Source organism: Bartonella sp. AP3QHHD, from assembly GCF_042195765.1.
Taxonomy (GTDB): domain Bacteria; phylum Pseudomonadota; class Alphaproteobacteria; order Rhizobiales; family Rhizobiaceae; genus Bartonella.
Genome location: NZ_JBHIPC010000087.1, coordinates 1 through 57,671, shown reverse-complemented (window position 1 = coordinate 57,671; position 57,671 = coordinate 1). Strand labels below are relative to the sequence as shown.

Here is a 57,671-nt window from a genome sequence, read left to right as displayed (position 1 = left end):
GTTTGATAAAATTGACGAATGAGCTTAATATAATCAAGAAAATCTTTGTTTTCCTCCACTAATCTATTAGCAGTATCCCAATCAATATCACTACGTTCTTTGGCAGGAATTAAGATCTCACTCTCGGAAGAGTTTTCCTTATTAAGTCTTATAAATCCAATTCCATGCAAACTTGAAAGCATCCGAAGCTCTTTTAATGTATCAACTCCTTCAATTTCACTAGCAACTAAATAACTCAAATTAGCCCATGAAGAATTACTAACTGTTTGAAAAAATGCTTTTCGTAAATTTGAACGATTGATGAGAATTTTTACTTCAAAAGACCAAAGCTTTGTCTTTTTATCAAAATATTGCAAAACACAGTCTTTGATTTCACGATTCCATTCCTTGCTTAAATCTTGCATCCCTACGAGATCTGGATAAAGCCATTTATTTCCGCCTGCACCATGTTTATTACGAGAACATTTCTCATTAATGCGTTTGCTATAAACTGCAAGTTCTGACCATAAAAATTTAGATAATAACGGATAAAGATCATGCTCTTTAACAGAGCCATCTTCTGTTCTACTCTTTGCATTGTCCTCTATTGCATCAATTTCAGCACTATCTGTTTGTTTAGTAAAATAATATTGTCGCGGTCGTCCTTCAGTGGTTTTAATTTCTGGATAACGCTTTTGTAATTGAGGGCGCTGCGATCCTATTTCAGCAACAATTTGCTGAATAAGAGCTGCATCACTATTAAGGGGATTGATTATCGCCGTTGAATGCTTTTGTTTTTGACGGCATTTTTCTGGGTAATTTTCAAATATCCATTGAGCAATTTCTCGAGCTGTAAACTTTTTTGTCGGGTTTTTCTTTAAAAAATTAAAAACAGTGTTTGTTAAATTTAAAGTCATATGAAAAACTCCCCCTTTTATCCTCTGGGTATTTCATTATATTCAGGCGTTTTAAATGAAAGAACAATAAACTGTTTAAGTTTTTTAAAAAAAGAACATTTATTAAATTACTCAATAAAATTAAAATATTTTTTTAATTTATAACTATAACTCAAAGATCTTTTCACATAACGAAAATAAGATTGTACTTTTATAAAAAATTGTAAATGTACTACAAATCACCATAAAAAAGCATAATCTTGTGTAACTTTTCTATACATTTTTCCTTTTATTTTAACGTCGTTAGAAAAAAGTTAAGAGCTCTCAAGTATAGATTCTGAAATGGTAAACTCCGCACACAAACCTTCAAAACTACTATTTGCTTTAATAACATCATGGGGAATAAGAACATAATACCATTTTTTATCGCCATAAGTCGCCGCATAGCGCGTTGCATGACAACACCATTGAACTGCAGCTTCTCTCTTTTTTAAAACAATAGGATTTTGCATTTCAGAGGCTTTTTTAGGCTCACAAAGATATTTGGCATCCTTCGTTTCTACAACAAAGTCTGGTTCATAGATTGATCCTTTATCATATTCTATCTTGAAAAAACCTCGAGCGGGTTTCATCCATTTCAAGACTTGTGCATCATCCTCTAATATTTGAGCAAATCGTAATTCCCCTTCTACTGAATCAAACTTTTGTAAAGGATAACAGCATTTTCTAAAGCCGCTGAATACAAGTTTTTTAATATCACTTTTAATGGCAGGAATATTACGAAAATCAAGAGGAGACATCCCTTGCGGTAACACATAATGGATAGGTGATAAAGCTGTAAAACCCCGTGTAACTTTAACCGCATAATCTTTTTGCGTTTCCCATTGATGTTCTCTTAATTGCGCAACAATAAAACTAGTAAGCTTGTGCTGATAGTGAATTAATACGTTCTCAACAGCTGTATCATTGGGTAAATAAGATCGGAAATGTTCTACCATCTGACTAGCTAATTTTCGTAATAAGAGCGTATGGTTATCATAATCGACAAAGTCATTATCAATCAAACCACGAATGATGTAGTTTTCAAGATAAGGCTCTTTGACATATTCATTCTTAGATGTGAGAAAAATGCTTTTATGGGTACGCAATTCTCGAATTAAAAGTTCTTTACTAACAGGTTGAAAATTTAAGCTTTCTAGATTTTTTAAATCAAAGTCATAAAAACCATAAGTAACATCACGCAAAGGTATGAGTATAATATTTGGAATATCTATTATCAGTTCTGTTAATTGTTTTGTCAGAATTGTCACCACTTTTGATACAAGAGACTTTTGTGATGAAGGCTTAATATTCATAACTTTATTAGCAATTTTTTCTTGTATCTGTGCAGAACAAAGCATTTGAGAACTTGGCAATTTATCATTCTCTTTGATAAGATCCCACGCGATCGCTGCAATATCTTGCTCTTCAGGTGTTAATGTAGGGGAATCTGTATGACGTAATATGATACCTTGTAAATCAGAAGATGCTCCATTTATATCGGAATTACGTATTACCATCGTTTGCATCAATAAAGCTTCTACTTGACTTGGAACTGTCACTATATCGGTCTTTTCAAAGGGGATATTCCCTCCTGTTCCAATCTCAATATGCTTTTTTATAATTGAGTTTGGATCGTTTGCACGATCAATAATATCTTGAAAACGATCATGCGCAATAATTGTTAAACGATCAATAGCTTCCACGCCTGTTCTATACCCATAAGGCAAACGCAATCCACGCCCAATTGTTTGCTCTGTTAAAATTTCTGAAGCCGATGCACGCAACGGTACAATAGTATAGAGATTCGTAACATCCCACCCCTCCTTTAATTTATTAACGTGAATAACAATTTCTGTTGGGTCATGAGAATCTTCAATTGCAATCAGCTTTTGAATATTTTGATCTTCTTCTATATTCGACTGTTTTGTATGAATCTCTATAACTTTTCCCTTATAAGCTCCTGCAAAAAAATCATCTGATTCCAATAAATCACGCAATTTCTGTGCATGATTTGTATCTTGAGCGACAACTAAAATAAAAGGCTTAACGAACTTTTTGTTATAATCTTTTGCATAGACAATTAAATCTGCTTTCACGTTTTCATGAGCATGAATTGCATCTTGTAATTTGATATGTTCTAATTGTTCAGATGTATAATTTTGAGGTTGAAAATCTTTACGTGTAGCAACAGCAGGCTCTTTTACAAAACCATCTCTCATAGCCTCTGCAAGTGAATAACTATAGACAACATTTTTAAAATCTACGGGTTTTGCACCTATTGTTTTTGGTGTCGCTGTAAGCTCTATTCCTAAAACAGGTTTTAACTCATTAATTGCTGCCGCACCAGCAGAAGCTCGATAACGATGTGCTTCATCCATTAACAAAACTAAATCAGGAAGATTTGCGAGATAATCAAAATAACTTTCACCAATCGTTTCTTGTAAGCGTTTAATTCGCGGAATACTAGATTTTAGTGCGCCTTTTTTATTATCCGTTGTATTAATTTTAGAAATATTAAAAATATTGATAAAGGCCGTATCTCTATTCTCAAACAAACGCTTTTGTCCTTGAATATGGTGTTCATCAACGCGAATACCTTTACCACTTTCATAATCTTCACCTGTAATAATAACGGGTCTATTGGCAATAAATTCACTCATTCCACTGAAAACATACTTCGGACTTTTGGGACTAAAATCCTGTTTTAACTTTTCATAAATAGTCAAATTTGGCGCTAAAACAAAAAAATGGCGACTACGACCTGTTAAATAAAGATAGCTGATAAAAGCCCCCATAAGTCGCGTTTTCCCAACACCCGTTGCTAAGGTAAAACAAAAAGAGGGAAAGTTTCGTTCAAAATCTTGTACAGAAGGATAAAGATTTTTTATCACTTCTAACTCTGCAACCAAATCAGCATTTTTAGAAAGCTCTATATTTTCTAAGATTTTTACCAAAATATTTAAAGATTCACGTTGAGGATCACGCAACGATAAGCGAGCAGAAATCCTTTTTTCAACAGTGTTCATGAAAAACTCCGCTTTTTATATATTATTCAAATAGATCTAATTCTGCTTGCGCAATATCTTTATTTTTGCTGTTTTCTTTTACCACAATCACTGGTTCAAGATTGGCTACATTTAAACTGTAATCGTCCCTTCCCCATTCGCATTTTTCTAATATTGCACGGGGGATTTTAGTGAGTGTCAGATTTTCAAAGGATGCTGATTTTGTATCAAAGGCTGTACCACAAATCAGCAACGTGCGATGAGAGCCTACCTCTTCACTCATTATACAGAGTTGTTCATGGGTCATGGCGCTCGTTGTGACATAAATATAATCTGTTTCGGTTGAATACCCTTGCATCCAATAATGATTTTCATCCGGTGCATAGGTAAATCCCATATGTTTGCACATGGCTTCTGATAGCATGGCAGCATTATATTCGCGACGAATAATCCATTGTCCCCATGGATCTTTTTGCAACAGAGAAGGTGCAAGGCGATAATAACGGAATCCACCGCCACCTTGCCAATTGACACTTTTGGAAATTCCCCCTTGATCAGTTCCATCAATGACTTGTTTTAAACGAGGGATAATGTGGGTGTGACAATGCTCACCAAGTTCAATCATAATCCACTTCCTTCCCATTTTATGGGCAACAGCACCGGTTGTGCCAGAACCAGCAAAAGAATCCAGTACAAGATCACCGGGATTAGTGGCAAGTTGAATAATGCGTTCCATTAAACGTTCCGGTTTAGGAGTTGTAAAGACACTATCAGAATTGAAGACTTTGGCTTCTTTTTTTGCATCTTGATTATGGCCAACTTCCTGATAAGGCCAAATGGTCATTGAAACCATACCATTTTTTACCTCTGATAAAAAACGTTTCATAGAAGGAACATTACTTCCTGTTGGACCAAACCAAACACGATTATCTTCTAATAGCTTAGCAAATTTTTGTTTACTAACGCGCCAACTCGTTCCAGCAGGAGGCATCACACTGCGCCCAGAAGGCGTAATAATTTCATAAACATCTTTTAAATTCATAGTCTTAACTGAAAGATTATCTGATTTCCAAGGACCGCGAGGATCATTATCAGGATTTTTATAGCGCGCATCCATATCGCTTGAACGAGGAAGCAATTGAGGGCGCCAAATCGTTTTATCTTTAGCATAAACCATTATAAAATCATGATTATCAGAAAGCCATTTTGTATCATTTTGTGGAGCATATTTCTTTTGCCAAATAATATTGTTGATGAAATTTTGGCGACCAAAAATTTCATCCATCATCACTTTAAGATAGGCTTGTTCATCATCATCAATTGATATCCAGATACTTCCATCATCCGCCAGTAAATGATGTAACAATTCTAGCCTGTCTCTCATAAGGCTGAGCCATATGGAATGCTCTAAACCATCTTCATAATGTTCAAAGGCATTGCCTGTATTATAAGGCGGATCGATATAGATACATTTTACCTTCCCCATATATTCTTGTTCAAGCGCTTTGAGTGCGAGCAAATTGTCACCAAAAATAAGTTTATTATCAAAAATATCTTGGGATGATATTCGATGCGAAGCGTGATAAGATTTTTCAAGATCTTCTAATAAGATACGAGGTTCTAGTTTTGGGCGTTTTTCTTTTCCAATCCAAGTGAGTTCTAGTTTTTGTTTATTATAACTCATGCGATCGTCCTTAAATTTAAATGCTTGTGAAAAGTAAACAGCTTATTCATGAATGGCTAAATTAGAGTCTCTTAACAATACTTTTAGTACCATCCGACAGCAATTTGAGCTTCTTCTGACATACAATCAGGTGTCCATGGTGGATCAAAAGTCATAGTGACTTCAACATACGAAACCCCTTCAACTGCACTGACTGCATTTTCTACCCACCCTGGCATTTCACCCGCAACAGGACATCCCGGTGCTGTAAGAGTCATTTCAATTTTTACTGAACGATCATCTTCAATATCAATACGATAAATCAGTCCTAGCTCATAAATATCAGCAGGAATCTCTGGGTCATAAACTGTTTTGAGAGCAGAAATAATATCATTTGTCATACGATCAATTTCGTCTGCTGGAATTGCTGATATGTAAGATTTTTTATTTTCGCTTACAGTTTCAACGGATTCTGTAGAATGACGCTCTTCAATTGATTCAGCCATTAAAAAATGTCCTTGTTTCTTGCAATGCTTCTACTAATTGATCTATATCCTCTTGAGTGTTATACATGGCTAACGATGCGCGGCAAATAGATGTTAGACCAAAGCGCTGTAATAAAGGCTGTGCACAATGAGTTCCCGCACGTATCGCAACCCCTTTTCTATCAATAAACATAGCGATATCATGGGCGTGAATCCCTTCAATTGTAAATGATATAATAGCTCCTTTATTGGGAGAATGACCATAAATACGCAATGACTCAACCATTTTAAGTTTTTCCTGTGCATAAGCTAAAAGGGACCTCTCATGGGCATGAATTGTGCTACGACCTTTCTCTTGTATATAATCAATAGCCGCAGTTAATCCAATAGCTTCAACGATAGGAGGAGTGCCTGCTTCAAAACGGTAAGGAGGAGCATTATAAAAAACCTTATCGGTTGTTACCTCCTCGATCATTTCCCCTCCCCCTTGAAAAGGACGCATTTCTTCTAATCTATCTTCTTTACCATACAAAACACCAATACCAGTGGGACCATAAAGCTTATGACCTGTAAAGACATACCAATCACAATCGAGATCTTGTACATCAACGGTTAAATGTACTGCTCCTTGAGAACCATCAACAAGAACAGGAATAGAATTTTGATGTGCTAGCTTAATAATCTCTTTAACAGGAGGCACAGTTCCTAATATATTGGACATATGCGTTATAGCAACAAGCCGCGTTTTTTCGCTTAAAGCCTTTTGGAAATCTTCAATGTGCAGAACACCATTTTCATCGACAGGAACAAAAATAAGTTTAACACCTTTTTGTTCACGGAGAAAATGCCAAGGAATAATATTTGAATGATGTTCCATGATCGTTAGAACAATCTCATCACCTTCTTTGAGTTTTGGCATCGCCCAACCATAAGCAACAGTATTAATAGCTTCTGTTGCATTTTTCGTAAAAACAATTTCTTCAGCTTTTTGAGCATTTAGAAAAACACGAACGGTTTCACGAGAATTTTCATAGGATTGTGTTGCTATATTGGCTAAAAAATACATTCCCCTATGCACATTAGCATAACTATAGTGATAATAATTATTCATTGCATTGAGTACTGACATTGGTTTTTGGGCAGAAGCACTACTATCAAGATATGCTAATCGCTTTCCATAAACTTGATGGTGCAAAATAGGAAAATCACGCCGAATTTCTTCGACATTATAAGTAAATGTTTGTACGTTATTTTCCATTTTTTCTACCTTAAACATTTTTTTCAAGCCATTTACTAATGATATTCTCTAAAACGATTTGAATATTATCTTGCTTGATGTCATCAATGAGCTCAGAGATAAATCCTTTAATCAAAAGCGCACGAGCCGTTTTAAAAGGGATACCACGTGTCATAAGATAAAAAAGATAATCATGATTAATATTAGCAACTGTTGCACCATGACCACATGCAACATCATCAGCAAAAATCTCCAGTTCAGGCTTTGCATTAAATTCTGCATCATCTGAAAGAATAAGGCTATTACAAGCCATGCGTGCATCTGTTTTTTGCGCTTTTTGAGAAACACGTATTATTCCTTGGAAAACACCAACAGCCTTATCTGTAACCACATTGCGTATAATTTCGGTTGATGTTGATTTTTCTTCCACGTGACGAACAGTCATTGTAAGATCACTATGTGTTTGTCCTGATAATAAATTTATGACGCGTAATTGAAAATCAGATTCTTCTCCCTGTAATTCAATATTGATTTCTTGGCGATTTAATTGGCTCCCTATATTAATGACATAAAGTGATAACTTCGCTCTTTGATCAAGAACAGCACAAAATCGACCAAATTGTGTAGAATTAAAATCACGATTGCGAATGAGAATCCACGTAACATCACTATCAGCAGCAACATTTAATGAAAATATTGAACTGACAAAGGTATCTTTATCATTGCCAACCTGATGTTCAATAAACATAACTTGACTATTTTTATCAACTTTTATATCCGAAAAAATATGAGATTGTCCCCCCATTTGTATATTTTGTAATTCAATGGGGATATTTAACTTTGTATTTTCAGGGATGTGAAAAAGCCAACCATCTGTAACAAAAGCTGTATTTAACTGTCCAATAAAATCTTCATCAGAAATGTTTTGATTTATCTGTACAGAATTATCTTCTAATGCGTCTGAAAGGCGTTTTACTGCAATGTTGTCTACCTTTGACTCTATCGATGTTTTTCCATTGTTTATGGAGAAAACAGCACTTTCTGAAAGCAATGCATCAACCAATTGATTGTCTTGAACTTTTGAAAAATTGCTAATAGACTTCAGTAAGGTACGCAGATTGGTATAATGCCAACTTTCTATTTTACGGGAAGGAAGCCGTGTCGTTTGAAACTGCTCAATAGTTTTCTTGCGGATTTCCTGTACAGCTTTATCACCAGGTAAATGGTTTACATACTGATTAAAATTACTGAGTATATTTTCTTCAACCGTTAACAAGTTTTGCTGTGCATTCATATTTAATAACCTCAAACCGCTTCTCTAATAAGATCAGCATACCCATTTTGCTCTAAATAAAGCGCTAAGGATTTATCACCGCTTTTGATAATTTGTCCTTTATAAAGAACATGTACCGTATCAGGAATAATATAATTAAGCAGCCGTTGATAATGGGTAATCACCAAAAATGAACGTTTTGAATCCCGAAGCTTATTAACACCATCTGCAACAATTTTTAGTGCATCAATATCTAAACCAGAATCCGTTTCATCTAAAATGCAAAGTGTAGGTTCAAGAAGTGCCATTTGTAAAATTTCAGCGCGTTTTTTTTCTCCACCTGAAAAACCTACATTTAATGGACGCTTTAGCATATCCATATCTATTTCAAGTTTGGCTGAAACTTCTTTAACACATTTTATAAATTCAGGAATTTTAAGTTCTTCGTCACCTCGCGCTTTGCGTTGAGAATTCATCGCAACTTTTAAAAATTCCATTGTTGCTACCCCTGGTATTTCCATTGGGTATTGAAATGCAAGAAAAACACCATATGCAGCACGTTCTGCTGGATCCATTTCTAAAAGTGATTGTCCATTATAGAGAATATCTCCTTCTGTTATTTCATAATCATCACGACCAGCAAGCAAATAAGATAAAGTTGATTTTCCGGCTCCATTTTGTCCCATGATAGCAGCAACTTCTCCATCTTGAACTGTCAAGTTTAAACCACGAATAATTTCTGTATCGGTTTCAGCAATACGGGCGTGCAAATTTTTGATCTCTAACATAATTTAATCCTGTTTTGGCTGTTTTTCAGATATCAATGCGTATTATTTTACCTTAGCATCCATCTACTTTTGTAATTACCATAGAGGTCATTTTTAGCATTATGTGCTACCGTTACAGCCTTTTTACATAAAGTCTTCTATTTATCTAATTAAATAAAATTATCCAACACTACCTTCAAGGCTAATACTAATAAGCTTTTGTGCTTCGACAGCAAATTCCATGGGAAGTTTTTGAATGACCTCTTTTACAAAACCATTTACAATTAATGCGATAGCTTCTTCTTCGGGAATTCCTCTTTGCATAACATAAAAAAGTTGGTCATCAGAAATTTTTGATGTTGTGGCTTCATGTTCAAACTGAGCTGTTGCATTTTTTGCTTCAATATAAGGAACTGTATGCGCACCACAATCATTTCCGATTAACAAACTATCACATTGCGTAAAGTTACGCGCATTTTGTGCTTTTCGATGAGCTGTGACTTGTCCCCGATAAGTGTTATTTGAAAAACCTGCAGAAATACCTTTGGAAATAATGCGACTGGATGTATTCTTTCCCAAATGAATCATTTTTGTACCAGAATCAATTTGTTGATAACCGTTTGCAACAGCAATAGAATAAAATTCTCCACGCGCATTATCACCACGGAGTAAGCAGGATGGATATTTCCAAGTAATCGCAGAACCAGTCTCAACTTGTGTCCATGAAATTTTAGAGCTATCACCTCGACAATCTCCACGCTTCGTCACAAAATTATAAATACCACCCTTTCCATCTTTATCGCCAGGATACCAGTTTTGTACTGTAGAATATTTAATCTCTGCATTTTCAAGGGCAATAAGCTCAACAACAGCAGCATGAAGTTGGTTTTCATCACGTTGGGGTGCTGTACACCCTTCAAGATAAGAAACATAGGAATCTTCAGCGGCGATAATCAATGTTCGTTCAAATTGGCCAGTGTTGCGTTCATTAATCCTAAAATAAGTTGAAAGCTCCATAGGACAACGAACCCCTTTGGGAATATAAACAAATGAACCATCTGTAAAGACAGCTGCATTTAAGGCCGCATAATAATTATCACTTATAGGTACAACTGTTCCTAAATATTCTTTAATAAGCTCAGAATGTTCAATAATCGCCTCTGAAATAGAACAAAAAATCACACCAGCACGTGCCAGCTCTTTTTTGAATGTTGTTACAACAGAAACAGAATCAAAGACTGCATCAACAGCCACCTGCCCCGATACAGACATACTGTCATCAAAAGTGGAGGGATCAGACTGTTTTCTTACTCCTGCCAAAATCTCTTGTTCTTTAAGGGGAATGCCAAGTTTTTCGTACGTTGCTAATAACTCAGGATCCACTTCATCCAAAGATTTTGGTCCTGTATGATTTTTTGGAGCAGCATAATAATAAAGCTCCTGAAAATCAATTTTAGGATATTCAAGACGCGCCCAATGAGGCTCTTGCATTGTCAGCCAACGGCGGTAAGCTTTTAAGCGCCATGTTAGCATCCATTCAGGCTCATTTTTTTTAGCGGAAATAAATTTGATAATATCCTCATTTAAGCCTTTTGGAGCTTTATCGGTTTCAATATTGGTTTCAAAACCATATTTATATTGGTCAACATCTATTTCACGTACTTGGCGTATCGTTTCTTGTACTGCCGGCATAAATTTTCTCCATTTTTTGGCGTCAAAAACCGGTAACTAAAGTCTTGTTTTTTACAAGATTAAAGTAAGCAAGTTATCTCCTAGGCTATAGGTAAAGTGCAAAAATTTCAATCAAACTTATTTTATTTTTAAAATAATTCTAATTTTTATAACTTTCTGATGATAAATCTTCCCCTTTTTTCCTGCTTATAATTTGAGAAAAAAACGACAGAAAATCATCAATATCTTCAGAAGTTGTGCCACGCCCTAGCGAAATGCGAATGGCACCATTTGGAACATGATACCCCATTGCCTCCAACACTTTGCTTTGTTTTACTTTTCCCGAAGAACAGGCAGAGCCGGATGATAAAGAAAACCCTTCTAAATCAAAAGCAATTTGCATCGTTTCAGCTTTTAGATTTTTCACGGTAAAGTAAGTTGTATTTGGCAAACGTTGAACTCTTTTGCCAAAAATCTCAACATTTTTACTTATTTTTTGTAGTCCATCTTCTAATTTATTGCGTAAATATATTAACTGTTTTATTTCCTCCTGTGTGAAGCAATCAGCCATTGCTGCCCCAAAAGCAGCAATAAGGGGCAATGCTTCTGTTCCTCCACGGAGACCTTTTTCTTGTCCTCCTCCAATAATAAGAGGGTGTGGCATGAGAAGATTACCACATGAAACAAAAGCACCAATTCCTTTAGGACCGCCAATTTTATGGGCAGACAGTATAAAAAAGTCTCCTCCTAACTGATGAATATCCACAAAATTTTTATCTACATATTGTGTCAAATCAACTATAAGAGTGCCTCCTAAATCCCGAACAATAGCGGCGATTTCTGTTAACGGTTGAATAACACCCGTTTCACTATTTGCAGCTTGAATAGCAACAAGAGGTAAACCTTTTGTTTTATCGTGAACCGTTAAGAGTGATGTTAATTTATCTTGTTGTATGAGCCCATCTTGATCAACATCAATGACGCTTATCAATTCTTTAGAAAAACGTCCTCCCTCTGCAACAGAGGGATGTTCAGTCGCTCCAAGGTAAAGATGAGAAAATTTAACTTTTGCTTTCCCCATATTGTAAAAAGGTGTTAACAAAGTCATTGCGGCTTCACTCGCACCAGAGGTAAATACCACGTGATCTGGATCTGTTTTAAGATTTTCAGCGATTTGCCGACGGGACTTTTGCAACAAAGTTTTAGCGGCACGCCCTTCCTTATGAACCGATGATGGATTACCAAATATCTCTAAAGATTCCAGTAACGCTATCCGTGCCACTTTTTTGAGCGGTGTTGTTGCGTTATGATCAAAATATCGGCGTTTTATAACCATTTTACATCGCAATCATTAATCTTATGAATTGATTGAAAAAATAGCGCATTTTTCTTGAAAAGTGCACTAAAAAAAGAATATCTAATAATTATTTAAGAGATTCTATGGTAAAAGTCGACCAGGGTCAAAGAGAGCCTTTTATTGCATTAAGGAGCATTTTATGCCAGAAATTATTTTTAACGGTCCCGCGGGTCGGCTCGAAGGGCGTTATCAACCTTCACAACAAAAAAATGCACCCATTGCGATCATTTTGCATCCTCATCCCCAATTTGGTGGAACTATGAATCATAAAATTGTCTATGACCTCTTTTATATGTTCCAACAACGTGGCTTTACAACTTTACGTTTTAACTTTCGTGGTATTGGTCGTAGTCAGGGTGAATTTGATTATGGAATAGGAGAACTTTCAGATGCTGCTGCTGCTCTCGATTGGGTGCAAACACAACATCCAGACTCTAAAAATTGTTGGGTAGCAGGATACTCATTTGGAGCATGGATTGGTATGCAGCTTTTAATGCGCCGACCGGAAATTGAGGGATTTATCTCAGTTGCCCCTCAGCCTAATGTTTATGACTTTTCATTTCTTGCACCTTGTCCCTCTTCTGGACTTATCATTCATGGCGGTATCGATAAAGTTGCCCCTCCAAAAGATGTTCAAATACTTGTCGATAAATTAAAAACACAAAAAGGTATCATCATTACACAAGAAATATTGGAAGAGGCTAATCACTTTTTCAGTGGATGTCATGAAAAACTTATTGAACGATGTGCCCACTATTTGGATAACCATATCTCCAATGAACTTCTCGCTCCTCCTCCTGAAATACTTTCACTAACTTAGGAAAATACGATAGATTTATAAAAAATTAGCAAAAGCCGTTTCTGATCATAACAAAGTAATTTTTTCAGTTTGCATTTAAAATTTTTCTAAATTTTATTTCAGGATAGAAATGAGAATAACAGCATACCTGTTTTCTATCACTGAAAAGTCTCTTTTTTAGCGTAAAAAGGAAATAATACCTGTATTATTATCTTATATTACCAATATGTCTCTTTCTCTTGTGAGGTGTGTGTCAGTTATGATAGATAACGCATTAATAATTCATTATATAATCGCCTATTATATAAAATAATGCACTCTTATAATTAGGAAATTAAATCTGTGTTTGCCTTTAAATCTGATTTTTTACACATTATGAGCGAACGTGGTTTTATCCACCAAATTTCAGATGAAAAAGGCTTAGATGATCTTTTTTCAAAAGAAACTGTAAGCGCTTATACTGGATTTGACCCAACAGCATCGAGTTTACATGCTGGAAGTCTTCTTCAGATTATGATGCTTTATTGGTTACAAAAAACGGGTCATCGCCCCATTGCTTTAATGGGCGGAGGGACCGGATTGATTGGTGATCCTTCCTTCAAAGACGAAGCGCGACGCCTTCTGACACAAGATGATATTGCTGCAAATATTGATGGTATTAAAAAGGTATTTGCTAACTATTTGACATTCGGTGACCGAGAAACCGATGCTTGTATTGTGAATAATGCTGAATGGTTATGCAATTTAAACTACTTAGAATTTTTGCGTGATGTAGGAAAGCATTTTTCTGTCAACCGTATGTTGTCATTTGATTCTGTCAGACTCAGACTTGAGCGTGAGCACTCTTTGTCATTCTTAGAGTTTAATTATATGATTCTGCAAGCTTATGACTTTGTTGAACTTTATAAACGTTATGGGTTGCGTATGCAAATGGGGGGCTCTGATCAGTGGGGCAACATTATTAACGGAATCGAATTAGGACATCGTTTAGGAACACCGCAATTATATGCGTTAACATCACCATTGCTGACAACCTCTTCCGGTGCCAAAATGGGTAAATCATTGAATGGGGCTGTATGGCTGAATGCGGATAAGCTTTCACCTTATCAATTTTGGCAATACTGGCGCAATACAGAAGATGCTGATGTAACACGATTTCTAAAGCTCTATACTCCATTGCCGATGGATGAGATTCTTAAACTTTCTCTATTACAAGGAACTGAAATTAACGAAGCAAAAAAAATTCTTGCAACAGAAATTACAGCAATGTTGCATGGACGTGTTCTTGCTGATGCAGCAGCAGAAACGGCTCGCAAGACGTTTGAAGAAAAAACTCTGGGAGAAAATCTTCCAACTGTTGAAATTAATGCCTCAGAATTAAAAAAAGGTGTTGGATTGCTCACTCTTTTAGTACAAGCAGAACTCGCTAGATCTAATAGTGAGGCACGCCGATACGTTCAAGGTGGAGGTGTCCGTGTAAATGATCAAATTATTGAGGATGAAACACATCTTATTATTGAAGGGGATGTCAGTGCAGAAGGAACCATTAAACTTTCTTTTGGTAAGAAAAAACATGTTGTGATGAAACCAGTATAATCTTTTGCTGTTTTGTTTATGTTGTTCACGTCGAGCTTGTTCTTTCAATTCAATCGTTGTGATAGGGCGAGTTTTGTTAGGAAAATAAAGGTCTCTTCAAAACAATAATATTTCTAGAGAGTTGAATAGTTCTTTTCTTCTGTGTACTCTGATATCTTATACCTGTTACACAAAAAAGAAAGATGAAAACAATGACAAGACCAATGAAAGGTGCTCTTGCTCCTGATTTTACTTTGCTGCGCGATGGAGGAGAGACAGTGTGTCTTTCTGACTTTAAAGGAAAGCCTGTTGTTTTATATTTTTATCCAAAAGATGACACCAGTGGTTGCACAAGTGAAGCACTTGATTTCACAAAATTAAAGATGAAATTTGATGAAATCGGTGTTGCTGTTATTGGAATCTCTCCAGATAATGTAAAAAAACATGATAAATTTAAAATAAAACATGAACTTGATGTCATCTTGGTTTCTGATGAAGAAAAAACGACCCTCGAAGCTTATGGTGTTTGGGTTGAGAAAAGCATGTATGGACGCAAATATATGGGAGTTGAACGGAGCTCTTTTTTAATTGATGTAAATGGAATAATAGTAGAAGAATGGCGCAAAGTAAGCGTATCTGGGCATGCTGAAAATGTTTTAGCTACTGCAACACTTTTATATCATAATGGTAACTTGTAAATTGAGTGTTTGATTTACCTTCAAAAGCAAAAGTTATTCCCCCTAATTGATTTTAGTTTTTCAATGGATTCAATTTTTACAATATATTGATTTATAAGGATAATGAATTGTTTTACATTTATATTAGTCCCCTGAATATCGCAAAATTTTCTTATTTCAGCTTCTTCCTATCACTTGCAATATCATAAGCAGAATTAGCGTGTGAGAAAAAATTGAAGAAAGAAACAAGAAAATCCTCCTTTAAACCTTTAAAGTATCAAAGGCTATATAACATCACAGCATCAATAAAACGAACAGCTTAAGAAAAAATCTATATGGCTTGAAGGAAGGATATATAATTAACGAATATCCTCAATTTTTTTGTCTTGTCCATAAATGCGCCGTGCGAGTGCTGCCTCTATAAATGCATCTAAATTACCATTAAGTACGGATTGTGGATCCGTATTTTCAATTCCTGTACGCAAATCTTTGACAAGCTGATAGGGTTGAAGAACATAAGATCTAATTTGATGTCCCCATCCGATTTCTGTTTTAGAAGATTCAGCAGCATTGGTTTCTTCTTCTCTTTTTTTAAGCTCTTCTTCATAAAGCCGTGCACGCAACATCGACCAAGCCGTAGCACGATTTTTATGTTGAGAACGTTCTGTTTGACATTGAACAACAATACCCGTTTTTATATGTGTGATGCGAACAGCAGAATCTGTCGTGTTAACATGTTGTCCTCCTGCTCCAGATGCACGATATGTATCAATACGCACATCTGCCTCTGAAACATCAACTTCAATATTGTTATCAATAACTGGATAAACCCAAATGCTCGCAAAAGAAGTATGGCGCTTTGCATTCGAATCAAATGGAGAAATCCGCACTAAGCGATGAACGCCTGATTCTGTTTTTAACATTCCATAAGCATTATGCCCTTTTACAAGAATAGTCGCTGACTTTATTCCTGCTTCTTCTCCATCATGAATTTCTAAAATTTCAACCTTCATTTCATGCTGTTCAGCCCATCGCATATACATACGTAAGAGCATAGAAGCCCAATCTTGGCTTTCTGTTCCCCCTGCTCCAGCATGAACTTCTAAATAGGTATCATTCGGATCTGCCTCTCCTGAAAGAAGTACGTCAATTTGCCTTTTATCTATCTCATTTTTAAGATTACGTATTGATCTTTCTGCATCAGCGATAATTTCAATATCACTTTCTTCTTCGCCCATCGCAATAAGCTCAATGCATTCTTCAAGTGTTTTTGTAAATGATAAAAGACCATTGATTGAATCATCGAGACGTTGACGCTCACGCATCATATCCTGTGCTCGTTGTGCATCATCCCATAATGATGGATCTTCCGCTTTTTGATTAAGATATTCAAGACGCTTTAGTGATTGATCCCAGTCAAAGATGCCCCCTTAGCAATTGTATTGCTTTCTGGATTTCATCAACTAATGTTTCTATTTCTGCTCGCATAATTTAACACCGTATTTTAAAAAACTCTTTTTGGTTGTGTCTCTTAGCATTTTATACAAATTTAATAGCTGCTATCAGAAAATGGTACAATTCTATCACTCTATTTACAGAACTGACATTGTAAAAAAGAGATAAAAACCATGACTCATGGTGAAAGGAGATTTTGTTGATTAATACAGCCCACCTGTCCCACTTTCAAGGGCTTTATTGACTTGTGGAGAAGTCGTTACTGCAGGAACACCTTCTTGAAAAGAATTTGTACTCCCAATAACTTGATATATATCAGCAGGACCAGTCCCTGGTTTAAATGCTTCTATAATGACATCTTGATCTCCTCTTTCCGCAAGCATTCCTGTTTTCCGATTAATTGGCATTAAAATCATACCCTTTGGCATCTTAAAGGGAACATCTGGCTTTCCTTTAAGAGCATCTGCCATAAACTCACCAAAAATAGGTGCAGCTAATGAACTTCCTGTTCCATTATATCCTAACGGAGCTGGTTGATCATAACCGACAAAAATACCAACGACAATGTCAGGAGTAAATCCCATAAACCAGACATCCTTAGAGTCATTGGTTGTTCCTGTCTTAGCGGCAATATGTCGATTAAGATAACGTAAACGTGCTGCAGTACCACGCTGAACAACCCCTTCCATCATGGAGGTAATCTGATAAGCTGTCATAGGGTCAAGAACTTGATCTCGCTCATCAATCAATGTGGGTTCACGTTGATTATTCCATGAATTCGTATTACAATTTTCACAAATACGATCATCATGACGATAAATTGTCTTTCCATAACGATCTTGAATTCTGTCTATCAGAGAAGGCTTAATAGAGCGTCCCCCATTGGCAATAACTGAATAAGCTGTAACCATTCGTAATACTGTTGTTTCACCAGCCCCTAAAGCCATGGGAAGATAAGGCTGCAATTTATCTACGATCCCAAAGCGTTCTGCATATTCAGCGACAAGAGGCATTCCCATATCATTGGCAAGCCGTATTGTCATAAGATTACGAGAACGCTCAATACCATAACGCAACGTTGAAGGTCCTGCAAAGGTACCTCCATAATTTTTGGGTTGCCAAACTTCACCATTATATTGACGAACTTCAATGGGACCATCTAAAACAACGGATGCTGGTGTATATCCGTTATCAAGAGCTGCTGCATAAACAAAAGGCTTAAAAGCAGATCCCGGTTGGCGATAAGCTTGGGTTGCACGATTGAATTCAGATGCGGCAAAAGAAAATCCTCCCACCATAGCAAGAACGCGCCCTGTATGAGGTTCCATAGCAACAATCGCACCTTCAACCTTTGGAATTTGTTGTAAACGATAAGTGTTATTTGTATTGGATAGTTTTTCAACAAAAATGACATCCCCAACTTGCAGAACATGAGATAAGCTCTGAACAGTTTTTCGATAACCATTTTCTTTTACAACATGGAGTGCCCATTTTGAATCAGCTTCAGATAAAACAGCAATTTCCCGTTTTTTTGATAATATACCTGAAGCTTCGCGCTGTGGCTGTAAACCAATCTCTACTTTGTTGGGATTAGTAGAAAGAACAACAGCTAAACGCCATTCAGGAACATCACTTAGCCCTGTGATATCTGCAAGTTCTGTCCCCCAATCCCCTTTCTCATCAATATGCGCATAAGCTCCACGCCATCCTTGCGCATGATCAAATCTAATTAATCCATCGTGTAAAGCACGTCGCGCAATAAGTTGTAAATGCGGATCAAGCGTTGTACGAATGGAAAGCCCACCTTCATAAAGTGTTTTAGCCCCATAGCGATGTATTAAACGACGCCGCACTTCTTCAGTAAAATAATCAGCCGCAAAAACATAGCTATCACTCCCACGGATTGTCGCTCCTAAAGGTTTAGCTTTCGCTTTTTCACCTTGTTCACGCGTTACATATCCATTTGCAATCATCCGGTCTATAACCCAATTACGCCGATCAATAGCACGTTGTGTATTCTTAAATGGATCATAATTTGCTGGTCCTTTTGGAAGAGCAGCCAAATAAGCACATTGTTCTAGCGTCAGATCATTGACGGATTTATTGAAATAGGTCAAAGAAGCAGCTGCTATACCATAAGTGCCACGCCCCAGATAAATTTCATTGAGATAAAGTTCGAGAATATGATCTTTTGAATAAGTTTTCTCAATACGCATTGCTAAAATAGCTTCCTTAAATTTACGTTCTAACGTTGTTTCTGAACTTAAAAGGAAGTTTTTAGCGACTTGTTGCGTTATAGTTGATGCACCCTCTGGACGTCTTCCAGAAGCAATATTACGAATATTATTGATCAAAGCTCGAGAAAGTCCTTCAGGATCTAAACCAAAATGATGATAAAAGTTTTTGTCTTCAGCCGAAATAAAAGCATTTATAACAAGCTTTGGTATTGATTGAATCGGTAAATAGAGGCGATGTTTTGTTGCAAACTCTGCCATAAGACGGCCATCAGAAGCATGGACGCGGGTCATTACCGGCGGCTCATAAAGTGAAAGAACTTCATAATCAGGGAGTGCATTTGCTTGACCACTGGTCATAACACCCCACGTTATTGCACCACAAAGTCCAATAGCAATAAAAAAACGAAGAAGATATCTTAAAAAAATCATCATAAAAACGGCTATCGCTTTCTTAAGAATTAATTAAAGAAAAAATACGTTACTTCAAACACACCAAGTGGATATCACCACAAGATTGAGATCAAGAGAAATCGTTTTCTATCTTTTATTTATACTAGGGTACACTAGAAGCCCATATAGATACTCTATTTTCTCACAAATTTAAAGAGGCTGTATCATTTTCTGCCTATAATCAGCAAATTGACGAATAGAATGAGCAATAGAGGCTGCCATTTGTTTTCTCCAATGAGGATCATTTAATAACTTTTCATCCTCTTTATTGGATAAATAACCTATCTCTATCAAGACTGAGGGTATATCTGAAGCTCTTAAAACTTGAAAATTAGCATAACGATGTGGGTTATTAATCAAGTTAATATGATTCTTTGATAAACTTGAAATAACACTATTTGCAAAATTAACCGAAAATGTATGTGTCTCACGTCGTGTAAGATCCATCAAAATATCTGTAACTTCGAGCGTTTCATCTGCAGGCAAACCATCAAGCAAATCAACTTTATTTTCATTTTCAGCTAAAGATTTTGCAATGGCATCAGAGGCTTTGTCTGATATGGTATACACTGTGGCACCGCGAAGAGAATGTAGATCAATCGTATCCGCGTGAATAGATATAAAAAGATCAGCATCAAACTCTTGCGCTTTTTTAACTCTTTCACTTAGTCTTAAAAAAATATTGGAATCTCGTGTTAAAGCAACGGTAATATGAGAATCCTTTTGTAATTCGTCTCGCAATGCACGCGCAAAGTCTAAAGTCACATCTTTTTCTAAAATTCCAGTACCCCCCCGCGCACCACCATCAATACCACCATGACCAGGATCAAGAACAACACGGAAATTATATGCTGGCATTAACTGTGTTTTTGTATCAAAATTGATCCTTTGCTGTTTTTTTAATATCTCATCAAATTTTTCTTGTGTACTTTTACGAATATCAATCAGCAACTGCCATAAACCATTATTTAAATTTTTTACGACATTTTTTTCAACTACAAAAGCCGTTTTACTTGTCAAAACAATGCGTGAAGTCTGTATGTCAGAGAAAGCATAACGCACATCTGAAAGCATAACGGATAATGTATTCCTTTTCTTTAAAGGCGTATTTTGCATCGAAAAGTCAATTGTAGGTAAATTGATAACCAAACGTGCTGGCCTGTCCAAAATCTGTAAACGAACATTTGGTTTTGAATTAAAAACCGCAATAATACGCGTATGAACACTATCACCAATGGTTCGAAAATTAATAAGTCTCAGAGGATCTGCGGCTTGAAGACTGGTTTGGAGTAGCAAAAAAGATAATAAAAAGTATGTGACGAACACAATAACATCCCCATAAGCTGTTTTCAGCTTTTTGGTAAAAAAAACTCTTATCATAAGCAAAATACTCTACATTACCTTTGTAATAATTTATCTTGGTTACATAAAACGATACACCAATTTATTATCTATTTTTCAATAAAAGCTAAATAAACACCTCAAAACGAAATTAAGGTCATAAAGATATTATAATTATACATGATTTACATTGTTACTTGCCAAACGCATGATATCAACATAAAAGAATATTTATGCTTCCTAGCTGATAATAGTCATCTAAATTATCTGTAACTCATATTAAGTTGTCTTTAGAAGTTTTTTGTCTATTATGCGTTGAGACTTTTTTATGGATGAAAAATTTCTATGTTGTAACATTAGGATTGCATTACTTAAGATTCGTTGGTTCGGATATCCGAACTGTTTTAAAGATTATTTTACCGGAGACTTTTAAGAAATATGAGTCATAAAAAACAGATGGAAATAATGATGAGAAATGGTGTAAATGCAGTCATGCCTTTGCACGTGGTGTTCCGTCCTGTTTTTCTGGTACCTCCCTTTTATGGCAGACAGCCTTTTATATTTACGAATAGTTATAGCATTCGTTTGAATAAAATTGTGCATGTCGCCTTCAGGATATTAACTTATGTCAAACAAAATGCTTATAGATGCCTCCCATCCGGAGGAAACACGTGTTGTTGTTGTTCACGGCAACAAAATTGAAGAACTTGATTTTGAATCAGAACATAGAAAACAGCTCAAGGGGAATATTTATCTCGCACGTATTACGCGTGTAGAACCGTCTCTCCAAGCGGCTTTTGTTGAATATGGTGGAAACCGGCATGGTTTTTTAACATTTTCTGAAATTCATCCTGATTATTATCAAATTCCTATTGCTGATCGCCTTGCTCTTCTTGAAGAAGAAGAAAAAGAAGCTGTAGGAGAAAATTCTGTAGATACCTTTACGGAAGAAGCAACTAAAAATAAAAAACGCTCCAGAAGAACAAAAAAAAGTGAAAAAAACAATGTTATAGCAGCCGATATTGAAAATGATATCACATCTGAAGCGATAATAATTGATAATACAGAAGAATCATTAAATGCCAATATCTCTTATGATGAGATTGAAATGGTCGGTGCTGAGGACATCCGTGAAGAGCTCCCGATTTATCAAAGAAAACAAGGGCGCCAGTATAAAATTCAAGAAGTCATTAAACGACGTCAAATTTTGTTGGTACAAGTTATCAAAGAAGAGCGTGGTAATAAAGGTGCTGCCCTTACAACATATCTATCTCTAGCTGGTCGTTACTCTGTTCTAATGCCCAACACAGCACGTGGTGGTGGTATTTCACGAAAAATTACGAACGTACAAGACCGTAAGCGTCTTAAAGAAATCGTAAAAGAATTAGCCGTTCCAAAAGGTATGGGCGTTATCTTACGAACCGCTGGTGCCAATAGAACAAAAGCTGAAATTAAACGTGATTATGAATATCTTATGCGGTTATGGGATACTATTCGCACTTTGACACTCGAGTCAACGGCGCCATGCCTTGTCCATGAAGAAAGCAATCTCATCAAGCGTTCTATACGAGATCTTTACAATAAGAACATTAGTGAAATTCTTGTCTCTGGAGACCAAGGATATCGTGAAGCGAAAGACTTTATGCGTATGCTCATGCCAAGTCATGCAAAAGTTGTGCAACCTTACCGTGATCCTACGCCCATTTTCGCAAGAAATAATATTGAAATTCAACTTGATAAAATGTTGCAACCACAGGTTTCTTTAAAATCTGGTGGTTATCTTGTTATTAATCAAACAGAAGCACTTGTTGCTATTGACGTAAATTCTGGCCGCTCTACGAAAGAATTCTCTGTCGAAAAGACAGCCTTACAAACTAACCTTGAAGCTGCTGAAGAAGTAGCGCGTCAATTACGCTTGCGTGACCTTGCTGGTTTAATTGTGATTGATTTTATTGATATGCTTGAAGAACGCAATGTGAAGCTGGTCGAAAAAAAATTAAAAGATTGTTTAAAAAATGATCGTGCTCGTATTCAAGTAGGTCATATTTCACACTTCGGCCTTTTAGAAATGAGTCGTCAACGTATTCGCATATCGGTTTTAGAAAGTACGACACAGCCCTGCCCACATTGCGCAGGAACAGGAAATATACGTTCTGAATCATCAATTGCGTTACATGTCATGCGCTCAATTGAAGAATATCTTCTTCATAATTCGCAACATAATATTATCGTGCGCACCCCCGTAGCAACAGCGCTTTATGTATTAAATCATAAACGCAATATTCTTGTTAATTTAGAAGCTCGCTTTAAACTTAATATTAGTATTGAAGCAGATGATAGTATTGGAACACAACATCTTGTTATTTCTAAAGGCTCAATAGCAGAGAGAATTTTTCAATCTTCATTGGAAGATGACAATAAGCAAGAAATTGAAGATTCTGTTTTCATAAAAAGTGAATCTATTGAAAATCCTTCTCCCATTGAAACAAACCAAAAGCGTCGGCGCAAAAATCGTCACGGTGAAATTACTGATCATTCTCTCTCCAACGTTCATAAAAAAGAAGATACCTTGAATGATGATTCTTATCGTCGAGGACGTCGTCGAGGACGTCGTGGTGGTCGACGCAATCAAGATAATAGTTTTCATCAGATTCGCGTTCCTTATGCAGAACCAGTGGGAGATTTTGCTAAGCAAGCTTTAGCAGAAATTAAAGCAGCGCATCGCAAACGTCGTGTTTCACCTGCTAAATCTTTTGAACTTGAAGAAACAAAGAATAATACACAAGCTCTAGATATACAACAACAGAGTGAATCTGAAAAAAATGATACAAGTATTAAACCTAAAAAACGTAAAACACGTTCTTCAAAAGTAGTAGAAAATCAACTTTTTTTAGAGAATGATCAAAATATTGCAGAACAAAAATCTCTTGAAGAAAAACCTACAACCAGTTCGGTGCATAAAACTAAAACAAAAAAAGCAGACAAAGCTGTTCATGAGGTAGAAGATAAAGCTCTTGAAAAGAGTAAAAAATCAACACGTGGAACACGTAAAAAATCATCTTCTAAAGAGACAACGCAAATACAAAAAATATTAGAGCAAGAAACTGTAATCGAGATGGAGAAAGTTATCGAAACCTCTCCTTCCCAAATTGAAGAAACAATTAATCAACCCGTTGTTATTTCATCAACGCCTAATGATTCTTCCAAAACTGAACGTATTGGTTGGTGGAAACGCAGAATTCTTTCGAAAAATTAAGGATTAAAAAAACCGCCACAGAAAATTGTGGCGGTTCAAATAAACAATTATAGAAGACGTTTTGACCAACTTCTATGGTGTGGGTTTATTACTTTTGTTTTGCTTTTTCTTGCTCATCCCGCATACGCTCTTCAATTTCTTTTTGCTTTGATTGAATGGCTTGCTGCAGCTTTATTTGTTCTTGTTGAAAATCTTTTTCCTCCATACCAGGACCGGTATAGGCTGCTGTAAACCCATTAAGAGAAAACTCAATAGGATTAGCTGAACCACGGAAATTAACTGTGGTTACAACCATTTTTGTACCACTTTTCATAGCTGCTATAAGCTTATCATCTAAGACATCATTAGCAATACAACTTGGTCCATTACAAATAATATAAGGAATTTTTTTAGAGAACTCGTCACCAATTTTAATGTGAACACCTTCTGGCAAAAAACGACCTGTAGGTACTTGAATACCTATACGTTTCTCATTTTGCTTCCCTTTTATTTCAACAAGATTAAAAGCCGTTAAAGGTTGTCCCGTATTCGATAATACAGTATTCATTGTATTACAAATATCAACATCATGCTGCTTACTGCAAACTTTGTACCAACCTTGTGATAAAGTTTGCGCATTTGCAGAAATACCAGCTATAAGAAAAAGGGCAGCAGCTCCAACTAATACTGAAACAGCAGAATAAACATTTTTATGCGACATGATTAAGTTAATCCTTTCAACGCGCTCTTAAGTAACTTCAAAAAAATATTAAATATAATTCCAACTTAATTTATTAAATTATAATGAAATAACAATTAATTTTACTATTTTTACTTCAATATAAAAAAAAAGTTAAATTTAGAGAAAAAATACGACGAGCCATTCTAATTTTTATACACTCATATCATTTCCCCTCTTCATCACATTGGTATTTGATGCAATCTATCCATAAAACACCTCTGTGCATTTAAACTAAGATTACACAAACGAATCAATATTGCAATGTTAATTAAAATAAACTCTGATACTACTCTAAAAAACTTACTAATTAAAATTTTTACATTTATTACTCTTCATGTTAAGCTTATAGAACATTAGCAACAGGTGTTGCAATGCATTAAGCTCCAAAATATCAGATAAGTTTTACAGTTTTCCTTATGTGCCTCGTGTGATACACAAAAACAAAATCATCTACGGTATTATTGAAACATTTGATGAATTAAAACCATTGATTGTCTAAAATTTCTGCCCTTGTTTACAAAACAATGGTGATACGCTTTTGTAATAAAAATTTTATATTCTATAGCGTTTAACTAAACAGTTTAGTTTAAAAATACGCTACTAAAGAAGTGCTTTTTTCTTAATTAAACAACACATTTTCTTAGAGAGAAAATCTATAACTGCTGAAAATATTTTATTTATAATAAACTTTCTTAAAATATAATAACATATTAATTTATAATAATAATTTATCTTTTTTCTATTTCTATATTGTATGAAAGATCCTAATAGCGCAAACCTCTCTTATATTGAATCAATAAAATTTATCCACTTGTACATCACAAGCAGAGTTAGTTTTATAGATAAAACTACTGAACAAAGGGATTCCCCTATGAATCATCTCACGTGCCTAAAGCCATAATAAATTTATGCTCATATATTATACATCTATTATTGCACTTCTGTACAAATATCATCTCTCAGCTTTATAACATGAATAAAAAATATAGCTTTTATCAATTTATTTTAAGTTATTTCTCAAATAAAATAATTTACTAAAATGATAAATTCTTTTCATCTTTTACAACATCAAAGATATAAATCGTTAATGATTTAAGTTTTAAGAAAAAATGAATTCAAAATATCATTTTGTTTTCCTATATAACACAACTTAGAGCTATAAAACATCTCTCTTATCGTATTAATAAAACAAGATTTAAGATATGAAATGTATCGTCATTAAAATAATTAAACAGATAAAAATAAAAAACTACAAGCACAAAAAATCATGCATAAAAAGAAAACATAAAAAAGATATATGAGTTTATTATTTAATATATATATTAAAGCTTATATGATAAGAATAATAGATAATATCTTATGTGTATAAATTACTTTATTATAAATAATGATAAAAACAAAAAATTAAAATATATTTTACTAACATATTTAAACTATTATTTAGTATATTATCTTAATTTCTCTGTATTTGTATAATTAATTTTTTAATTGAATAATTCTTCAACATGAGAACGCATACGATCTATAATATTCTTTTTCTTGTTTGGAAGCATTATATTATGTACTTCTTTAATGGTATTACAAAGCTTAGGTGCACTTTTTACAAACCAATTATCTTCTGTAAGACTATTTTTTATATCGTCAAATATTTGTTTTTCATAACTATAAGAGCCATCTGTTAGTAATTCTTTAATATCCCTGACTAAACTAGGACTTATTGAATTATTTGCGCCTTTAGCCCAACTAAAATCTTTATCTTTCCAATCAAAATCTTTGCGCAAAATAGCACCTATATCACTTTGCAATATATCCGCTAACGTATTGCAAGCAATAATAAATATGAGATAATTTTTCATTATCTCATCATCACCTCCACTTTTCTCATTCATTCCCCATTCATTAAACGTTTGAGTTTTTTTTAAATAATCTTTTGCTTTAATCAACTTTTCTTCATACTCCCCTACTTCATACTCTCTCGCTATATGTATTCTAGAGATAATTTTTTGTTTTTTTTCAGCTAGATCCTGTAATTTCGAACCAAGATTATAATATTCATCCTTCAGAGTTTTCAGTTTTTTATATAACTTATTCCGTTCCTGTAAACGCTCATAGTATTCTGCTTTAGAAATATTTTTTTCCCAAATATCCAAATGAGATATACTTTCTTCAATAAATTGTATGCTCTCTTTAATATTCTTTCTTTTGTTTTTTAAATGTTGGTATTGTTCATCAGAAGATAACTCAGCATAAGCGTTTTTTACGCCATATATTAAAGTGAGTAACAAAAAAACGATAGTTAGACACTTTTGTAATGAAGAAAGCATGCTATCTTTACCTAAATTCTTTCTAAAAAATTTACAGGAGCTTATTAGCTTATTATATTGAAAGTGCTATTTAATGCGGTTAAACCGTCTAATCTATTTCCTTCATTATATCAATACGTATATAATAAAAACCAAATAAATATATAATGGCTCTTTATTATAAACTTAAATTTTATTCTTATACAAAATCAATAACTTTTTGTTTTTATAGAATAATTTTATAAAAATAAGTAATATTTCTGAAATAATAAAGATATTTTTTAAACAGAATGTTGTTCTGCCATTTCGACAAGCTGTGTCATAATATTCGCTGCTCCAACAAGCCTTTCATCCGCTGTGGACCAATTACGAATAAGAGCGATACTTTGATCTGGACGAATTTTTGCCATCGAACCTTGTTTTCCAACCCACTGAACAAGAGCAACACTATTTGCGAAATAGTTATTACGAAACTGTATAACAATCCCCTTTGGTCCTGTATCTAATTTCTCTACATGCGCTTTTCGACATAATGTTTTGATATAAAAGACTTTAAGAAGGTGTTGAACCTCAAGGGGTAAAGGACCAAAGCGATCAATTAACTCCGCTGCAAATTCATCAATTTGTTCTAAATCATCAAGTTCTGTTAAACGACGATAAAGTCCCATACGTAATGATAAGTCAGGCACGAAACTTTCTGGTATCATCACTGTTGTACCAAGTGAAATTTGAGGAGACCATTGATTATCTTCATTTAGCTCTCCATCTTTTAATTCAGCAACAGCTTCTTCAAGCATTTTTTGATAGAGTTCAAATCCAACTTCTTTGATATGCCCCGATTGCTGTTCACCTAAAAAATTGCCTGAACCGCGGATATCCATGTCATGGCTTGCCAATTGAAACCCGGCCCCTAAGGTATCAAGAGATTGTAAAACTTTAAGACGGCGATCGGCAGCAGCTGTTAAGACTTTACCAGCAGGAAATGTAAAGAGAGCATAAGCACGTTGTTTTGAACGCCCTACCCTACCACGTAACTGATAAAGGGCAGAAAGGCCAAACATCTCAGCACGATGCACAATTAGGGTATTGGCTGTTGGAATATCAAGCCCCGATTCAATAATGGTTGTTGAGAGCAGCACATCATATTGTCCATCATAAAATGCATTCATGATATCATCAAGTTGTCCAGCCGGCATTTGTCCATGAGCCACAACGAATTTCAGTTCTGGCACATGTGTTTTGAGATATTCTTCTACAAAAGCCAGATCAGAAATACGAGGACAAACATAGAAACTTTGTCCACCACGATAATATTCTCGAAGCAGGGTCTCTCGTATAACAAGTGCATCAAAGGGTGAAATAAAAGTACGAACCGCCATTCTATCAATGGGGGGTGTTGTTATCAATGAAAGTTCACGTACACCCGATAAAGCTAACCCTAAAGTGCGTGGTATGGGAGTTGCTGAAAGTGTGAGAACATGAATATCACTTTTAAGCTCTTTTAAACGCTCTTTATGTTTAACACCAAAATGTTGTTCCTCATCAATGATAAGAAGGCCTAATCGTAAAAAATTAACTGCACCACTTAATAATGCATGGGTTCCAATGACAATATCGATTGTACCATCTGAAACACCTTTTTTTACTCGTGCAAGTTCTTTCGCTTTTACAAGCCTTGAAGCATGTCCAATTTTAACCGGTAATCCTTGAAAACGCGAAATAAATGTTTTGTAATGTTGACGTGAAAGCAAAGTTGTTGGTACAACAACCGCAACCTGATATCCATTTAATGCTGCAACAAAAGCACTTCGAATGGCTACTTCAGTTTTTCCAAAACCAACATCACCGCATATCAAGCGATCCATCGGCTTGCCTGAGGCTAGATCATCCAAAACAGCATCAATTGCATTCATTTGATCTTCCGTTTCTTCATAGGGAAAGCAAGCAACGAACTCATCAAAAGATCCAATTGGTGGAAGTAAAGCAGGCGCAGCACGAGTCATACGCTCTGCAGCTATACGGATTAATTGCCCTGCCATTTCCAATAAATGTTTTTTAAGCCGAGCTTTACGTGCTTGCCAAGCAACACCTCCTAATTTATCTAACGTTACCTCTGTTCCTTCTGAGCCATAACGTGAGAGAAGCTCAATATTTTCAACAGGTAAAAAGAGGAGATCACCTCCAGCATATTTAATTTCAAGGCAATCTCGTAAAATTCCAGTGGTTGTGATGGTTTTAAGACCAACAAATTGGCCAATACCGTGGTCGATATGCACAACAATATCACCAGAATTTAAAGCAGAAACTTCAGAAATAAAATTTGTATTATTCTTACGCCGCTTTGGCGATCTTATAAAACGATCGCCAAGGATATCTTGCTCTGCTATAATAGCCAAATCTTCAGCCACAAAACCATGTTCTATCATGATAACAGCTGCTAATATGCGATCTCGAGGTGTTGCTTTGACAGTTTGCAAAGATTTTGCAACATCTATTTTTTTCAATCCATGCTCGTCGAGAACTTGTACTAAACGATTCAGAGATCCTTCACTCCAACACGCTAAAAGTACTTTTTTGCCCGCAGCGCGTAAAGATGCGATGTGATCAATAACACTTGAAAAAACGTTTTTTTCCTGCGCATTACGCTCTTTTACAAAATCATATCCCTGTTTAACATGTGCGTGAATAACAGTTTGTTCCAAACTTTGTGGAATATTAAAAGGCGAAAAATCAATACGCTGTGAAGATTGTTGCACACATTCTAAAACACGCTCTGGCGTTAAATAGAGAAGACTAGGGTCTATTGGATGATAAGAAGTAGAATTTTCTTTATCATTTTCGCGCTCTTTGCGCGCATTATAATAGTCTTCAATAAGATGATAGCGCTCAATGAAGACTTCTTCTATGAGATGTTCAAAAACTATCGCTAAGTTGCCACAATGGTCAAACAAGCTATCAAGGTTTTCATAAAAAAATGGAAGCCAATGTTCCATACCAACAAAACGCCGACCTTGAGAAATTGCTTCATAAAGCATGTTATTTTTTTGTGATACACCAAATGTACGGGTATAATTGCTTTTAAAACGGCTGATGCGTTCTGGTGTAAGAACAACCTCACTCATTGCCTGTAATAAAAGTTCAGTTTTTTGGCCTGTTGTCCTTTGACTTTCTGGATCAAATACGCGGATACTTTCTAGGGTATCTCCAAAAAAATCAAGACGTAAAGGTTCAACATCCATCGGAGAAAAGATATCAAGTATTCCTCCTCTTACAGCAAACTCACCAACATCACGGACAACCGTAACACGTTCAAAACCATTGGTTTCTAGAAATTGAATAAGATTTCCCATGTTATTACGCTGGCCAACACGTGCGTGAATAAGCTGAGCTTCTATCATTTCACGAGGAGGCAACTTTTGCATAATTGCATTTGCTGTAGTTAATATAATTGCAGGATGTGGATCTTTCCGTAAATTTGCTATGTGTGCCAATGTTGATAGTCGACGTGCCATAACAGCAATTCCTGGTGATACGCGATCATAAGGCAAACAATCCCATGCAGGAAATTGAAGTACGGGTAAATTGGGTTCAATAAAATTTAAAACTTGTTGTAAATACGCAATTTTTGTTCCGTCACGGACAACATAGATGAGCGGTTTACCTTGTGCAATTTCTGAACTTAATTTAGCAAGCGCAAAGGCTTCAAATCCATCAGTAACGCCATCTAAAATCATACGAACAGAATTATTTTTGGGAATAACAATTTTTTTAAATATAGGCATCGGGATTAATAACTTAAGCAAGTACGATAATTGGCAATATCACGGAAAAGTGGACTATCAACTTCAGAGGGGGGCAAAATTTCTCCAGTAATCCATGTGAGTAAATCACGATCATCAAAAGACATAATATACTCAAGCTCAGAGAGCGTTCTATCATTCATCTCAGTGATATGAGCATCGACATAATGTCCAAAAATGAGATCCATTTCACGAATACCGCGATGCCATGCACGAAAAATCAATCGACGACGACGAGCATCTAATTGATTTTTGTCAACGACAAAAACTGTCATAAAAAATCTCCTTGAATAAAGTAATATAAACTATTCAATTAGTCGTAAAAATTTGTACCTTGCTTTAAGGAAGTTCTATAATCTTTTGTTCTTTAAGTGTAATTCGACGATGCATTTGCTTAGCCAAAGCGTAATTATGTGTTGCAATAAGAGCAGAAAGACCAGACTGACGAACAAGGATAGATAAAGCTTGAAAGACATAAGCTGAAGTTACTGGATCAAGATTTCCTGTAGGTTCATCAGCCAAAAGAACCGAAGGGCCATTTGCTACTGCACGTGCAATAGCAACACGTTGTTGTTCTCCTCCCGATAACTCTGAGGGACGATGGTTCGCACGATGAGAAATACGCAGATACGTTAATAATTTGCGCGCACGATCTTCTGCTATGGATTTTTTTAATCCTGCTATCATTTGCGGTATCATGACATTTTCTAACGCCGTAAACTCTGGAAGTAAATGATGAAATTGATAAACAAAACCAATATCATTTCGTCTTATAGCTGTTCGCTCACTATCAGAGCGCTTTGCACAAGAAACACCCCGTAACATCACATCACCAGCTGTTGGTTTTTCTAATAATCCAGCAATATGAAGAAGTGTTGATTTTCCAGCACCAGATGGTGCAACAAGTGCGACAAGCTCTCCACGATTAAGAATAAAATTGGCTTTATCTAAAACAATGAGAGGCTTATGACTCTCGAAAAAGTGTCTTTCAATCTCTACAAGCTCTAAAATAGCTGTCATTATTCATACCTCAAAGCTTGTACGGGATCTAGCTTAGCAGCACGCCATGCCGGAATGAGAGCAGCAAGAAACGACAAGAATAAAGCCATCATAGCAACCAAGACGGTCTGTTTCCACTCAATTTGTGCAGGCAATTTTGTTAAAAAATAAAGTTGAGGATTAAAAACGTCGACATTAAATAACCAAGATATAAAATCTTGGATATGATTAATATTCGCAGTCGCGATAACACCTAAAACTAAACCCAATATAGTTCCAATAAAACCAATCATCATTCCTGTAATGATAAATATACGCAAAATCGCACTCTGTTGAGCCCCCATCGTGCGTAAAATTGCAATATCATGACTTTTATCTTTTACAAGCATAATCAGCCCTGAAATAATATTTAAAGCAGCAACAAGAACGATCAGAGAAAGAATGAAAAACATAACATTTCGTTCAATCTGTAAGGCTGAAAAAAAAGCCTGATTGCGTGTACGCCAATCAATTAAATAGACCTGTTGATCAACTGCTTTTTCTACAACAGGTTTTATTTGATCAACAGCATCAGGATCATTTAGAAATAATTCTAAAGACTGAACCTTATCTCCCAAATTAAAAAACATTTGTGCTTCATGGAGAGGCATAAAGATAAATATTGAATCATATTCAGACATACCAACTTCAAAAATAGCAACGACTTTATAAGCTTTCACACGTGGGGTAACGCCAAAAGGAGTCTCATCACCATCTGGAGTAATAATACGAATATCTCTTCCAACTGTCAGTCCTAATTTTTCTGCTAAGCCACTTCCAATTGCAACACCTTCTTCTTGATCAAACCGAGAAATCGATCCTAATTTAATGTTTTGAGAGACTGTTTTAAGCTTTTCTAGATCTTGTTTGCGCATACCACGAACTAACGCGCCAGAGCCACCTTGAACTTCACCTTGAACAAGCGCTTGACCTTCAATAACAGGTAAAGCAAAGTTCACACCATTTGTAGTTTCTAAAGAAGAAATAAGAGTCTTATAATCAGAAAAACCAGAATCAACTGTTTGAATAATAAGATGCCCATTCATACCAAGAATACGATTGAGAAGTTCTGTACGAAAGCCATTCATCACCGCCATAACAACAACCAGAGCAAATACGCCCAACATAATCCCAATAAGAGAAATAATTGAAATAACAGATGCAACGACATGTTTTTTATTGGGAATCATATAACGAAAAGCGATCATCCACTCATAAGATGAAAAGCATTTGTTTTTCAGCCTCTTCATAATATTTCCTATTAAATTATAGAAAGTTGGCTGAGCACATCTTCAACCTTTAGAGATTTTTTTATTCCTGTTTTTCGATCTTTAATTTCAACTTCATTTTGTGCAATGCTGTTAGGACCAACAATGATTTGCGTTGGCAAACCAATCAAATCCATTGTTGCAAATTTTGATCCAGGACGTTCATTTCTATCATCTAATAACGGATCAAAACCAACCTTCTTTAATCCCTGATAGAGAAACTCACATGCCTGTGTGCATTTTTCATCATCGGGCTTCATATTGATAATCCCAAAATCAAACGGTGCCATCGACTTTGGCCAAATAATACCATTTTCATCATGAGAAGCCTCAATAGCGGCCGCAACAAAACGCGAAGGACCAATACCATAAGATCCCATAGAGACCACATGCTCTTTTCCATCTTTTCCCATAACTTTTGCTCCCATTGGAGCGGAATATTTAGTACCAAAGTGGAAAATATGCCCTACTTCAATACCACGCGCTGAAAGACGATTATGATCAGAAACTTTAGCCCACTCCTCTTCATTATGCATTTCTTCCGTTGCTGCATAAAAAGATGTCCATTGCTTAACAATATCATCTAAAACAGCTTTATCACTAAAATCGATTGAACTATCAGGAACGGTAAGTTCAAGAAATTGTTTATCACAAAAGATAGCACTCTCTCCTGTTTCAGCCAAAATGATAAATTCATGACTGAGTTCCCCCCCTATTGGACCTGTATCTGCACGCATAGGAATTGCTTTTAAGCCAAGGCGAGAAAAAGTGCGTAAATAAGCAACAAACATACGATTATAAGATGTTTCAGAGCCTTCATAATCAAGATCAAAAGAATAAGCATCTTTCATTAAAAATTCTCGTGCTCGCATCACACCAAAACGTGGACGAATTTCATCACGAAATTTCCATTGAATATGATATAAATTAAGCGGAAGATCTTTATAAGAACGAACATAAGAGCGAAAAATATCTGTTACCATCTCTTCATTGGTTGGACCATAAAGTAAATCACGCTTTTGACGATCTTTAATGCGGAGCATTTCCAAACCATAATCATCATAACGACCGCTTTCACGCCAAAGATCAGCAGACTGAATTGTAGGCATCAATATTTCTATTGCACCCGCACGTTCTTGCTCTTCACGAATAATTTTACAAACTTTATCAAGCACTTTTTTTCCCAAAGGAAGCCAAGAATAAATCCCTGATGTTTGTTGTCGAATCATTCCAGCGCGCAACATGAAGCGATGAGAAACAATTTCTGCTTCTTTAGGATTCTCTTTTAAAAGTGGAAGGAAATATTGAGAAAGACGCATTGAAATAATTAACTCCTAATCAGACCTATCATATCGGAACAATTTATCACACCCTCTATTCATCTATAGCCGCATTCTGAATACTTGCAAATATAACGATCTTATCATTTAAAAATTTATTGTGCTTTATTCTCTATTTTTCTTATTTAGCAATAAAATAAAAATGCTCTTCTCTTTTTAAATAACGTAATAGGAAAGTTTTTTTATTTTGACCGATGTAAAAAAACTGTACAGATAGGTTTTTTTTGCCAAATTTCATGAACAGCCGCTCTTACTGCACGTCGTGTTGCCTCTCGAATAAGTTCATTATTTTTCTGTTTCATGCGTGGGATATTATAAACTGTATTTTCTACGATATCTAAAAGAATATCTTTTAAACTTTCCCCCTTTCCATTACTTTCAGGTAACCCGAATGTTGTTAGACCTATATCCCCTAATAATTCATGCTTACTATTTATATGGAGAGAAATAGTAACATGACCAGCATAACTTAGTTTGCGGCGTTCACGAATCCCTAATTCATCTTCATCTCCAATTAGGCAACCATCCTTATAGATGCGGCCAACAGGAACTTGATCAACAACCTTCACAGACTCTGGTGCAAGACGTAACATATGGCCATTTCTGATATCCATAACAGTTTTAATACCCGCTTGACGTGCTAAAGTTGCCTGAGCCTTAAGATGCATTGCTTCCCCATGTACAGGGACAAGTATTTGTGGCTTTATCCAATCATACATCTGTAAAAGTTCTGAACGACGGGGATGACCTGAAACATGAACAAGTGCATCTTCATTCGTAATAATTTTAATACCCAAATCAATGAAACAATTTTGTACCTCAATAATCGCTTTTTCGTTTCCTGGAATACTTCGTGATGAATAAATAACGGTATCACCAGCGGAAAGTGCAATACTTTTCATTCCATCACGTGACAGTTTAGCTAAAGCAGCACATGGCTCACCTTGGCTCCCTGTGACAATTAAAACAAGATCTTTTCGCGAGATGTAGCCATAATCATCTTCCGTTACAAATGGTGCTAAACCATTCATATAACCAAGCTCTTGTGCAACCATAATACTTCGCTTAAGGGAACGCCCAATGACAAGCACCTTACGTCCAGCAGCTTCAGCTGCAAGAGCAATAGAACGTATCCGACCAATATTAGAAGAAAAAGTCGCTATCGCAACACGCCCTTCAGCTTTAGAAATAATCTCTGAAAGACTGGCTTGAACTTGCTGTTCTGAAGGAGAAATACCATCCCGACATGCATTTGTGGAATCACAAAGTAATGCTAAAACACCTTTTTTGCCTAAAGCACGAAATCTTTTTTCATCGGTTACAGCCCCGAGTGAAGGGGTATGATCAATTTTCCAATCACCAGTATGAATCACAGTCCCCAAAGAGGTTGTAATTGCTAAAGATACAGATTCTGGTATTGAATGGTTAACGGCTATAGCCTCTATAGCAAAGGAACCTACCTGAAAACAATCACCAGCTTGAAAAATATTGAGTAAAATTTTTTGAGATTCAAAATCTAATTGTTTTTTAGTTTCCAATAATCCTGCCGTAAAAGGCGTACAGTAAATCGGCACTTGTAACTTTGGACATAAATCAAGAACGGCCCCATAATGATCTTCATGTGCATGTGTTAAAACAAGACCCCGTATATTATGTTTTTCACTTTCTAGAAAACGAATATCAGGCAAAACAAGATCGACACCTGGTAATTCAGAACCAGCAAAACTAATCCCCATATCAACCAGCAGCCATTCACGAAGATTTTGGGGACCAAATCCGTAAGCAGCTAAATTCATCCCTATTTCACCTACACCTCCCAGAGGTAAAAAAACAAATTCACATCTATTGGCTGCAACCATAAACATCTCCCAAATCATTAAGGTATCTGATGATAAAATAATTTTTTAATAACGACCTGCATTAATAGAAGCAGCCGAACCAAAATGAACATCTCCAGCTGTTATAATGGCTGTCTGACCATTTTTTTGCTTTATGATGCAGTTAAAATCACTATCAAGACCATCAAAAACACCCTCAATGACTTTTTCATCATTCACCACTTTGACATGTTTCCCAAGATGAGCGGAATATAAAAGCCATTTTTTTCGGATTATTTCACATCCTTTTGGTTGTTTCCAAAGAAGGTAATTTTTAGAAAAACACTCCGTCAAAACCGTAAATAATTGTTCTACATCAATACGCAAACCGATATTCTTTAAGCTTGAAGTGGAATAGGGTGCATCTTCATAATTATATTTCACATTTATTCCAATACCAATAACCAAGGCATATTGTTGTGATGACAATTTTAAAATCTCAAGCAAAACTCCAGAGCTTTTTTCTCCTCTGAGCAAAATATCGTTTGGCCATTTTAAGCTCACAATATTGTTTGTCTGTTTTTCCTCTTTTATTAATTGTTTTATTGCCTCTGCCACACTTACTCCAGCAACAAAACCAAGTTGAGCCGCAGTTTGATGAACAATATCATCAATTAATAAAAGACTAGAATAAAGGTTCCCTTTTGGACTAGACCAAGTCCTCCCTCTTCTTGCTCTTCCCTGTGTTTGTTCTTGTGCAACAATCCAAAGATTACCTTGATGACCAGTTTGCGCTTTTCGTTGCGCAATGAGATTTGTTGAATCAACACTATCGTACGCTTCAATAGTGTATCCCTGTTTTTGTGCAAAATCTGATAAAGTATAAACCATATTCATTAAAACAATACTGTTGCTGCTTTTTCTGCTAGTTCAGCGAACCAAACTCCAAAAAGCGCGTAAAATAAAATAAAGAATACAGAAAGACCAAGACAAAATTGAAGCTCTTTCGATAAAGCAACAAAATGCGCTTTTGCATCATCAAACCACATAATTTTAATGACTCTCAAATAGTAAAAAGCCCCAACGACAGACGCTATCATCCCAACGACAGCAAGTGGCGTAAGTCCAGCGTGGACAGCAGCAGAAAATGTATACCACTTTCCAAAAAAACCAGCCATAGGAGGTATGCTTGCTAAAGAAAAAAGCTGTATTGTCATCACAACAGCCATAAACGGATTCGTCTTTGCTAACCCTGAAAGATCATAAATATTTTCAACATTTCCATTCTGAGAGCGCATTCCAAGAATAAAGGCAAATGAACCAATCGTCATTCCAAGATAAATAGTCATATAAAGGATAACGCTTTTTATCCCAAGCATATCTCCAGCAGATAAACCAACAAGTGCATAACCCATATGACTGATCGACGAATAAGCCATTAAGCGCTTAATATTATTCTGACCGATTGCAGCAAAAGCACCCAGTATCATTGATGCAATCGCCATGAACACCAAAATTTGTTGCCATGCAGGCATCACGTTATCAACACGCCCTAGGGGAATAAAGGTCACCACAATAATACGGATGATTAAAGCCATTGCAGCAACTTTAGGGGCACCAGCAAAAAATGCTGTAATCGGTGTGGGCGCTCCTTCATAAACATCAGGTGTCCACATATGAAACGGAACAGCAGAAATTTTGAAAGCCAAACCAGCTAAAATAAAGACAATTCCAAAAATAACCCCCAATTGTACATTTTTATCTTTTAAAGCAAGAGCAATTTCGTGAAAACCAATTTGACCGGTAAAACCATAAAGCAAAGAAATACCATAAAGAAGCAACCCTGAAGATAATGCTCCTAAAACAAAGTATTTTATACCGGCTTCAGAAGATTTTACATTATTACGATTAATCGCTGCTAAAACATATAAAGCTAAAGATTGCAGCTCTAACCCCATATAAAGCGACAGCATATTACCCGCTGAAATCATAAACATCATTCCAAGGGTTGCTAAAAGAACAAGTACTGGAAACTCAAATATATTAAACTTTTGTGCATTGGCAAAACCAACAGACATGATAAGAGAAAAGAGTGCACCAATAAGCATTAAAATTTTCATATAACGACTAAAGGAATCGATAACGAGCGCATTGGTTTGAAATGAACCATTTTTAGGAAAAATTATAAGAATAATAATGGTTGCCACAAGAAGTGCTATGGCTAAACCTGTCACTGTTAAAGAAGCACGTGTATTGGAATAAACACCAATCATAAGCAGCACGACAGCTCCTAATGCAATTAAAAGCTCTGGAAGAATTAAGACTAATTGCGCTATTATTTCAGTTTGCATGTGCATTCTTCCCTTATCTAGTGCAGTTTATTGATGAGGGTTTCTACGGAAAACGCCGTTGCCTTAAGAATAGGCGTTGGATAGATACCAAAGAATATTGTAAGAATAACCATTGGATAAAGAAGGAATTTTTCTCTTAAAGAAAGATCTATTAATACTTTTAAATTCTCTTTATCCAAGGAACCAAAAACCACACGCCGATAAAGATAAAGGGCATAGGCTGCCGATAAGATAACACCTGTTGTTGCTAAAACAACAACCAATTTATTTACTTGAAAAACACCTATTAAGGTTAAAAATTCACCCAAAAATCCTGAGCTTCCAGGCAAACCAACATTTGCCATAGTGAAAATTAAGAAAACAACAGCATATTTAGGCATATTATTCACTAAACCACCAAACGCTGAAATTTCACGTGTATGCAAGCGATCATAGATAACCCCAACACAAAGAAACAATGCTGCTGAAACAATTCCATGGGATAACATCTGATAAATAGCCCCTTGTATCCCCTGTTCATTCGCAGCAAAAATACCCATTGTCACATACCCCATATGCGCTATTGAAGAATAAGCAATAAGTTTTTTGATGTCACTTTGAACAAGTGCAACCAGTGATGTATAAATAATAGCGATAAGCGATAATGTGAAAACAAAAGGCGCAAAATCTGCTGAAGCGATAGGAAACATAGGCAAAGAAAAACGAAGAAAACCATACCCACCTAATTTAAGTAAGACACCAGCTAAAATAACAGAACCCGCTGTCGGTGCTTCTACGTGAGCATCAGGGAGCCATGTATGAACTGGCCACATTGGCATTTTAACTGCGAAAGAAGCAAAAAATGCAAGCCATAACCATATTTGCATATGAGCAGGAAACTGATAATTGAGTAAAGTTGGTATATCAAGTGTCCCAGCCTCCCAATACATAACCATAAGAGCAACCAGCATAAGCACTGAACCAAGTAAAGTATATAAGAAAAACTTTATACTTGCATAAACACGACGTGCTCCTCCCCATACACCTATAATGATAAACATTGGAATGAGGCTGCCTTCAAAAAAAACATAGAATAGCATTGCATCAAGAGCACAAAAAACACCAATAATCGCAACTTCTAGAAGAAGAAACGCAATCATATAGGCTTTTAATCTCTCTTTAACATTCTCCCAACTTGCTAAAATACAGAAAGGCAAAAGAAAAGCCGAGAGAACAACAAAAAGAATAGAAATACCATCGACCCCCATATGATAGCTAATACCACCCCCTAACCAACTGGATTTTTCAACCATTTGAAAATTTTGGTTGCTAGAATCAAATCCTATCCAAATAATTAAAGAAATAATAAAAACAAATAGAGTCGTAAAAAATGCGACATTACGTATATTATGGCGTGCTACTTCACTATCATCTTTGATAAACAAAATCAGAAGAACACCAACAAGCGGCAAAAATGTAACCGTAGAAAGAATAGGCCAATCGGTCATTAGTTTACGCCCCCGATCATCATCCATGTAATGAGCAATGCAACGCCGATAAGCATTGCAAATGCATAGTGGTAAAGATAGCCTGTTTGCATTCGAACAACTCTATTTGTAATATCAACAACACGCGCTGCAATACCATTGGGACCTAGACCATCAATAATCTTACCGTCTCCCACTTTCCAAAAAAAAGAACCAATTCTAAAGGTAGGACGAACAAATAAAAAGTTATATAATTGATCGAAATACCACTTTTGGTAAAGAAAGTGATACACTCCTGGCATAATACGCGCCATTTTCTTGGGAAGAGAGGGAGCCACAATATAAAATAAATAAGCCAACATAAACCCAAGAATCATTGCTATAAAAGGCGACCATTTTACCCAATTAAAAACATGGTGAGCATCATGAAGAATATGATTATGGCTGCTTGTAAACAATGCTCCCTTCCAAAAAGCATTATACAAGTCACCAAAAAAGTAAGGTTGGAAAACGACACCAGAAAATATTGCTCCAATAGATAAAAGAAAGAGTGGAATCAACATAACTGGAGGCGATTCATGAACATGATGCATCACATCAACTGTTGCCCGTGGTTTACCATGGAATGTCATAAAGATAAGTCGCCATGAATAGAAACTTGTTAAAAAGGCAGCAAAAACAAGAAGATAAAAAGCATATCCTGAAGCAATATTATGAGATGCAAAAGCAGACTCTATAATCGCATCTTTTGAGAAAAAACCTGCAGTCCCGAAAAGTGTTCCTGGAATTCCAACTCCGGTCAAGGCAATGGTCCCGACCATCATCATCCAATAGGTGATCTTTATATGTTTGCGTAACCCACCCATTTTTCGCATATCTTGTTCATCAGACACAGCATGAATCACAGAACCTGCACCAAGAAACAATAAGGCTTTAAAAAAAGCATGCGTAAAAAGATGAAAGACAGCAGCGCCATAAGCTCCAACACCTAATGCCACAAACATATAACCAAGTTGAGAGCATGTAGAATAAGCAATAACACGCTTAATATCATTCTGCACCAACCCCACAGTTGCTGCAAAAAACGCTGTTGTTGCACCAACAATAATAATCACGGTCAAAGCAGTTGAAGAAAGTTCAAAAATTGGCGACATACGCGCAATCATAAAAACACCAGCCGTTACCATTGTAGCGGCATGAATAAGCGCTGATACAGGAGTTGGCCCTTCCATTGCATCAGGCAGCCAAGTATGTAAAAGAAATTGTGCGGATTTTCCCATCGCACCAATAAATAATAAAAGACATGTAATGGTAATTGCCGTCTGCCCATCAAATTGCCAATCTAAAAATGTCATATTTTGTATAAAGCTCTTGTCGGCAGCTTTTGCAAAAATAGAGGCAAAATCAACCGATTGGAACAAAACAAAAATACTAAAGATTCCTAAGAGAAAACCAAAGTCTCCAACACGGTTAACTACAAAAGCTTTCATTGCGGCCTTATTAGCAGAATCGCGCTGAAACCAAAAACCAATGAGTAAATAAGAAGCAAGTCCGACACCTTCCCATCCAAAAAACATCTGAATCAAATTATTGGATGTGACCAACATAAGCATCATAAATGTAAACAAAGAAAGATAAGAAAAAAAACGAGACCTTGAAGGGTCATGGTGCATATAACCAATTGAATAAATATGCACTAATGCCGAAACACTATTCACAACAATAAGCATGACAGCTGTTAATGCATCAACATGTAAAGCCCAATTAAAGCTTAAGTCACCAACAGTCATCCAATGTAATACCAATACATCAATCGCTGGAATATGACCAAGTGCAGTACTGAAAAATACTATCCACGATAATATGGCAACAACAACCATAAAGCTACATGTTATCAATTCACTCGCACGATCTCCTATCGTTTTTCCACCTAGTGCAGCAATTAAAAAACCCAAAAGCGGAAGAAAGACAATCGTATAATACATCACTGGTTAGCCTTTCATTACATTAACATCTTCAACCGCAATGGAACCACGATTACGGAAAAAAACGACCAGAATTGCTAAACCAATGGCAGCTTCAGCAGCTGCTACGGTTAAGACAAATAAAGCGAATACCTGACCAACGAGATCATGAAGAAATGCTGAAAATGCAACAAAATTGAGATTAACTGAAAGCAATATAAGCTCAATGGACATCAAGATAATAATCACATTTTTTCTGTTGAGAAAAATTCCAGCAATACCAATTGTAAACATTAAAGCAGAAACAGTGAGATAATGTGTAATATCAATATACATCTGCATAGCCCCCCTTACATACCTTTGCCTGATTCAACTTGTTTGATTTCAATGGCACTTTCTACCGTTCTAGAAACTTGCTCCGCAATAGATTGCCGCTTTACTCCTAATTTATGACGAAGTGTTAAAACAATAGCTCCAATCATTGCAACCAATAAAATCATTCCAGCAATTTGAAAATAGAAAACATAATCCGTATAGAGAATATCACCTAATGCTTGTGTATTTGTTCGCTGCGCTAAATCTGGCATTGGTTGCGTAACATGCGTTCTCAAGACTGGAGAAAAATAGCTACTCATAAAAACAACAATCAATTCTACAGCGATAATAACACCAATAAGAGCTCCAATAGGAGCATACCGAAGAGTTCCACTCTTTAACTCAGCAAAATCAACGTCAAGCATCATAACGACAAATAAAAATAAAACAGCGACAGCTCCAACATACACAACAAGCAGAATAAGCCCTAAAAACTCTGCTCCTGCAAGTAAAAACAAAGCTGCTGCATTAAAAAATGCGAGGATTAAAAACAAAACAGAATGCACTGGATTGCGTGCTGTAATAACAATAACTGCACTTGTTAGCATAATAAAAGCAAACAAATAGAAAAATGCCGCCGCTAGATCTGTTAGCATAGGCTTCTCCTTAATTATTCAAACAATTGGTATAAACTTCATACCAGATTACAATTTATCGGAAAAATATCCGACACCTCATTTAACGATACACTTAACGATAAGGCGCATCCATCAATATATTTCGAGCAATTTCTCGCTCCCATCGATCTCCATTCAATAAAAGTTTTTCTTTATCATAATAAAGTTCTTCACGTGTTTCCGTCGCAAACTCAAAATTTGGACCTTCGACAATAGCCTCAACCGGACAGGCTTCTTGACAAAAACCACAGTAAATACATTTAACCATGTCTATATCATAACGGATAGTTCTACGTGTACCATCATTGCGCCGTGGCCCAGCTTCAATTGTAATCGCTTGAGCAGGACAAATCGCTTCACATAATTTACAAGCAATACACCGTTCTTCACCATTTGGATAGCGACGCAATGCATGCTCACCGCGAAAACGCTGAGATACAAAACCTTTTTCATAAGGATAATTAATCGTGGGTTTTGGTGAAAAAAATTGACGCATAGCTAAGAAAAAAGCACTCACAAATTCCAATAGAAGAAGTGACTTTGCCGCCTGAATAAAACCTGACATCGTAACATCTCCTCTTAAACGAAATCCGTAAACTTTAAAAAAGCAGCAGTTATCACAACCATTGCTAGTGAGAGAGGAAGAAAAACCTTCCAACCAAGCCGCATAAGCTGATCATAGCGATAACGTGGAACAAATGCTTTGACCATAGCAAACCAAAAAAATACAAAACAGACTTTTAAAACAAACCAAATGATACCAGGAACCCAATTAAGCCACCAAACATCTAAAGGAGGCAGCCAACCGCCTAAAAATAGAATAGTTGTTAATGCGCACATTAAAACAATCGCAACATATTCACCAAGAAAAAAGAGCATGTAAGGCGTTGAAGAATATTCAACCATATGACCAGCAACAAGTTCAGATTCTGCTTCCACCAAATCGAATGGAGGACGGTTTGTCTCTGCGAGCGCAGAAATAAAAAATATAATAAACATTGGAAAAAGGACCAACCAATTCCAATCGAGAAAGCTGTTAAAAGGAAGACCAAGAGTTGTACCAATTCCAGAACTTTGTTTATGAACAATTGTTGTGAGATCCAACGAACCACTTATTAAAATGACAGTCACAAGCACAAAACCAATGGAAACTTCATAAGAAACCATTTGTGCCGCCGAACGAAGAGCTCCTAAGAAAGGATATTTTGAATTTGATGCCCATCCCCCCATAATAACACCATAAACTTCAAGAGATGAAATGGCTAAAATATAAAGCAAGCCAACATTAATCTTTGCAACCTCCCAACCCTCATTGACAGGAATAACAGCCCAAGTTGATAAAGCAAGTGTCGCTGAAACAAAAGGAGCTAAAAGAAAAACACCCTTATTTGCACCTGCAGGGATAATAGGCTCCTTAACAACAAATTTAATTAAATCTGCAAAAGACTGTAACAAACCCCATGGTCCAACAACGTTTGGTCCACGACGCAATTGTACCGCTGCCCAAATTTTTCTATCTGCATAAAGAAGATAAGCAACTAAGACCAAAAGAACGACCAAAAGAAGAAGTGTTTTTCCGATTATAATGAGTAATGGCAACAGCCAAGTCATAAAGAAATCATACATCATTATTCCTTTTCCTTTGCCCTTACTTTACTGTTTGTGTAGCATGGTTTTTTGCAAGAGATGAACATTCAGCCATAACAGCAGAAGCACGTGCTATCGGATTTGTTAAATAAAAATCTTTAACCATAGAAGTAAATGCTTGACTCTCGAGAGAAACCATTTTTGAACCAAGCGCCTTAAGACCACTTATATCAGAAGGCACTATATCATCAACAGCACAAAGGTGTGGATAATCGTTAAACAAGCATTGCCTTAATTGAGAGAGAGAATCAAAAGGGAGCTTTTGTCCTAAAATATCCGATAAAGCACGCAAAATAGCCCAATCTTCTTTTGCTTCACCTGGAGCAAAACCAGCCCGATTTGTCATTTGAACACGTCCTTCTGTATTCACATAAAGCCCTGATTTTTCAGTGTAAGCAGATGCAGGCAAAATAACGTCAGCAGCATGTGCACCATTATCACCATGGCTCCCAATATAAACTGTAAAAGCTTTTGTATTGGCTAATTCTAGTTCATCAGCACCAAGCAAAAATAGAACTTCACAGGTTTTAAGTATATTTGCAACCCCAAGCTTAGAAGTAAAGCCTATGTCCAACCCTCCAACAATTGATGCTGCATTATGAAGAACCCCAAACCCATTCCATGTCTCACTAAGAGCACCAATATTATCAGCTAATTTAGCAAGACTTTTTAAAACAGATAAACCTTCATTTCCTGAAACCGCTCCCTCTCCGATAAGAATAAGGGGCCTCTTCGCTTCTTTTAAGACATTAAAAAAAACATCCTCTCCACGAATAAGTGTCGTTAATGTATCACTCCCAGATCCAAGGTAAGAATAAGGATAACGTAAATCGACTTTCTCTCCAATTAATGCAATAGGAAAATTGCCCATCCGTTGGCGCTTTAAAATACGCGCATTTAAAACAGCTGCTTCATGACGTGGATTAGATCCCACAATAAGCAGTGCATCAGCCTGTTCAATACCTACAATTGTAGGATTAAAAATATAACTCGAGCGCCCAAACTCTGGCGATAAAGCCCCCCCTCTTTGACGACAATCAAAAAGCGTTGAGCCCAAAGAGCTCAATAATGCTTTAAGGGCATACATTTCTTCAACAGAAGCAAGATCCCCCGCAATGGCTCCAATTTTTTCTGGAAAAATTTTAGAGATTACCATTTTGATTTTTGCAAAAGCTTCTGTCCAACTGACAGGTTGAAGCTTTCCATCTTTGCGTACATATGGCTTATCAAGCCGCTGATTCCGTAATCCATCCCAAATAAAACGCGTTTTATCAGAGATCCATTCCTCATTTACATCTTCATTTGTACGCGGCATAATCCGCATAACTTCACGGCCGCGGCTATCAATACGGATAGCACTACCAAGCGCATCCATCACATCAATCGATTCCGTTTTTACCAATTCCCATGGACGGGCATGAAACGCATAAGGTTTTGAAGTTAAAGCTCCCACTGGACAAAGATCAATAACATTTCCCTGTAATTCAGATGTCATAGCTTTTTCAAGATACGTCGTAATTTCAGCATCTTCACCACGACCGATCAAACCAAGCTCAGAAATACCTGCAACTTCCGTTGTAAAACGAACACACCGTGTACAATGAATACATCGTGTCATAACAGTTTTGACAAGAGGTCCAATATATTTATCTTCTACAGCACGTTTATTTTCTGTATAACGAGAACAATCTCGTCCATAAAGCATTGCTTGATCTTGAAGATCACACTCTCCCCCTTGATCACACACTGGACAATCCAAAGGATGATTAATGAGAAGAAATTCCATAACACCTTCACGTGCTTTTTTTACCATCTCCGTATTGGTAAAAATCTCAGGTACCTCACCGTTAGTCCCTAATCGTAAATCACGAACCCCCATAGCACAAGAAGCCTGAGGTTTTGGAGGACCACCTTTAACCTCAACTAAACACATACGACAATTTCCAGCAATTGACAAAGATTCATGAAAACAAAAACGTGGAATTTCTACCCCAGCCGCCTCAGCAGCCTGAAGCAACGTGTAGTAATCAGGAACTTCAATCTCTTTGCCATCAACTTTGATATTTATCATCACCCATCCAACCTGCAGATAACCCACTTAAAATTTGCATTCGGTTGCTCTTAAAACAAAATCCTTTATTAAACCGCTTCTAAAGCAATATTTTTGCTTTGGACTACATTTCGCGTGTATTCATCAATTCTACGCTCGATTTCCGGACGAAAATTACGTATCAACCCCTGTACAGGCCATGCGGCAGCATCACCAAGCGCACAAATAGTGTGTCCTTCAACCTGTTTAGACACTTCAAACAAAAGATCAATCTCGCGTTTTTGCGCTCTTCCCTCAACCATACGCCCTAAAAGACGCATCATCCATCCCGTCCCCTCACGACACGGTGTACACTGACCACAACTCTCGTGCTTGAAAAAAGCAGCTATACGCCAAATTGCCTTGATAATATCGGTTGATTTATCCATAACAATCATTCCCCCTGTGCCAAAAGAAGACCCGACATCTCGCATCCCATCAAAATCCATGATCGCATCGATCATATCCTCACCACGAACGACTGGACAAGAAGCCCCCCCTGGAATAACTGCTAAAAGATTATTCCATCCACCACGAACACCACTCGTATGTTTTTCAATTAATTCACGGAATGAAACACCAAGAGCGTCTTCAAATGTACAAGGTGCATTAACATGCCCTGAAACCATAAATAATTTCGTTCCAACATTATTTGCTCGTCCGATTGATGAAAACCACGAAGCCCCCCGCCGCAAAATCGTTGGAACAACGGCAATAGACTCTACATTATTTACTGTTGTTGGACAGCCATAAATCCCCATATTGGCAGGAAATGGCGGTTTAAGCCGAGGTTGTCCCTTTTTCCCCTCAAGACTTTCAAGAAGAGCCGTTTCTTCACCACAAATATAAGCACCAGCTCCATGATGAATAACAATATCACAAGCATGCCCATATTTCGTTTTTTTACCAAGTAAACCCGCATCATAGCATTCATCAACGGCAGCTTGAAGCGCTTCACGTTCACGAATATATTCACCACGAATATAAATAAAAGCAACATTGGCTCCCATAGCAAAAGTAGCGATTGCACATCCTTCAATCAAAGTATGGGGGTCATGACGTAAAATATCACGGTCTTTACAAGTTCCAGGTTCAGATTCATCGGCATTGACAACCAAATAATGAGGACGCCCATCACTCTGCTTTGGCATAAAGGACCACTTCATTCCAGTAGGAAAACCAGCACCACCACGACCGCGTAAACCCGATGCCTTCACTTCATCAATGATCCAATCACGACCTTTGTCAATCATTTCTTTCAGACCATTCCAATGCCCACGCAACATCGCAGCCTTTAATGATTTGTCTTTTAAACCATAAATATTGGTGAAGATACGATCTTTATCAGCTAGCATACCCCACCTTTTTTTCTATTACCCATAGCATTTTCCGCTTTTCCTCAAATGCAATTTTTAAATATCTTTTCAAGACTTCTTACTTTTCGTTAAATGTTGCCATCATGGGTAGAATAATAAAATATTTTCTCAAGAAAAATACTTAATTATGTTCCCCATTCTTTCCTTATCCTTTTTTGGTGAAGACTTGAGAGATCTTTTTTTCTTTCTCATCATCAATAAGAGAAGTTAAACCACTAATCGGTTCCGACGATTTACGACTATTTTGCGGACCAACCGCTATCTCAGAACCCTTCCCTGCTTCAAATGCATCAATAATTTCTTCAAGGCGTTCAGCTGTAAGATCTTCATAAGTATCTTTAAAAATCATAACCATCGGAGCATTCACACAAGCACCAAGACACTCTACCTCTTCCCATGATAAGGTTCCATCCTGATTGGTCGCAAAAGGTTCATGATGAATTTTTTTCTGACAAACTTTAATCAATTCATCAGAACCACGTAACATACAAGGCGTTGTACCACAAACTTGAATATGCGCTTTTGTTCCAACAGGCTTAAGCTGAAACTGAGTATAAAAAGTCGCAACTTCTAAGACACGGATATAAGCCATGGAAAGAATCTGAGCAATATGCTCAATTGCAGCACGTGTCACCCAACCATCTTGCTCTTGAGCACGCATTAATAATGGAATTACAGCAGACTGCTGACGCCCTGCAGGATATTTTTTTATGGTATTTTTTACCCATATCTGATTTTCTTTTGTAAAAGAAAACTCCGCAGGCTGATAAACATCATCTGCAAGACGGCGTACGGACATTAGCGATCAACCTCCCCAAAAACAATATCAATCGAACCCAAAATAGCTGTAGCATCTGCTAACATATGACCTCTGGTTAAAAAATCCATAGCTTGGAGATGAGCAAACCCAGGAGCACGCAACTTGACACGATAAGGCTTATTGGTTCCATCAGAAACAAGATAAACACCAAACTCACCCTTCGGAGCTTCCACAGCAACATATACTTCTCCAGGAGGTGTATGAAAACCTTCCGTATAGAGTTTAAAGTGATGAATCAGTGCTTCCATCGAGCTTTTCATTTCACTCCGCGTCGGTGGTACAATTTTGCGATCCAAGCTCGAAACCGGTCCATTTTTTTCAGTACTCAGTAAACGCTCCACACATTGGTGCATAATTTTCGCTGATTGACGCATTTCTTCCATACGAATAAGATAGCGATCATAACAATCGCTATTTTTACCTATAGGAATATCGAATTCCATTTCATCGTAACATTCATAAGGCTGACTTTTACGCAAATCCCATGGAACACCAGCTCCACGAATCATAACCCCAGAAAAACCGCGTGCCCAAGCTTCATCAATACTTACAACGCCAATATCCACATTACGCTGCTTAAAAATCCGATTTGGGGTCACAAGCGCATCAAGTTTTCCGAGAGAAACAAGAAATGGATCAATAAAATCACCAATATCCTCAACTAAAGATTCTGGTAAATCTTGATGCACGCCACCAGGACGAAAATAATTTGCATGAAGACGAGCACCACAGGCACGCTCATAAAAAATCATCAATCTTTCACGTTGCTCAAATCCCCAAAGCGGTGGTGTTAAAGCACCAACATCCATTGCCTGTGTCGTTACATTAAGCAAATGATTAAGAATACGCCCAATTTCAGAAAACAAAACACGTATTAATTGCCCTCTTTTAGGAACTTTTATATCTAATAACTTTTCAATAGCAAGAACAAAAGCATGTTCCTGATTCATAGGAGCAACATAATCCAAACGATCTAAATAAGGACCAGCTTGGATATAAGTCTTTGTTTCCATTAATTTTTCAGTACCGCGATGCAACAACCCAATATGTGGATCTACACGCTCAACAACTTCACCGTCCAGCTCCAGAACCATGCGCAAAACCCCATGCGCGGCAGGGTGCTGCGGACCAAAATTGATATTAAAGTTTCGAACATTGACCTCAGCCACAATCAACCCCTTGCTTTTTAAAAAACTTCATATCAAATATCAAAAAATCTATCACGCTAAAAAATATTTAATTATTTAAGAAATACAGTACTCTAATATAATGCCTTATCAAAACCAATATTATTTTTTTTCATCTGCTTTCCCATCACATGGCAAAGTATACTGTCCTCCTCCTTCCCAAGGAGAAAGAAAATCAAAATTACGCATCTCTTGGCGAAAAACAACAGGCTCATAAATCACCCTCTTTGCTTCATTATCATAACGGCATTCAACAAATCCTGTCACAGGAAAGTCTTTGCGTAAAGGATATCCTTCAAACCCATAATCTGTTAAAATCCGCCTCAAATCCGGATGTCCTGAAAATAAAATCCCATACATATCATACGTTTCACGTTCATACCACTCTGCGCCAGGATAAACCGTGCAAGCTGAAGCAACAGGAGTATTTTCATCTGTACGAACTTTTACACGTAAGCGTAAATTCTCACGAGGAGATAACAATTGGTAAGAAACATCAAAGCGCTTATCGCGAGAAGGATAATCCACACCACTAATGTCTGTAAGATTAATAAATTGACAGCAAGAATCATCACGAACAAACATTAAAACATCGATAATTGCATCAAGACGTGCCACAATGGTCAATTCACCAAAAGCAAGAACAGTCTCTTCAAGCTTATTTTTTAATTTGTTTTCCAAATAAGCAGCAAGCTCAACCAATGTTTCATCCACCATGACAAGAAAACTCTCTATCGCTCTATGGATCCGGTACGACGGATTTTTTTCTGTAGCAACAATATGCCGTATAATAATGCCTCTGCTGTAGGTGGACACCCTGGGACATATATATCGACAGGCACGATACGATCACATCCCCGCACTACTGAATAGGAATAATGATAATATCCCCCACCGTTTGCACATGATCCCATAGAAATCACATAACGTGGCTCTGGCATCTGATCGTACACTTTTCTTAAAGCAGGAGCCATCTTATTTGTTAGAGTACCTGCCACCACCATCACATCTGACTGGCGGGGTGAAGCTCGTGGTGCATATCCAAAACGCTCATTATCATAATGAGGCATTGAACATTGCATCATTTCGATAGCACAACAAGCCAAACCAAAACTCATCCACATTAAAGAACCGGTACGTGCCCAAGTAATCAAAGCATCTGCCGAGGTAACTAAAAAACCCTTATCTGACAATTCAGCATTGATATCACGAAAAAACTCATCGTCAGATCCTATCAGCCCACCAGTATTTGGATCAATGATTCCTTTTGGTTTTGGAGCCTCAATCGTTGAATTATTAGATCTTAATTCCATTCAAGGGCTCCTTTTTTCCATTCATATATAAATCCAATAGTCAAAATCGCTAAAAACACAATCATCGACCAAAAGCCAAACATACCTATTGATTCGAATGAAACAGCCCAAGGAAAAAGAAATGCAACTTCAAGATCAAAAATAATAAATAAAATTGATACCAAATAGAAACGAATATCAAACTTCATGCGTGCATCACTAAATGAATTAAACCCACATTCATAAGCCGATAATTTTTCAGGATCGGGGGAACGATATGCTACAATATAAGGTGTAATCAACAAAACTCCAGCAATAACCGCTGACACAATAATGAAAATTAAGACTGGCAAATAAGAGCTCAATAAATAAGCCATAACCCTCTTCCATCGTAACGAAATGCCTGAGTTTAACACAATGATTCAATATTGCGTGACCAAACAGACAAATTTAACAATCGCTCTATTAACTCTATTCATACTGCTTCAAAGGCATACAGAGCGATACTTTTCTTATCGGCATAGGTAACGCAGAGCAAAGAAAGACGCAAGCCCTATTCTTATAAACCATATAAAAAGAAAGAAAATATTTATTCCCCAATCAAACACTCCACCACATTACTCATAGCATATGGATATTTTAAAAAGGAAATTTTATAAGGAATCACGAAATGGCGCGAGTGACGGGGCTCGAACCCGCGACCTCCGGCGTGACAGGCCAGCACTCTAACCAACTGAGCTACACCCGCGCATTTTTTTCGAACCAATTTAATTGGGTACAAGCGGTCGTGTAAGGGGTTCATGCGTTTATGTCAAGAAGGATTATGCATTTTTAAAAAAAATTATCAAATCCTATCTTTATTCTTGCGTTTAGAAAAATTTTTCCTTAAAGAGTTTCCATTCAATTGCTGATCATTGCATTGGGCGATTAGCTCAGCTGGTAGAGCGCCTCGTTTACACCGAGGATGTCGGGAGTTCGAGTCTCTCATCGCCCACCATATAGCTTTATATTCCTATTCAGTTATTGATTCTTCATATATTTTTTAAAGATTAAGGGATGCCTAAATAAAGTTAGGGGAATATGGTTTTTACTCTTTCCTTTACAAAGCGCATTCTTTTTGCCAGCTTTCTCTAACAATTTTTTAATAGTTCTAAATCTTCTTGTGAAATAATGTTTATCAGTCTAGCAAACATACCAACAGCTTCACATCTAAATGTATCAGAAGACTTTATAGTGAAACTTTTACAACAAGAATCCGATTCTCTTTTCAAAATTTCTGCTACCTCTTGATCTAAATCATAGAGTTCAATGATCTTTTCTTCCATGCCAATAGGTAGAGATTTTTTGCTAATCTCTACAGAAGATAAAAATGATACAGATATGTCTAATTTCTTAGCCATATCTAAGAGACGTTCGGAGTGATCAATACGAAGTTTGCGTAAAGTTTTACAAAAGGGTGTTAGCATTTAAATAAAACTCGTAAGAGTATAAGCTTTACGGCATAAACTGAGAAAATTATCCACCAATAATATGTTTCACGCAATCAGCAATGTGATTTACTTTCTTTGCATTAGCAGCAACTCCATTAAATTTTTTTATAATCCAATCATCTCCTGTTCCAAGGTGTGTAATCCATGTTTTTTGAACAATAGGCTCAACAGCCCTCACAGTTTCTTCAGTAGATGTAGTTAATTCCAGAAATCTTTCACAAACAATTCGAGGCGCTTCAAAATCATTTGCTTCATTACGTACGGTAAATAAATTATCCAAATTATCGTCGTTAATAAGATAAGGGGAATGCGTCGAATAAATTACTTTATTGCCCTTTATGCTCGATAAAGTTTGTAAAGAGCTTAATATTTTTCTCTGTGGGTGAATATGTAAATTATTTGCTGGCTCATCCAATAAAAAAATTATTCCATTTTTGCTTCTATGCCTGCGAACTTCTGTAAGGACTTTAAAACAAAAAAAACAACTAAACCCTTTACTTCTCTCATGTAAATAAAAAAAGAGGTTATTTGCTTTAATTTGTAAACAATAATCTACAAAACCACTATTAGATTTTTCTATTATACAATCATCAAAAAGGCTCTTCCCTTCAGTAATATCCACCCAACCTTCCTTCACTACTGACTTCAAATAACCATTGATCAATCCTATACGCTGCTTAACAGCATCGTTGTCATCACAATCAACAATATCTTCCTGAAAACCAATACCAAGATTTTTTTCTTATTTTGTACTCGATTGGATGAGCCATAAACATACCGACATGCTTGGCTCGCATCTCCAAGGCAAGTATGGGGATTGTAAGTATTTGTGAACATGTTCCATGTTTCTTTCCACCAGTTACTGCCAGCAGGTATTGTCTCATAAGTATAGCCATTGCCGCTAATAATTCTGCTTACAAAGTCATATCTATTCCCATCAAAACCAATAGTGGTTTGTTTGCCATCACTCACATAACCTAACAGACCGGATGCAACTAAAACATTAGCCGCTGGTCCATGGAAATTGATCGTTGTATTGCCAGCTACATCATTTACACCTTCTTGTTTGAAAGAATTCATCATAATTAAAGCCTGTCAAACTGCCACAACTATGGGCATCAAAATGCAATCCTGTGTTACCATAGCGAGACATTAGATCTTTTGCTTCTTGTGTTGAATTGGTCAATCCCAAAAAAGTCTGCCTTCCAGAAGCTTCTGATAGCCCGCGACCAGAAGTTCTGAGATAGCAGAATTGGCTTCTGGGAACACAACAAAATAAAGTGGTGCATTTTTATCCTTCGCATATTGAATCGCATAAACAGCAGCTTCCTCTGGTGGAGTAAAGATGCCATTAAAGGAGACATGAACCTTGCCATCAGAACCTTTTTGTAAATTCTGTTGTTTTTCATCCGTTAAATAATGATATTGCAGCTGTGGGTTTCCATGACTGTCTCTTATAGGATTTCCATTTTCATCGGTTGCATAGATCACATTGCCATTTTCATCGTGATCCACGGTAGCTAGATGACAAGACATTGATTTATAATGATAATTTACTGTTTTGTATGTTGATTGAGAGTCTCGAATAACGTAAGATTCTCTCATTTCAAACCTGCTTATCTTGAATCAATCAAAATCATTCCCTTGCACGTCAAAAGCGGGATGAATGTGTGGATCAAATTTGTATAAGAAAGGATTAAAAAATGGCTCTTATGAACCGTCGGATTGTCCGAAACATTAAAGCCGATCTCATTATTATTAGTGAGGGTTGGTATAAGATAAATATAATAATCCTTGCCTGCTTCAAGAGGTTTTGTAATAAGAAAACTCACACCCTTTGTAAGACGGTGCAAGGTGTACCTATTCCCATGCTCTCCACCATGATAACAGCGAAAAAATGCGCCGCTGTTGATTATAATACCTCTTCTTTTTTGCAAATCCGCTTCCCGAATTCTTTGTGGTTGAACAAAACGCACATTCTCTAAAAAATAAGTAGAAAAAGAATTTACACTACCTTCAAGAAAAGAAAGACTGTCACTGTTCCTCTGTGCCTTCTCTTGAACTTCTGTCAATGCACTTTTTGCTTCTTCCGCTAAAGCTTTTGCCTCAGAGGCGGCTGTATTCGCAGAATTTGTCGTTGCTGTCACCGTGTCTAATGAACTANCTTCTTTTGCTTGCTCCGCAACACTCTTCGCTTCTTCTGCTGTCGACTTCGCAGTCTCGGCTACTTCCTTGGCTTCTTCTGATAAACTTTTTGCACTCAAAGCGGTTTGGCTTGCATGATCACTCGTGGATTTTGCTTCATTGGCTATTGTTTCTAAGCCTTCTGCTTTAGATTTTGCATCGCTAGCCTCTCTTAGTGCTTGATCTACTTTCTCTGTTACACTCTCTGCTGCACTTTTCGCCGCTTCCGCCAAACCCTTCGCTTCTGAAGCTGTTTGCGAGGCTTGTTCCACTCCTGTTTGCGCCGATTCGGCAACTCTCTTAACAGAGGAAATGGAGGCTTTAACTTCATCACACGCATCCTTTGTCTGTTCTGAAAGAGCCTTTGCCTCTTCTGATGTGCTTACCGCTGTCTCTGATTGTGACAATGCATTGAATTATAATGATAATTCACTGTTTTGTATGTTGAATGAGAGTCTCGAATAACGTAGGATTCTCTCATTTCAAAGCTGTTTATCTTGAATCAATCAAAACCACTCATTTGCACATAACAAGTGGGATGAGTGTGTGGATCAAATTTGTATAAGAAAGGATTAATGACAATAGAAGAATCTCAACTGGAGAAAAGACCAGATGAAAAAATACGAGCTCACTGATGAAATAAAAGAATTTCATGATACAAGAACCGATAAAAGTAAAAAACTTTATCGCATACGTGCATTAAGAGATTTTAGAAATATTAAAAAAGGTTACTTAGGCGGCTATATACAAAAAGAAGACAACCTATCGCATGAAGGCGATTGTTGGGTTTGGCATAAAGCTATAGTTTATGGTGACGCTAAGATTTTCGGCAATGCACAAGTATTTGAACGCGCAAAAATTACAGGCAGGGCGCGTGTTTATGAAAATGCAAAAGTTTGCGGTGGAGCATATGTTGAATATGATGCGCAAATTTACGGCAATGCACAAATTTATGGTGAGGCTCGAGTTTTGGGCCATGTTTATGGCAATGCCCGTGTCTATGGAGATGCTTATATAAGTGATAAAGCACACATTTCCGGAAATATAAAAATTCTAGATGGAGTATATATTTTCGATAATGTAAATATTTCTGGTAATCTTGAAATTCGTGGACGCAATTCAATCATCTACGAAAGTGACTATTCAGCAAGCGATATAAGCTACATAAGCCGTTTCTAACACCGAAAAACCAATTTTTAAACACCAGCGTGATTCACGCCACGGGTGAATTGCGCGCAATGTAGGAAATCAAGATGACAAATTCCACTTTTTTAAAAGAAATGGCAGAAAAATATGGATTTTCTGCTGAAGAATTTCGAGAAACAATCATAAAAACTTGTATTGGATATAAAAATGCTAGTGTCATCACTGATGCAGAATTTGCCGTTTTTCTTTTTGTTGCCAATACTTATGGACTTAACCCTTTAACAAAAGAAATCTATGCACTCCCTAAAAAAGGCGGCGGCATCATACCCGTTGTTTCTATCGACGGTTGGATAAAGATCATCAAATCAAATTCTGACTTTGATGGCATGACCTTTCAAGATCAAATCAATGAGGATGGCAATATCATTGCTATCAAATGTGCTATTCGTCTCAAAGGCATTAAAGACCCTATCGAAGTCACCGAATATCGCAAAGAATGCGAACAAGACCACAGTGACCCTTGGAAAAAATACCCCGCACGTATGTTGCGCCATAAAGCTACTATACAGTGTGCTCGCTATGCTTTCGGGCTTTCCGGTATTTATGAAGAAGATGAAGCAAAACGTATCAATGAAACAAACCATAACCTACAAACGAAGTTAGTTTCTTATGATGTGCTTACGCAAATCAAACAATTAATAAACATCACTCAAACAGAAGAAGAAAAAGTGCTTGATTATGCACAAGTCGACAGGCTTGAAGATCTTCCTGATGAAGTAGCACAAAGTATTTTGGATGTTTTGCAAAAGAGACAGCATGAAAAAGAACAATCTTTCCTACAACAAAAGCAAATAGAGGCGCCTATACAAGATGCCGAATATATTCACGTCCAAGATATAGAATATGCACCACAAGAACAAAGAACGGCGGTGTGAGATGGAACAAAGAACAGCAGAATGGTTTCAAGCGCGCTTGGGTAAAGTCACCGCATCAAACATTTACAACATACTCAATAAAACTACAAAAGGATTGCCTACGAGCAAATATGAAGACTACAAAATCAAACTCATAACAGAGCGCTTAACAGGCGAAACAAGCCCCTATTATGAAACTGAAGATATGAGATGGGGTATCGAACATGAAGAAGATGCCTTGAGAGAATATGGCTTCATTTATGATGCCAATATAACAAAGTGCGGCTTTATCCAACACCCC

Annotated in this window: 45 protein-coding genes, 2 tRNA genes and 2 pseudogenes (1 of these 49 running past the window's edge); 8 read left to right on the top strand and 41 right to left on the bottom strand. The window is 36.6% G+C overall.

Translation table 11 applies throughout. The annotated features are described in order from the left end of the window. The 9 genes from ACFIL7_RS06920 to ACFIL7_RS06880 all read right to left on the bottom strand — a co-directional run. A protein-coding gene (locus tag ACFIL7_RS06920) for a COG2958 family protein (protein WP_375643112.1) crosses the window boundary here: on the bottom strand, positions 1–896 show its 5' portion. 43 nt of this gene lie to the left of the window's left edge; 896 of the gene's 939 nt are visible here — the first part of the coding sequence; it begins with the start codon at positions 894–896; its stop codon lies beyond the left edge, outside the window. 293 nt (positions 897–1,189) lie between these two features. Then, complete coding sequence (locus ACFIL7_RS06915; RefSeq protein ID WP_375636729.1) at positions 1,190–3,943, bottom strand: DEAD/DEAH box helicase; 2,754 nt, start codon at positions 3,941–3,943, stop codon at positions 1,190–1,192. Positions 3,944–3,965: 22 nt separating this feature from the next. Next, positions 3,966–5,606: a site-specific DNA-methyltransferase gene (locus ACFIL7_RS06910; protein WP_375618153.1), complete on the bottom strand. Its 1,641-nt coding sequence runs from the start codon at positions 5,604–5,606 to the stop codon at positions 3,966–3,968. A gap of 83 nt (positions 5,607–5,689) precedes the next feature. Further along, the gene (locus ACFIL7_RS06905; protein WP_375636727.1) at positions 5,690–6,091 is read right to left on the bottom strand and encodes an SUF system Fe-S cluster assembly protein; all 402 of its coding nucleotides are present in this window, start codon (positions 6,089–6,091) and stop codon (positions 5,690–5,692) included. Next, entirely contained in the window at positions 6,084–7,328 is a 1,245-nt protein-coding gene (locus ACFIL7_RS06900; protein WP_375618154.1) for a cysteine desulfurase, read from the bottom strand. Before ACFIL7_RS06900 ends, ACFIL7_RS06905 begins: the two co-directional genes overlap by 8 nt. Before the next feature lie 10 nt (positions 7,329–7,338). Then, a complete protein-coding gene (gene sufD / locus ACFIL7_RS06895) occupies positions 7,339–8,601 on the bottom strand; it encodes a Fe-S cluster assembly protein SufD (RefSeq protein WP_375634079.1) in 1,263 nt (420 codons plus the stop codon). A gap of 11 nt (positions 8,602–8,612) precedes the next feature. After that, the gene (sufC, locus tag ACFIL7_RS06890) at positions 8,613–9,368 is read right to left on the bottom strand and encodes a Fe-S cluster assembly ATPase SufC (RefSeq protein ID WP_375618156.1); all 756 of its coding nucleotides are present in this window, start codon (positions 9,366–9,368) and stop codon (positions 8,613–8,615) included. A 159-nt stretch (positions 9,369–9,527) separates the two neighbouring features. Continuing rightward, complete coding sequence (gene sufB, locus ACFIL7_RS06885; RefSeq protein ID WP_375634078.1) at positions 9,528–11,039, bottom strand: Fe-S cluster assembly protein SufB; 1,512 nt, start codon at positions 11,037–11,039, stop codon at positions 9,528–9,530. 139 nt (positions 11,040–11,178) lie between these two features. After that, positions 11,179–12,354: a cysteine desulfurase family protein gene (locus tag ACFIL7_RS06880; RefSeq protein WP_375634076.1), complete on the bottom strand. Its 1,176-nt coding sequence runs from the start codon at positions 12,352–12,354 to the stop codon at positions 11,179–11,181. A 160-nt stretch (positions 12,355–12,514) separates the two neighbouring features. Here ACFIL7_RS06880 and ACFIL7_RS06875 point away from each other — a divergent pair, with 160 nt between their 5' ends. The 3 genes from ACFIL7_RS06875 (at position 12,515) to ACFIL7_RS06865 (ending at position 15,447) form a co-directional block, all read left to right on the top strand. Beyond that, positions 12,515–13,195: an alpha/beta hydrolase gene (locus ACFIL7_RS06875; protein WP_375613441.1), complete on the top strand. Its 681-nt coding sequence runs from the start codon at positions 12,515–12,517 to the stop codon at positions 13,193–13,195. A 321-nt stretch (positions 13,196–13,516) separates the two neighbouring features. Continuing rightward, the gene (gene tyrS / locus ACFIL7_RS06870) at positions 13,517–14,770 is read left to right on the top strand and encodes a tyrosine--tRNA ligase (protein WP_375634667.1); all 1,254 of its coding nucleotides are present in this window, start codon (positions 13,517–13,519) and stop codon (positions 14,768–14,770) included. A gap of 191 nt (positions 14,771–14,961) precedes the next feature. Beyond that, positions 14,962–15,447, top strand: coding sequence for a peroxiredoxin (locus ACFIL7_RS06865; protein ID WP_375683468.1), 486 nt, complete (start codon positions 14,962–14,964; stop codon positions 15,445–15,447). 338 nt (positions 15,448–15,785) lie between these two features. On the opposite strand, the gene prfB is transcribed toward ACFIL7_RS06865, so the two are convergent. The 3 genes from prfB to ACFIL7_RS06850 form a co-directional block, all read right to left on the bottom strand. Further along, positions 15,786–16,914, bottom strand: a protein-coding gene (gene prfB, locus ACFIL7_RS06860) for a peptide chain release factor 2 (protein WP_375634668.1) whose coding sequence is annotated in 2 segments (ribosomal slippage) — positions 15,786–16,844 and positions 16,846–16,914 — 1,128 coding nt in all. Because the reading frame shifts where the segments join, the coding sequence is not laid out codon by codon here. Positions 16,915–17,084: 170 nt separating this feature from the next. Further along, entirely contained in the window at positions 17,085–19,550 is a 2,466-nt protein-coding gene (locus ACFIL7_RS06855) for a penicillin-binding protein 1A (RefSeq protein WP_375634069.1), read from the bottom strand. A gap of 168 nt (positions 19,551–19,718) precedes the next feature. Beyond that, positions 19,719–20,948 carry an N-acetylmuramoyl-L-alanine amidase gene (locus ACFIL7_RS06850; RefSeq protein WP_375677224.1) on the bottom strand — a complete coding sequence of 410 codons (1,230 nt, stop codon included), beginning with the start codon at positions 20,946–20,948 and terminating at the stop codon, positions 19,719–19,721. Positions 20,949–21,534: 586 nt separating this feature from the next. Between ACFIL7_RS06850 and ACFIL7_RS06845 the strand changes: the two genes are divergently transcribed. After that, the gene (locus ACFIL7_RS06845; protein ID WP_375636720.1) at positions 21,535–24,165 is read left to right on the top strand and encodes a ribonuclease E/G; all 2,631 of its coding nucleotides are present in this window, start codon (positions 21,535–21,537) and stop codon (positions 24,163–24,165) included. An 88-nt stretch (positions 24,166–24,253) separates the two neighbouring features. On the opposite strand, the gene ACFIL7_RS06840 is transcribed toward ACFIL7_RS06845, so the two are convergent. The 24 genes and pseudogenes from ACFIL7_RS06840 to ACFIL7_RS06725 form a co-directional block, all read right to left on the bottom strand. Continuing rightward, entirely contained in the window at positions 24,254–24,865 is a 612-nt protein-coding gene (locus tag ACFIL7_RS06840) for an invasion associated locus B family protein (protein ID WP_375634064.1), read from the bottom strand. Between the two features lie 1,505 nt (positions 24,866–26,370). Further along, positions 26,371–27,210, bottom strand: a complete 840-nt coding sequence (locus ACFIL7_RS06835) for a hypothetical protein (RefSeq protein ID WP_375634063.1) — start codon at positions 27,208–27,210, stop codon at positions 26,371–26,373. A 260-nt stretch (positions 27,211–27,470) separates the two neighbouring features. Continuing rightward, positions 27,471–30,971, bottom strand: a complete 3,501-nt coding sequence (gene mfd / locus ACFIL7_RS06830) for a transcription-repair coupling factor (protein WP_375634062.1) — start codon at positions 30,969–30,971, stop codon at positions 27,471–27,473. 5 nt (positions 30,972–30,976) lie between these two features. Then, complete coding sequence (locus ACFIL7_RS06825) at positions 30,977–31,264, bottom strand: succinate dehydrogenase assembly factor 2 (RefSeq protein WP_375634061.1); 288 nt, start codon at positions 31,262–31,264, stop codon at positions 30,977–30,979. 64 nt (positions 31,265–31,328) lie between these two features. After that, on the bottom strand, positions 31,329–32,009 hold the full coding sequence (locus tag ACFIL7_RS06820) for an ABC transporter ATP-binding protein (RefSeq protein ID WP_375621231.1): 681 nt from the start codon (positions 32,007–32,009) through the stop codon (positions 31,329–31,331). Next, positions 32,009–33,277 (bottom strand): lipoprotein-releasing ABC transporter permease subunit, encoded by a 1,269-nt coding sequence (locus ACFIL7_RS06815; RefSeq protein WP_375683467.1) that lies wholly within the window; start codon positions 33,275–33,277, stop codon positions 32,009–32,011. Before ACFIL7_RS06815 ends, ACFIL7_RS06820 begins: the two co-directional genes overlap by 1 nt. An 11-nt stretch (positions 33,278–33,288) precedes the next feature. Beyond that, on the bottom strand, positions 33,289–34,614 hold the full coding sequence (proS, locus tag ACFIL7_RS06810; RefSeq protein ID WP_375643131.1) for a proline--tRNA ligase: 1,326 nt from the start codon (positions 34,612–34,614) through the stop codon (positions 33,289–33,291). Between the two features lie 203 nt (positions 34,615–34,817). After that, positions 34,818–36,494 (bottom strand): ribonuclease J, encoded by a 1,677-nt coding sequence (locus ACFIL7_RS06805; RefSeq protein ID WP_375634675.1) that lies wholly within the window; start codon positions 36,492–36,494, stop codon positions 34,818–34,820. Between the two features lie 45 nt (positions 36,495–36,539). Then, positions 36,540–37,349 (bottom strand): biotin--[acetyl-CoA-carboxylase] ligase, encoded by an 810-nt coding sequence (locus tag ACFIL7_RS06800; RefSeq protein WP_375683466.1) that lies wholly within the window; start codon positions 37,347–37,349, stop codon positions 36,540–36,542. Continuing rightward, positions 37,349–38,803 carry an NADH-quinone oxidoreductase subunit NuoN gene (gene nuoN / locus ACFIL7_RS06795; RefSeq protein ID WP_375643139.1) on the bottom strand — a complete coding sequence of 485 codons (1,455 nt, stop codon included), beginning with the start codon at positions 38,801–38,803 and terminating at the stop codon, positions 37,349–37,351. The genes ACFIL7_RS06800 and nuoN overlap by 1 nt, the downstream gene beginning before the upstream one ends. Before the next feature lie 17 nt (positions 38,804–38,820). Further along, positions 38,821–40,290 carry an NADH-quinone oxidoreductase subunit M gene (locus ACFIL7_RS06790; protein WP_273791287.1) on the bottom strand — a complete coding sequence of 490 codons (1,470 nt, stop codon included), beginning with the start codon at positions 40,288–40,290 and terminating at the stop codon, positions 38,821–38,823. Further along, complete coding sequence (nuoL, locus tag ACFIL7_RS06785) at positions 40,290–42,254, bottom strand: NADH-quinone oxidoreductase subunit L (RefSeq protein ID WP_375643159.1); 1,965 nt, start codon at positions 42,252–42,254, stop codon at positions 40,290–40,292. Before nuoL ends, ACFIL7_RS06790 begins: the two co-directional genes overlap by 1 nt. 6 nt (positions 42,255–42,260) lie before the next feature. After that, positions 42,261–42,569 carry an NADH-quinone oxidoreductase subunit NuoK gene (nuoK, locus tag ACFIL7_RS06780; RefSeq protein ID WP_273791275.1) on the bottom strand — a complete coding sequence of 103 codons (309 nt, stop codon included), beginning with the start codon at positions 42,567–42,569 and terminating at the stop codon, positions 42,261–42,263. Between the two features lie 14 nt (positions 42,570–42,583). Continuing rightward, positions 42,584–43,204, bottom strand: a complete 621-nt coding sequence (locus ACFIL7_RS06775; RefSeq protein ID WP_375611880.1) for an NADH-quinone oxidoreductase subunit J — start codon at positions 43,202–43,204, stop codon at positions 42,584–42,586. 94 nt (positions 43,205–43,298) lie between these two features. Beyond that, complete coding sequence (nuoI, locus tag ACFIL7_RS06770; RefSeq protein ID WP_375634047.1) at positions 43,299–43,790, bottom strand: NADH-quinone oxidoreductase subunit NuoI; 492 nt, start codon at positions 43,788–43,790, stop codon at positions 43,299–43,301. 14 nt (positions 43,791–43,804) lie between these two features. After that, positions 43,805–44,851 carry an NADH-quinone oxidoreductase subunit NuoH gene (nuoH, locus tag ACFIL7_RS06765; protein WP_375618184.1) on the bottom strand — a complete coding sequence of 349 codons (1,047 nt, stop codon included), beginning with the start codon at positions 44,849–44,851 and terminating at the stop codon, positions 43,805–43,807. 22 nt (positions 44,852–44,873) lie between these two features. Next, the gene (nuoG, locus tag ACFIL7_RS06760; protein ID WP_375634678.1) at positions 44,874–46,943 is read right to left on the bottom strand and encodes an NADH-quinone oxidoreductase subunit NuoG; all 2,070 of its coding nucleotides are present in this window, start codon (positions 46,941–46,943) and stop codon (positions 44,874–44,876) included. Between the two features lie 68 nt (positions 46,944–47,011). Then, complete coding sequence (nuoF, locus tag ACFIL7_RS06755) at positions 47,012–48,316, bottom strand: NADH-quinone oxidoreductase subunit NuoF (RefSeq protein ID WP_375634679.1); 1,305 nt, start codon at positions 48,314–48,316, stop codon at positions 47,012–47,014. Positions 48,317–48,445: 129 nt separating this feature from the next. Next, positions 48,446–49,136: pseudogene (gene nuoE, locus ACFIL7_RS06750) on the bottom strand (NADH-quinone oxidoreductase subunit NuoE). Beyond that, positions 49,136–50,326, bottom strand: coding sequence for an NADH-quinone oxidoreductase subunit D (locus tag ACFIL7_RS06745; RefSeq protein ID WP_375634680.1), 1,191 nt, complete (start codon positions 50,324–50,326; stop codon positions 49,136–49,138). The pseudogene nuoE and the gene ACFIL7_RS06745 overlap by 1 nt, the downstream one beginning before the upstream one ends. A gap of 120 nt (positions 50,327–50,446) precedes the next feature. Next, positions 50,447–51,061, bottom strand: a complete 615-nt coding sequence (locus ACFIL7_RS06740) for an NADH-quinone oxidoreductase subunit C (RefSeq protein ID WP_375634042.1) — start codon at positions 51,059–51,061, stop codon at positions 50,447–50,449. Positions 51,062–51,075: 14 nt separating this feature from the next. Next, positions 51,076–51,657 (bottom strand): NuoB/complex I 20 kDa subunit family protein, encoded by a 582-nt coding sequence (locus ACFIL7_RS06735; RefSeq protein ID WP_375634040.1) that lies wholly within the window; start codon positions 51,655–51,657, stop codon positions 51,076–51,078. Then, positions 51,648–52,013, bottom strand: a complete 366-nt coding sequence (locus ACFIL7_RS06730) for an NADH-quinone oxidoreductase subunit A (RefSeq protein WP_005773599.1) — start codon at positions 52,011–52,013, stop codon at positions 51,648–51,650. Before ACFIL7_RS06730 ends, ACFIL7_RS06735 begins: the two co-directional genes overlap by 10 nt. A 294-nt stretch (positions 52,014–52,307) precedes the next feature. Beyond that, positions 52,308–52,384 (bottom strand) — tRNA-Asp (locus ACFIL7_RS06725). A 173-nt stretch (positions 52,385–52,557) separates the two neighbouring features. On the opposite strand from ACFIL7_RS06725, the gene ACFIL7_RS06720 reads away from it, so the two are divergent. Next, positions 52,558–52,633: transfer RNA gene (locus tag ACFIL7_RS06720), tRNA-Val, on the top strand. 23 nt (positions 52,634–52,656) lie between these two features. Here the strand turns inward: ACFIL7_RS06720 and ACFIL7_RS06715 are convergent. From ACFIL7_RS06715 to ACFIL7_RS06695, 5 genes and pseudogenes are all read right to left on the bottom strand, one after another. Further along, positions 52,657–53,102, bottom strand: a pseudogene (locus tag ACFIL7_RS06715) (XRE family transcriptional regulator). Between the two features lie 49 nt (positions 53,103–53,151). Further along, positions 53,152–53,748, bottom strand: coding sequence for an AAA family ATPase (locus ACFIL7_RS06710; protein WP_375634038.1), 597 nt, complete (start codon positions 53,746–53,748; stop codon positions 53,152–53,154). 44 nt (positions 53,749–53,792) lie between these two features. Beyond that, the gene (locus ACFIL7_RS06705) at positions 53,793–54,209 is read right to left on the bottom strand and encodes a hypothetical protein (protein ID WP_375634036.1); all 417 of its coding nucleotides are present in this window, start codon (positions 54,207–54,209) and stop codon (positions 53,793–53,795) included. 99 nt (positions 54,210–54,308) lie between these two features. Then, positions 54,309–54,731: a hypothetical protein gene (locus ACFIL7_RS06700; RefSeq protein WP_375643147.1), complete on the bottom strand. Its 423-nt coding sequence runs from the start codon at positions 54,729–54,731 to the stop codon at positions 54,309–54,311. An 11-nt stretch (positions 54,732–54,742) separates the two neighbouring features. Continuing rightward, positions 54,743–55,717, bottom strand: coding sequence for an alanine-zipper protein (locus tag ACFIL7_RS06695; RefSeq protein ID WP_375683465.1), 975 nt, complete (start codon positions 55,715–55,717; stop codon positions 54,743–54,745). Positions 55,718–55,922: 205 nt separating this feature from the next. Between ACFIL7_RS06695 and ACFIL7_RS06690 the strand changes: the two genes are divergently transcribed. From ACFIL7_RS06690 to ACFIL7_RS06680, 3 genes are all read left to right on the top strand, one after another. Further along, positions 55,923–56,489 (top strand): hypothetical protein, encoded by a 567-nt coding sequence (locus tag ACFIL7_RS06690; RefSeq protein ID WP_375634031.1) that lies wholly within the window; start codon positions 55,923–55,925, stop codon positions 56,487–56,489. 74 nt (positions 56,490–56,563) lie between these two features. Then, on the top strand, positions 56,564–57,391 hold the full coding sequence (locus ACFIL7_RS06685) for a recombinase RecT (protein WP_375683464.1): 828 nt from the start codon (positions 56,564–56,566) through the stop codon (positions 57,389–57,391). Position 57,392: 1 nt separating this feature from the next. After that, the coding region (locus ACFIL7_RS06680) for a YqaJ viral recombinase family protein (protein WP_375683463.1) at positions 57,393–57,671 on the top strand (279 nt) is incomplete at its 3' end.

Coding starts and splice junctions, on each gene's coding strand:
- ACFIL7_RS06915 (WP_375636729.1), bottom strand. CDS start 3,943: ATGAACACTGTTGAAAAAAGGATTTCTGCTCGCTTATCGTTGCGTGAT.
- ACFIL7_RS06910 (WP_375618153.1), bottom strand. CDS start 5,606: ATGAGTTATAATAAACAAAAACTAGAACTCACTTGGATTGGAAAAGAA.
- ACFIL7_RS06905 (WP_375636727.1), bottom strand. CDS start 6,091: ATGGCTGAATCAATTGAAGAGCGTCATTCTACAGAATCCGTTGAAACT.
- ACFIL7_RS06900 (WP_375618154.1), bottom strand. CDS start 7,328: ATGGAAAATAACGTACAAACATTTACTTATAATGTCGAAGAAATTCGG.
- sufD (WP_375634079.1), bottom strand. CDS start 8,601: ATGAATGCACAGCAAAACTTGTTAACGGTTGAAGAAAATATACTCAGT.
- sufC (WP_375618156.1), bottom strand. CDS start 9,368: ATGTTAGAGATCAAAAATTTGCACGCCCGTATTGCTGAAACCGATACA.
- sufB (WP_375634078.1), bottom strand. CDS start 11,039: ATGCCGGCAGTACAAGAAACGATACGCCAAGTACGTGAAATAGATGTT.
- ACFIL7_RS06880 (WP_375634076.1), bottom strand. CDS start 12,354: ATGGTTATAAAACGCCGATATTTTGATCATAACGCAACAACACCGCTC.
- ACFIL7_RS06875 (WP_375613441.1), top strand. CDS start 12,515: ATGCCAGAAATTATTTTTAACGGTCCCGCGGGTCGGCTCGAAGGGCGT.
- ACFIL7_RS06865 (WP_375683468.1), top strand. CDS start 14,962: ATGACAAGACCAATGAAAGGTGCTCTTGCTCCTGATTTTACTTTGCTG.
- ACFIL7_RS06855 (WP_375634069.1), bottom strand. CDS start 19,550: ATGATGATTTTTTTAAGATATCTTCTTCGTTTTTTTATTGCTATTGGA.
- ACFIL7_RS06850 (WP_375677224.1), bottom strand. CDS start 20,948: ATGATAAGAGTTTTTTTTACCAAAAAGCTGAAAACAGCTTATGGGGAT.
- ACFIL7_RS06845 (WP_375636720.1), top strand. CDS start 21,535: ATGTCAAACAAAATGCTTATAGATGCCTCCCATCCGGAGGAAACACGT.
- ACFIL7_RS06840 (WP_375634064.1), bottom strand. CDS start 24,865: ATGTCGCATAAAAATGTTTATTCTGCTGTTTCAGTATTAGTTGGAGCT.
- ACFIL7_RS06835 (WP_375634063.1), bottom strand. CDS start 27,210: ATGCTTTCTTCATTACAAAAGTGTCTAACTATCGTTTTTTTGTTACTC.
- mfd (WP_375634062.1), bottom strand. CDS start 30,971: ATGCCTATATTTAAAAAAATTGTTATTCCCAAAAATAATTCTGTTCGT.
- ACFIL7_RS06825 (WP_375634061.1), bottom strand. CDS start 31,264: ATGACAGTTTTTGTCGTTGACAAAAATCAATTAGATGCTCGTCGTCGT.
- ACFIL7_RS06820 (WP_375621231.1), bottom strand. CDS start 32,009: ATGACAGCTATTTTAGAGCTTGTAGAGATTGAAAGACACTTTTTCGAG.
- ACFIL7_RS06815 (WP_375683467.1), bottom strand. CDS start 33,277: ATGAAGAGGCTGAAAAACAAATGCTTTTCATCTTATGAGTGGATGATC.
- proS (WP_375643131.1), bottom strand. CDS start 34,614: ATGCGTCTTTCTCAATATTTCCTTCCACTTTTAAAAGAGAATCCTAAA.
- ACFIL7_RS06805 (WP_375634675.1), bottom strand. CDS start 36,494: ATGGTTGCAGCCAATAGATGTGAATTTGTTTTTTTACCTCTGGGAGGT.
- ACFIL7_RS06800 (WP_375683466.1), bottom strand. CDS start 37,349: ATGAATATGGTTTATACTTTATCAGATTTTGCACAAAAACAGGGATAC.
- nuoN (WP_375643139.1), bottom strand. CDS start 38,803: ATGCAAACTGAAATAATAGCGCAATTAGTCTTAATTCTTCCAGAGCTT.
- ACFIL7_RS06790 (WP_273791287.1), bottom strand. CDS start 40,290: ATGACCGATTGGCCTATTCTTTCTACGGTTACATTTTTGCCGCTTGTT.
- nuoL (WP_375643159.1), bottom strand. CDS start 42,254: ATGTATTATACGATTGTCTTTCTTCCGCTTTTGGGTTTTTTAATTGCT.
- nuoK (WP_273791275.1), bottom strand. CDS start 42,569: ATGTATATTGATATTACACATTATCTCACTGTTTCTGCTTTAATGTTT.
- ACFIL7_RS06775 (WP_375611880.1), bottom strand. CDS start 43,204: ATGCTAACAGATCTAGCGGCGGCATTTTTCTATTTGTTTGCTTTTATT.
- nuoI (WP_375634047.1), bottom strand. CDS start 43,790: ATGTCAGGTTTTATTCAGGCGGCAAAGTCACTTCTTCTATTGGAATTT.
- nuoH (WP_375618184.1), bottom strand. CDS start 44,851: ATGTATGATTTCTTTATGACTTGGCTGTTGCCATTACTCATTATAATC.
- nuoG (WP_375634678.1), bottom strand. CDS start 46,943: ATGATAAATATCAAAGTTGATGGCAAAGAGATTGAAGTTCCTGATTAC.
- nuoF (WP_375634679.1), bottom strand. CDS start 48,316: ATGCTAGCTGATAAAGATCGTATCTTCACCAATATTTATGGTTTAAAA.
- ACFIL7_RS06740 (WP_375634042.1), bottom strand. CDS start 51,061: ATGGTGGATGAAACATTGGTTGAGCTTGCTGCTTATTTGGAAAACAAA.
- ACFIL7_RS06735 (WP_375634040.1), bottom strand. CDS start 51,657: ATGGAATTAAGATCTAATAATTCAACGATTGAGGCTCCAAAACCAAAA.
- ACFIL7_RS06730 (WP_005773599.1), bottom strand. CDS start 52,013: ATGGCTTATTTATTGAGCTCTTATTTGCCAGTCTTAATTTTCATTATT.
- ACFIL7_RS06705 (WP_375634036.1), bottom strand. CDS start 54,209: ATGATGAATTCTTTCAAACAAGAAGGTGTAAATGATGTAGCTGGCAAT.
- ACFIL7_RS06700 (WP_375643147.1), bottom strand. CDS start 54,731: ATGAGAGAATCTTACGTTATTCGAGACTCTCAATCAACATACAAAACA.
- ACFIL7_RS06690 (WP_375634031.1), top strand. CDS start 55,923: ATGAAAAAATACGAGCTCACTGATGAAATAAAAGAATTTCATGATACA.
- ACFIL7_RS06685 (WP_375683464.1), top strand. CDS start 56,564: ATGACAAATTCCACTTTTTTAAAAGAAATGGCAGAAAAATATGGATTT.